At 66.7% G+C, this 56,463-nt stretch carries 49 protein-coding genes (2 of these 49 only partly in view); 29 read left to right on the top strand and 20 right to left on the bottom strand.

All coding sequences use genetic code 11. The features are described from left to right. From argH to mdh, 7 genes are all read left to right on the top strand, one after another. A protein-coding gene (gene argH / locus AB4Z10_RS24385) for an argininosuccinate lyase (protein ID WP_441472993.1) crosses the window boundary here: on the top strand, positions 1 to 1,370 show its 3' portion. Its footprint begins 46 nt before the window's first position; the window shows 1,370 of its 1,416 coding nt (coding positions 47-1,416); its start codon lies beyond the left edge, outside the window; the stop codon is at positions 1,368 to 1,370. Next, positions 1,367 to 2,260: an amino acid ABC transporter permease gene (locus tag AB4Z10_RS24380; RefSeq protein WP_441472992.1), complete on the top strand. Its 894-nt coding sequence runs from the start codon at positions 1,367 to 1,369 to the stop codon at positions 2,258 to 2,260. The genes argH and AB4Z10_RS24380 overlap by 4 nt, the downstream gene beginning before the upstream one ends. Next, complete coding sequence (locus AB4Z10_RS24375) at positions 2,257 to 3,051, top strand: amino acid ABC transporter ATP-binding protein (RefSeq protein WP_441472991.1); 795 nt, start codon at positions 2,257 to 2,259, stop codon at positions 3,049 to 3,051. Before AB4Z10_RS24380 ends, AB4Z10_RS24375 begins: the two co-directional genes overlap by 4 nt. 35 nt (positions 3,052 to 3,086) lie before the next feature. Further along, complete coding sequence (locus AB4Z10_RS24370; protein ID WP_441472990.1) at positions 3,087 to 3,917, top strand: ABC transporter substrate-binding protein; 831 nt, start codon at positions 3,087 to 3,089, stop codon at positions 3,915 to 3,917. Between the two features lie 180 nt (positions 3,918 to 4,097). After that, positions 4,098 to 5,276 (top strand): cell division protein ZapE, encoded by a 1,179-nt coding sequence (zapE, locus tag AB4Z10_RS24365; protein ID WP_441472989.1) that lies wholly within the window; start codon positions 4,098 to 4,100, stop codon positions 5,274 to 5,276. 170 nt (positions 5,277 to 5,446) lie between these two features. Further along, positions 5,447 to 6,046: a TetR/AcrR family transcriptional regulator gene (locus AB4Z10_RS24360; protein ID WP_441472988.1), complete on the top strand. Its 600-nt coding sequence runs from the start codon at positions 5,447 to 5,449 to the stop codon at positions 6,044 to 6,046. Between the two features lie 313 nt (positions 6,047 to 6,359). Continuing rightward, entirely contained in the window at positions 6,360 to 7,325 is a 966-nt protein-coding gene (gene mdh, locus AB4Z10_RS24355) for a malate dehydrogenase (RefSeq protein ID WP_441472987.1), read from the top strand. 62 nt (positions 7,326 to 7,387) lie between these two features. Here mdh and AB4Z10_RS24350 read toward each other — a convergent pair whose 3' ends face one another. Further along, the gene (locus tag AB4Z10_RS24350) at positions 7,388 to 8,026 is read right to left on the bottom strand and encodes a 2OG-Fe(II) oxygenase (protein WP_441472986.1); all 639 of its coding nucleotides are present in this window, start codon (positions 8,024 to 8,026) and stop codon (positions 7,388 to 7,390) included. Positions 8,027 to 8,199: 173 nt separating this feature from the next. Between AB4Z10_RS24350 and sucC the strand changes: the two genes are divergently transcribed. The 5 genes from sucC (at position 8,200) to AB4Z10_RS24325 (ending at position 15,253) form a co-directional block, all read left to right on the top strand. Further along, positions 8,200 to 9,396 carry an ADP-forming succinate--CoA ligase subunit beta gene (gene sucC, locus AB4Z10_RS24345; RefSeq protein WP_441472985.1) on the top strand — a complete coding sequence of 399 codons (1,197 nt, stop codon included), beginning with the start codon at positions 8,200 to 8,202 and terminating at the stop codon, positions 9,394 to 9,396. Between the two features lie 9 nt (positions 9,397 to 9,405). Next, positions 9,406 to 10,290, top strand: a complete 885-nt coding sequence (gene sucD / locus AB4Z10_RS24340) for a succinate--CoA ligase subunit alpha (RefSeq protein ID WP_441472984.1) — start codon at positions 9,406 to 9,408, stop codon at positions 10,288 to 10,290. Between the two features lie 196 nt (positions 10,291 to 10,486). Further along, positions 10,487 to 13,444, top strand: a complete 2,958-nt coding sequence (locus tag AB4Z10_RS24335) for a 2-oxoglutarate dehydrogenase E1 component (protein WP_441472983.1) — start codon at positions 10,487 to 10,489, stop codon at positions 13,442 to 13,444. Positions 13,445 to 13,569: 125 nt separating this feature from the next. Continuing rightward, positions 13,570 to 14,796, top strand: a complete 1,227-nt coding sequence (gene odhB, locus AB4Z10_RS24330; protein ID WP_441472982.1) for a 2-oxoglutarate dehydrogenase complex dihydrolipoyllysine-residue succinyltransferase — start codon at positions 13,570 to 13,572, stop codon at positions 14,794 to 14,796. A 40-nt stretch (positions 14,797 to 14,836) separates the two neighbouring features. Then, positions 14,837 to 15,253, top strand: coding sequence for a VOC family protein (locus AB4Z10_RS24325; protein ID WP_441472981.1), 417 nt, complete (start codon positions 14,837 to 14,839; stop codon positions 15,251 to 15,253). A 400-nt stretch (positions 15,254 to 15,653) separates the two neighbouring features. Here the strand turns inward: AB4Z10_RS24325 and AB4Z10_RS24320 are convergent, their stop codons facing one another. Further along, positions 15,654 to 17,315: an L-lactate permease gene (locus AB4Z10_RS24320; protein WP_441472980.1), complete on the bottom strand. Its 1,662-nt coding sequence runs from the start codon at positions 17,313 to 17,315 to the stop codon at positions 15,654 to 15,656. A gap of 225 nt (positions 17,316 to 17,540) precedes the next feature. On the opposite strand from AB4Z10_RS24320, the gene lpdA reads away from it, so the two are divergent. Next, on the top strand, positions 17,541 to 18,941 hold the full coding sequence (lpdA, locus tag AB4Z10_RS24315) for a dihydrolipoyl dehydrogenase (RefSeq protein WP_441472979.1): 1,401 nt from the start codon (positions 17,541 to 17,543) through the stop codon (positions 18,939 to 18,941). A 119-nt stretch (positions 18,942 to 19,060) separates the two neighbouring features. On the opposite strand, the gene folD is transcribed toward lpdA, so the two are convergent. After that, positions 19,061 to 19,921 carry a bifunctional methylenetetrahydrofolate dehydrogenase/methenyltetrahydrofolate cyclohydrolase FolD gene (folD, locus tag AB4Z10_RS24310; protein WP_441472978.1) on the bottom strand — a complete coding sequence of 287 codons (861 nt, stop codon included), beginning with the start codon at positions 19,919 to 19,921 and terminating at the stop codon, positions 19,061 to 19,063. 193 nt (positions 19,922 to 20,114) lie between these two features. On the opposite strand from folD, the gene AB4Z10_RS24305 reads away from it, so the two are divergent. The 5 genes from AB4Z10_RS24305 (at position 20,115) to AB4Z10_RS24285 (ending at position 25,353) form a co-directional block, all read left to right on the top strand. Next, a complete protein-coding gene (locus AB4Z10_RS24305; RefSeq protein ID WP_441472977.1) occupies positions 20,115 to 21,443 on the top strand; it encodes a cytosine deaminase in 1,329 nt (442 codons plus the stop codon). A gap of 135 nt (positions 21,444 to 21,578) precedes the next feature. Further along, complete coding sequence (locus tag AB4Z10_RS24300) at positions 21,579 to 23,003, top strand: FAD-binding oxidoreductase (protein ID WP_441472976.1); 1,425 nt, start codon at positions 21,579 to 21,581, stop codon at positions 23,001 to 23,003. Positions 23,004 to 23,166: 163 nt separating this feature from the next. After that, a complete protein-coding gene (locus AB4Z10_RS24295; RefSeq protein WP_441472975.1) occupies positions 23,167 to 23,748 on the top strand; it encodes an NAD(P)H-dependent oxidoreductase in 582 nt (193 codons plus the stop codon). Between the two features lie 102 nt (positions 23,749 to 23,850). After that, positions 23,851 to 24,333, top strand: coding sequence for a MarR family winged helix-turn-helix transcriptional regulator (locus AB4Z10_RS24290; RefSeq protein WP_441472974.1), 483 nt, complete (start codon positions 23,851 to 23,853; stop codon positions 24,331 to 24,333). A 96-nt stretch (positions 24,334 to 24,429) separates the two neighbouring features. Beyond that, positions 24,430 to 25,353, top strand: a complete 924-nt coding sequence (locus AB4Z10_RS24285) for a DMT family transporter (protein ID WP_441472973.1) — start codon at positions 24,430 to 24,432, stop codon at positions 25,351 to 25,353. 146 nt (positions 25,354 to 25,499) lie between these two features. On the opposite strand, the gene AB4Z10_RS24280 is transcribed toward AB4Z10_RS24285, so the two are convergent. The 3 genes from AB4Z10_RS24280 to AB4Z10_RS24270 form a co-directional block, all read right to left on the bottom strand. Continuing rightward, positions 25,500 to 27,464 (bottom strand): potassium transporter Kup, encoded by a 1,965-nt coding sequence (locus AB4Z10_RS24280; protein ID WP_441472972.1) that lies wholly within the window; start codon positions 27,462 to 27,464, stop codon positions 25,500 to 25,502. A gap of 79 nt (positions 27,465 to 27,543) precedes the next feature. After that, a complete protein-coding gene (ispG, locus tag AB4Z10_RS24275; RefSeq protein ID WP_441472971.1) occupies positions 27,544 to 28,818 on the bottom strand; it encodes a flavodoxin-dependent (E)-4-hydroxy-3-methylbut-2-enyl-diphosphate synthase in 1,275 nt (424 codons plus the stop codon). Positions 28,819 to 28,856: 38 nt separating this feature from the next. Further along, entirely contained in the window at positions 28,857 to 29,399 is a 543-nt protein-coding gene (locus AB4Z10_RS24270) for a Fur family transcriptional regulator (RefSeq protein ID WP_441472970.1), read from the bottom strand. Between the two features lie 112 nt (positions 29,400 to 29,511). Between AB4Z10_RS24270 and AB4Z10_RS24265 the strand changes: the two genes are divergently transcribed. The 3 genes from AB4Z10_RS24265 (at position 29,512) to AB4Z10_RS24255 (ending at position 31,924) form a co-directional block, all read left to right on the top strand. After that, positions 29,512 to 30,297, top strand: a complete 786-nt coding sequence (locus AB4Z10_RS24265) for a 3-hydroxybutyrate dehydrogenase (RefSeq protein WP_441472969.1) — start codon at positions 29,512 to 29,514, stop codon at positions 30,295 to 30,297. Beyond that, entirely contained in the window at positions 30,294 to 31,364 is a 1,071-nt protein-coding gene (locus AB4Z10_RS24260) for a patatin-like phospholipase family protein (RefSeq protein WP_441472968.1), read from the top strand. Before AB4Z10_RS24265 ends, AB4Z10_RS24260 begins: the two co-directional genes overlap by 4 nt. A 140-nt stretch (positions 31,365 to 31,504) precedes the next feature. Then, positions 31,505 to 31,924 (top strand): DUF3830 family protein, encoded by a 420-nt coding sequence (locus AB4Z10_RS24255; RefSeq protein ID WP_441472967.1) that lies wholly within the window; start codon positions 31,505 to 31,507, stop codon positions 31,922 to 31,924. Between the two features lie 64 nt (positions 31,925 to 31,988). Here AB4Z10_RS24255 and AB4Z10_RS24250 read toward each other — a convergent pair whose 3' ends face one another. The 3 genes from AB4Z10_RS24250 to AB4Z10_RS24240 all read right to left on the bottom strand — a co-directional run bounded on the left by AB4Z10_RS24250 (position 31,989) and on the right by AB4Z10_RS24240 (position 34,783). Next, the gene (locus AB4Z10_RS24250; RefSeq protein WP_441472966.1) at positions 31,989 to 33,890 is read right to left on the bottom strand and encodes a cation:proton antiporter domain-containing protein; all 1,902 of its coding nucleotides are present in this window, start codon (positions 33,888 to 33,890) and stop codon (positions 31,989 to 31,991) included. A gap of 209 nt (positions 33,891 to 34,099) precedes the next feature. After that, positions 34,100 to 34,420, bottom strand: a complete 321-nt coding sequence (locus tag AB4Z10_RS24245) for a polyhydroxyalkanoic acid system family protein (RefSeq protein WP_441472965.1) — start codon at positions 34,418 to 34,420, stop codon at positions 34,100 to 34,102. A 153-nt stretch (positions 34,421 to 34,573) separates the two neighbouring features. After that, entirely contained in the window at positions 34,574 to 34,783 is a 210-nt protein-coding gene (locus AB4Z10_RS24240) for a hypothetical protein (protein ID WP_441472964.1), read from the bottom strand. A gap of 195 nt (positions 34,784 to 34,978) precedes the next feature. Here AB4Z10_RS24240 and AB4Z10_RS24235 point away from each other — a divergent pair, with 195 nt between their 5' ends. Continuing rightward, positions 34,979 to 35,644 carry a hypothetical protein gene (locus tag AB4Z10_RS24235; RefSeq protein ID WP_441472963.1) on the top strand — a complete coding sequence of 222 codons (666 nt, stop codon included), beginning with the start codon at positions 34,979 to 34,981 and terminating at the stop codon, positions 35,642 to 35,644. A gap of 107 nt (positions 35,645 to 35,751) precedes the next feature. Here AB4Z10_RS24235 and AB4Z10_RS24230 read toward each other — a convergent pair whose 3' ends face one another. Beyond that, positions 35,752 to 36,054 carry a hypothetical protein gene (locus AB4Z10_RS24230; RefSeq protein ID WP_441472962.1) on the bottom strand — a complete coding sequence of 101 codons (303 nt, stop codon included), beginning with the start codon at positions 36,052 to 36,054 and terminating at the stop codon, positions 35,752 to 35,754. A gap of 250 nt (positions 36,055 to 36,304) precedes the next feature. Between AB4Z10_RS24230 and AB4Z10_RS24225 the strand changes: the two genes are divergently transcribed. Next, positions 36,305 to 36,619: a hypothetical protein gene (locus AB4Z10_RS24225; protein WP_441472961.1), complete on the top strand. Its 315-nt coding sequence runs from the start codon at positions 36,305 to 36,307 to the stop codon at positions 36,617 to 36,619. A gap of 68 nt (positions 36,620 to 36,687) precedes the next feature. Here AB4Z10_RS24225 and iolB read toward each other — a convergent pair whose 3' ends face one another. From iolB to AB4Z10_RS24185, 8 genes are all read right to left on the bottom strand, one after another. After that, the gene (gene iolB / locus AB4Z10_RS24220) at positions 36,688 to 37,485 is read right to left on the bottom strand and encodes a 5-deoxy-glucuronate isomerase (protein WP_441472960.1); all 798 of its coding nucleotides are present in this window, start codon (positions 37,483 to 37,485) and stop codon (positions 36,688 to 36,690) included. A 112-nt stretch (positions 37,486 to 37,597) separates the two neighbouring features. Beyond that, a complete protein-coding gene (gene iolE / locus AB4Z10_RS24215) occupies positions 37,598 to 38,482 on the bottom strand; it encodes a myo-inosose-2 dehydratase (RefSeq protein ID WP_441473019.1) in 885 nt (294 codons plus the stop codon). Between the two features lie 118 nt (positions 38,483 to 38,600). After that, positions 38,601 to 40,451 carry a 3D-(3,5/4)-trihydroxycyclohexane-1,2-dione acylhydrolase (decyclizing) gene (gene iolD, locus AB4Z10_RS24210; protein WP_441472959.1) on the bottom strand — a complete coding sequence of 617 codons (1,851 nt, stop codon included), beginning with the start codon at positions 40,449 to 40,451 and terminating at the stop codon, positions 38,601 to 38,603. Positions 40,452 to 40,623: 172 nt separating this feature from the next. Continuing rightward, a complete protein-coding gene (locus AB4Z10_RS24205; protein ID WP_441472958.1) occupies positions 40,624 to 42,558 on the bottom strand; it encodes a bifunctional 5-dehydro-2-deoxygluconokinase/5-dehydro-2-deoxyphosphogluconate aldolase in 1,935 nt (644 codons plus the stop codon). Positions 42,559 to 42,668: 110 nt separating this feature from the next. Further along, positions 42,669 to 43,535 (bottom strand): MurR/RpiR family transcriptional regulator, encoded by an 867-nt coding sequence (locus AB4Z10_RS24200; protein ID WP_441472957.1) that lies wholly within the window; start codon positions 43,533 to 43,535, stop codon positions 42,669 to 42,671. Positions 43,536 to 43,750: 215 nt separating this feature from the next. Next, positions 43,751 to 44,554: an SDR family NAD(P)-dependent oxidoreductase gene (locus tag AB4Z10_RS24195; protein WP_441472956.1), complete on the bottom strand. Its 804-nt coding sequence runs from the start codon at positions 44,552 to 44,554 to the stop codon at positions 43,751 to 43,753. A 151-nt stretch (positions 44,555 to 44,705) separates the two neighbouring features. Further along, the gene (locus AB4Z10_RS24190; protein WP_441472955.1) at positions 44,706 to 45,725 is read right to left on the bottom strand and encodes a TRAP transporter substrate-binding protein; all 1,020 of its coding nucleotides are present in this window, start codon (positions 45,723 to 45,725) and stop codon (positions 44,706 to 44,708) included. A 61-nt stretch (positions 45,726 to 45,786) separates the two neighbouring features. Then, a complete protein-coding gene (locus AB4Z10_RS24185) occupies positions 45,787 to 47,655 on the bottom strand; it encodes a TRAP transporter large permease (protein WP_441472954.1) in 1,869 nt (622 codons plus the stop codon). Between the two features lie 247 nt (positions 47,656 to 47,902). Between AB4Z10_RS24185 and AB4Z10_RS24180 the strand changes: the two genes are divergently transcribed. Genes AB4Z10_RS24180 through AB4Z10_RS24170 form a run of 3 tightly spaced genes read left to right on the top strand, consistent with a single transcriptional unit; the run spans position 47,903 to position 51,248 of the window. Next, positions 47,903 to 48,769 (top strand): IclR family transcriptional regulator, encoded by an 867-nt coding sequence (locus AB4Z10_RS24180; RefSeq protein WP_441472953.1) that lies wholly within the window; start codon positions 47,903 to 47,905, stop codon positions 48,767 to 48,769. Beyond that, entirely contained in the window at positions 48,766 to 50,400 is a 1,635-nt protein-coding gene (locus tag AB4Z10_RS24175) for an acyl-CoA synthetase (protein ID WP_441472952.1), read from the top strand. Before AB4Z10_RS24180 ends, AB4Z10_RS24175 begins: the two co-directional genes overlap by 4 nt. Further along, the gene (locus AB4Z10_RS24170; protein WP_441472951.1) at positions 50,397 to 51,248 is read left to right on the top strand and encodes a PCC domain-containing protein; all 852 of its coding nucleotides are present in this window, start codon (positions 50,397 to 50,399) and stop codon (positions 51,246 to 51,248) included. The genes AB4Z10_RS24175 and AB4Z10_RS24170 overlap by 4 nt, the downstream gene beginning before the upstream one ends. Positions 51,249 to 51,366: 118 nt before the next feature. On the opposite strand, the gene AB4Z10_RS24165 is transcribed toward AB4Z10_RS24170, so the two are convergent. Further along, complete coding sequence (locus AB4Z10_RS24165) at positions 51,367 to 52,992, bottom strand: acyl-CoA synthetase (RefSeq protein WP_441472950.1); 1,626 nt, start codon at positions 52,990 to 52,992, stop codon at positions 51,367 to 51,369. 152 nt (positions 52,993 to 53,144) lie between these two features. Between AB4Z10_RS24165 and AB4Z10_RS24160 the strand changes: the two genes are divergently transcribed. Both AB4Z10_RS24160 and AB4Z10_RS24155 read left to right on the top strand, forming a co-directional pair. After that, positions 53,145 to 54,380 (top strand): MFS transporter, encoded by a 1,236-nt coding sequence (locus AB4Z10_RS24160; RefSeq protein WP_441472949.1) that lies wholly within the window; start codon positions 53,145 to 53,147, stop codon positions 54,378 to 54,380. A gap of 47 nt (positions 54,381 to 54,427) precedes the next feature. Continuing rightward, positions 54,428 to 55,324 (top strand): 3-keto-5-aminohexanoate cleavage protein, encoded by an 897-nt coding sequence (locus tag AB4Z10_RS24155; RefSeq protein WP_441472948.1) that lies wholly within the window; start codon positions 54,428 to 54,430, stop codon positions 55,322 to 55,324. Between the two features lie 13 nt (positions 55,325 to 55,337). On the opposite strand, the gene AB4Z10_RS24150 is transcribed toward AB4Z10_RS24155, so the two are convergent. After that, positions 55,338 to 55,712, bottom strand: coding sequence for a DUF4180 domain-containing protein (locus AB4Z10_RS24150; RefSeq protein ID WP_441472947.1), 375 nt, complete (start codon positions 55,710 to 55,712; stop codon positions 55,338 to 55,340). Positions 55,713 to 55,844: 132 nt separating this feature from the next. Between AB4Z10_RS24150 and AB4Z10_RS24145 the strand changes: the two genes are divergently transcribed. After that, positions 55,845 to 56,463: the 5' portion of an ABC1 kinase family protein gene (locus tag AB4Z10_RS24145; RefSeq protein WP_441472946.1), read on the top strand. Its footprint extends 749 nt past the window's final position; the window shows 619 of its 1,368 coding nt (coding positions 1-619); its start codon is at positions 55,845 to 55,847; the stop codon falls past the right edge of the window.

Below are 56,463 nucleotides of genomic sequence, written 5' to 3'. Positions count from 1 at the left end.
CCGATCCGCGGCTGATGAAGCTGTCGAGCGCGGCCGGTGAGCACGCGAGGCTGGTGCCGCAGGATGTTGCGGGCGGCAAGGCGCATGCGGCCGAACTCGGACGCGCCGGGCTGCTGACGGCGCAGGAGCTCCAGACCATCCTGACCGCGCTCGACGCGATCGCGCGGGACACGGTCGAGGGGCGGATCACGCCCGGCCCGCAGGACGAGGATGTCCATACCTTCATCGAGCGCATCCTGACCGAGCGGATCGGCTCGACGGGCGCCAAGCTCCGGGCAGGGCGCTCGCGCAACGACCAGGCCGCGAACAATCTCAAGCTCTATCTGCGCGCGAAGTCGCGCTCGCTCGCGGCGATGCTGGCGGAACTCCTGACCGCGATCGCCGATCAGGCCGAGCTGCATGCGGCCTCGGTCAGCCCCGGCTTCACCCATCTCCAGAGCGCCCAGCCGGTCACCTTCGGCCATTGGCTGATGGCGCATGGCCAGGTGCTGATGCGCGACGCCTCGCGCCTGACCGACTGGGAAAAGCGCTCCGGCCAGTCCCCGCTCGGGGCGGCGGCGCTTGCAGGCTCGGCGATCACGCTCAATCCCGAGCTCAGCGCCAAGGCACTCGGCTATGACGAGCCGTTCGAGAACTCGGTCGACGCGGTCGGCGCGCGCGACCATGTCGCGGAATTCCTGTTCGTCGCGGCGATGCTGACGACCAACCTGTCGCGGCTCGCCGAGGAGGTGACGCTGTGGGCTTCCAGGCAATTCGCCTGGGTGACGCTGGACGATGCCTTCGCCACCGGCTCCTCGATCATGCCGCAGAAGAAGAACCCGGACATCGCGGAAATCTCGCGCGGCCGGGCGGCGCGGCTGACCGGCGACCTCGTCGCCATGCTCGGCGCATTGAAGGGGCTGCCGCTTTCCTATAACCGCGACCTCGCCGAGGACAAGCGCGCCGCCTTCGACGCAGTCGACGTGCTGGAAGAGGTGCTGCCGGCCTTCGCCGGGCTGATCGCCAGCATGAGCGCCGACGCCGAGACGATGCGCGCCCAGGCCGGTTCCGGCTTTGCGCTGGCGACCGAGGTGGCAGATCATCTCGCCCGCAACGGCGTGCCTTTCGCCGAGGCGCATGAGATCACGGGGGCGCTGGTGCGCTATTGCGAGGAACTGGGCCGGGAGCTTGAATCGCTCGACGCCGTCGATCTCAGGGCGGTCGATCCGCGGCTCGATGCCGGGGTCCTCGACCATCTGACGCTCGATGCCGCGGTCGCTGCGCGCAGCGGCCATGGCGGCACGGCGCCCGACCGCGTGCGCGAACAGATCGACCGCTTCCGCGGCAAGCTCGCCGCCCTCGAAACCTGGAGCCGGGAGACGGGCCAATGAGCGTCGCCACTTCGCCGATCAGCAGCCGGGATCTCGCCCAGGTCTCGCATCTGAGAATCGTGCCGCGGCGCTTCTATGGGCGCTGGGTCGCGGCCGCGGCGATCGTCGCCATCCTCGTCTGGCTGGTCATGGCCTTTGTCGAGGGCGACATCGCCTGGCCGGTGGTCCGGCAGTTCTTCACCGCGCCGGCGATCATCGCGGGCCTCGGCAACACGCTGATCATGACGGTCTGCGCGATGACGCTCGGCGTCGTGCTCGGCGTGATCTTCGCCATCATGTACATGTCGCCGAACCCGGTGCTGCGCGGCGTGGCGCTGTTCTACATCTGGTTCTTCCGCGGCACGCCGCTGCTGCTGCAGCTCCTGATCTGGTTCAACCTGGCGCTGGTCTTCCCGACCATCGGCATCCCCGGCCTGTTCTCCTGGCGCACGATCGACATCATCGGGCCGTTCATGGCGACGCTGCTCGGGCTCGGCATGAACCAGGGCGCCTACACTGCCGAGGTGGTGCGCGGCGGTATCCTCTCCGTCGACCAGGGCCAGACCGAGGCCGCCAAGGCGATCGGCATGACGCGGCTGACGACGCTGCGCCGGATCGTGCTGCCGCAGGCGATGCGTGTCATCATCCCGCCGGTCGGCAACGAGGTGATCAGCATGGTCAAGCTGACCTCGGTGGCGAGCGTGATCCAGTACGCCGAGATCCTGCGCAACGCGCAGACGATCTACTACGCCAATGCCCGCGTCATCGAGCTGCTGATCGTCGCTGCCGGCTGGTATCTGCTCGTGGTGACGCTGCTGCAGATCGGCCAGTATTTCCTCGAACGCCACTTCTCCAAGGGGCGGGTCGGGCGGCGCGCCAAGCGCACCGCGGTTCAGGAGGAGCCCGCATGAACGCGGTGGCGAACACGGCCGTGGCCGATAGTGCGATCGTTGCAATCGCGAACGTCAGCAAGTTCTTCGGCGACCTGAAGGCGCTGAACGATGTCTCGCTCTCGATCGAGCCCGGCATGGTCCAGTGCATCATCGGGCCGTCGGGCTCGGGCAAGTCGACGCTGCTGCGCTGCATCAACCAGCTCGAGAAGATCGACCAGGGCGCGATCCGCGTCGATGGCGAGCTGATCGGCTATCGCCGCGTGGGCAATGAGCTGCATGAGCTGACCGATCCGGAGATCGCGCGCCAGCGCCTCGTCACCGGCATGGTCTTCCAGCGCTTCAACCTGTTCAACCACATGACGGCGCTGCAGAACATCATCGAGGGGCCGCTCACCGTCCTGAAGCGTCCGCGCAAGGAGATCGTCGCCGAAGCGACGGCACTGCTGGAGCGCGTCGGTCTTGCCGACAAGCGCGACGCCTATCCGAGCGAGCTCTCAGGCGGGCAGCAGCAGCGCATCGCCATTGCCCGCGCCCTGGCGATGAAGCCGAAGCTGATGCTGTTCGACGAGCCGACCTCGGCGCTTGACCCCGAACTCGTCGGCGAGGTGCTCAACGTGATGCGCGATCTGGCGGCCTCCGGCATGACCATGATCGTGGTCACGCATGAGCTCGGCTTCGCCCGCGAGGTGGCCAACGACGTCGTCTTCATGGACAAGGGCGAGATCGTCGAGCAGGGTCCGCCGCAGACCGTTCTCGTTGCGCCGAAACAGGCGCGCACGCGCGACTTCATCGCCGCCGTCCTGAAGTGACGATGGCGCAAACAGTTCACAACCGGGAGAGAACCATGCTTCGTTTGACCATCGCCGCGGCCTTGCTCGCCGGCACAGCGCTTGCCGCGCAGGCCCAGGCCCTGCCGGACCGCGTCAAGACCGCCGGCAAGATCGTGATCGCGACCCAGCCGAACTATCCACCGATCGCCTACAAGGACGTCGCGACCAACCAGCTCGCCGGCTTCGACATCGAGCTGGGCGAGGCCATCGCCAAGGAGCTCGGCGTCAAGGTCGAGTGGCAGGAGACCGCCTTCGCCCAGATGCTGCCCTCGCTGCAGACCGGCCGCGTCGATGCGGTGATGGCCGGCATGAGCGACCTGCCGGCGCGGCGCGAGAGCGCCGATTTCGTCGACTACATGGATTCCGGCGCGCAGTTCTACACGGTCACGGCCTTCGCCGACACGATCAAGACCCCGGAAGACCTCTGCGGCAAGAGCGTCGGCGCCAGCCGCGCGACCAACTGGCCGCGCCAGATCGGCGAATGGAGCGAGGCGAATTGCGTCGCCAAGGGCAAGCCGGCGATCAACGTGGTCGGCACCGAAGGCTCGGTCGACGCCCGCACCCAGCTCAAGACGCAGCGCCTGCAGGGCGGCGTCCAGGGCAGCGAGACGATGAGCCACTTCCAGAAGCTGGAGCCGAACACCTACATCCCGCTCGGCAAGCCCTTCACCCATTCGCTCGCCGGCATCCCCTTCGCCAAGACGGCGGAAGGCACGCAGCTGCGCGACGCCGTCAAGGGCGCGCTCGACCGGCTGCAGGCGAACGGCACCTATGACGCGCTGATCCAGAAGTACGGCCTCGCCAACAGCGCGATCAAGCCGATCACCCTGAACAAGGGCGAGTGAGCGGACTTACCCGCTCGGCGCGATTGATCGTCACCCCGGCCGGGCCATGCCCGCGCCGGGGTAATTTTTGGGCGGGTATCCCGGAGACGGGGCAGCGGGGCGGAGCCGCATGGGGTTGCGATGGTCGCGGGGCTGCCTTAACCCGGTCTGGACTTCCTCGGATCGCCACCGCCCGCCGCCATGACAGCCTCGATCACCGACCGCTATGCCGCCCTGGTCGAGGCGGGCGCCATCGAGCGCGATCCGGCGCAGGTGACGGCGCTGAAGAAGCTCGAGGCTCTGACCGCGACGCTTGCCGCCCGCCGCCTGGCGCGCAAGGGCAGCGCGCTGGGCTGGCTCTTCGGCAAGAAGCCGGACACGGCGCAGGCGCCGAAGGGGCTCTACATCTGGGGCTCGGTCGGCCGCGGCAAGACCATGCTGATGGACATGTTCTTCGAGGCCGCGCCGGTGAAGCGCAAGCGCCGCGTGCATTTCCACGAGTTCCTCGCCGACGTCCACCGCCGCATCAACGCCTATCGCCAGAAGATCAAGAGCGGCGAGGTCAAGGATTCCGATCCGATCGCGCCGGTTGCGGCCGATCTCGCGGACGAAGCCTACCTGCTCTGCTTCGACGAGTTCACCGTGACCGACATCGCGGACGCGATGATCCTCGGGCGGCTGTTCACGGCGCTGTTCGCCGCCGGGGTCGTCGTTGTGGCGACGTCGAATGTCGAGCCGTCCCGGCTCTATGAGGGCGGGCTCAACCGGGCGCTGTTCCTGCCGTTCATCCAGCTGCTGCAGACCAAGGTCGAGGTCCTCAAGCTCGACGCCCGCACCGATTTCCGGCTGGAGAAGCTCGGCGGCGCGCCGGTCTACCATGTCCCCGCCGATGCGAAGGCCAGGGCCGCTCTCGATGCGGCCTTCAAGGCGCTCTCGGGCGTGGCGCGAGGGCACCGGGCAGTCCYCCCCGTGCAAGGCCACGAACTCGTCCTGCCGCAGGCGGCGGGCGGCGTTGCCCGGGCCGGCTTCGGCGATCTCTGCAGCCAGGCCTACGGCGCCTCGGATTACATCGCGCTGGCGCAGCGCTTCCACACGCTGGTGCTCGACGACATTCCGATCCTCAATCTCGACCGGCGCAACGAGGCCAAGCGCTTCATCATACTGATCGACACGCTCTACGAGCACCATGTGAAGCTCGTGGCCTCGGCGGCGGCCGAGCCGCATGAACTCTATCACGCCAAGCAGGGGCGCGAGGCCTTCGAGTTCGACCGCACGGTCTCGCGGCTGATCGAGATGCGCTCGGAGGATTATCTGGCCCTGCCGCATGGCAGGCCGGATTCGACGGCGAGCGGCGACACCACCGGGCTGGTCGAGACGTGAGTTTCGTCGTCGGCGATAGGGAGGTGATCATCCCGGGCGAGCTGCGGCGCAGTGCCGACCGGGGGGCCATGCCTGAACCTCGCTCGGCAGCGCTCCGGCATGGATCCCGGGTCAAGCCCGGGATGACGGCGCGTTTCCTTGCGAACCCAAAACCGGGGAGCCGCTGACCCATGCCGCAGCGCGAGCCGAGCGAGACCCGCATCCTTTCGGTCGCCAGCGAGCATCTGCGCAAGTTCGGGCTGAAGCGCTTCACCGTCGTCGCCGTGGCGGAAGAGGCGGGCATGACGCATGCCAATGTCTACCGCTACTTTCCCTCCCGCGTGGCGTTGATCGACGCGGTGGTCGACGTCTGGCTGAAGGCGACCGAGCGAAAGCTCGCCGATATCGCCGATGGTCCGGACCCGGCCGACGATAAACTCGAACGGCTGATCCTGGCGCTGGCCAAGGCCAACCGCGACCTGTTGCAGGAAGACCCGCATCTCTTCGCGGCGCTGTCGCTTGCCGTCGCCAAGCGCCATGCCATCAGCCGGCGCAACCGCACGCGGGTGAGGGCCCTGTTCGAGCGCGTCGTCGACGAGGGGGTCGCAACGGGCGTCTTCGAGCCGCGCGACCKCGAGCGCGCGGTCGCGTTCGTGATCGACGCGACGAACCGCTTCATCCACCCCGCCTCGCTGGCGCTGGAAGCGGACGTGCCGCAGGCCTCGGTGGATACGCGGCTGTCGACCCTGATCCGGGTGATCCTGCGGGTGCTCGGCAGCGGTATCGTGTGAATAATCTGGTTACGAATTACAATATAAGTAAGTTGTAACTTTCCTCCTTCGTCCCAAACGGAACCGAGCGCGCGAAGCCTTCGTCGATAAGTCGTTGAAAAATCGAGCTTGGCGCAGCGCCATCGCCCGATCTGCGCTCAATGCCCGAGAAAAGCCGCTTTTCGGGCAAGGGTTGCAGCAAAAGCCCGGTTTGGGCCAAAGGAACGCACGCTTCGGCCGGGCCACCGGCCTGTCGCTGAGCCAAGGCATTGTGGATGTCGAAGCCGGCAGCTGCCGGTGTCGATGGTAGCGCCAGAAACAAAAGGACTAGGCAATGGCCCGTAAGAAGATCGCCCTCATCGGCTCCGGTCAGATCGGCGGCACGCTCGCCCACCTCGCCGGCCTCAAGGAACTGGGGGACGTCGTCCTGTTCGACATCGCCGAGGGCATCCCGCAGGGCAAGGGCCTCGACATCGCCGAGTCCGCTCCGGTCGACGGCTTTGATGCCGGCTACAAGGGCACGAACTCCTATGAGGACATCAAGGGCGCCGACGTCGTGATCGTCACCGCCGGCGTGCCGCGCAAGCCCGGCATGAGCCGCGACGACCTGATCGGCATCAACCTCAAGGTGATGAAGTCGGTCGGCGAGGGCATCAAGCAGTACGCGCCGAAGGCTTTCGTGATCTGCATCACCAACCCGCTCGACGCCATGGTCTGGGCACTCCAGAAGTTCTCGGGCATCAAGCCGAACATGATCTGCGGCATGGCCGGCGTGCTCGACTCCGCCCGCTTCCGCCACTTCCTCGCCGAGGAATTCCAGGTTTCGGTCAAGGACGTCTCGGCCTTCGTGCTCGGCGGCCATGGCGACGACATGGTGCCGCTGGTCCGCTACTCCGGCGTCGCCGGCATCCCGCTGCCGGACCTCGTCAAGATGAAGTGGACGACGCAGGAGAAGCTGGACGCCATCGTCGAGCGCACCCGCAAGGGCGGCGGCGAGATCGTCAACCTGCTCAAGACCGGCTCGGCCTTCTATGCGCCGGCGGCTTCCGCCATCGCGATGGCGGAGAGCTATCTCAAGGACCAGAAGCGCGTCCTGCCGGCCGCCGCCTATCTCAAGGGTCAGTACGGCGTGAAGGACATGTTCGTCGGCGTGCCGGTGGTCATCGGCGCCAAGGGTGTCGAGCGGGTCGTGAAGATCCGCCTCAATGGCGCCGAGAAGGAGATGCTGGCGAAGTCGGTCGCCTCGGTGCAGGGCCTGGTCGACGCCTGCAAGGGCGTCGACGCATCGCTGGCTGGCTAAGGCGAGCGATGCGCCGGGCGCAGGCACATAAGAAGCAGGCTATCGGGGGACGGCTGCGGCCGTCACCCGAGATGCAGCACCTTCTTGACCAGGTGGGTGAAGGAGCCGCGGCTCTTCTTGCGCTCGACGTCGGCCTGGCTTCTGAGCCAGGTCATCTGGACGACGCGCCGCTCGCCGACGAAGGATGTGTGCCCGTGCCAGGAGTTGTCCGCGCGACGGAACGCGAAGAGCGAGCCGGTGACCGGGCTGATCTCCTCCTTCATGTTCTCGAAGTCGGTGCCGTTGTAGAGCACCCGCAGGCGTCCGGCGGGCGAGTCCTGCCAGGCGTCGTTGAGGTACACGAGCAGGGTCGCGATCTTCGACTCGCTGTCGGTATGGATGCGTCCATCCTTCGCGGCGGAGATCTTGCGGATCGTGATCATCTTCGGCTTGTCGACGAGGTCGATGTCGAGCTTCTCGGAGACGATCTCGGACATCTCGCGGCCCTTCATCTCCTCGAGGAGTTTCGCGAAGGCGCCGTGCCGCTTGAGGTCTTCCTCGGGATGGTAGCCCGACTCGCGGATGTCGGGGAAATCGCTGCGCAAGCTGTCGACAGCCCCCGGCAAGATGACGTTGCCGGCCACCAAGTAGTTGTAGGGTTCTCGCTCGGTCCGCGCCGAGCGAACGGAATCGATGTTGATGCAGGAATACGACATCGGCATAGGTTGATCCTCCAATCAGATCTTCAGTCTGATTGTTCCGTCCTATCATCGAAATCCTTGCCCGTGCAATCGGCCGCGAGGGCCGCTCGCGCCGGGGTTTCGCCGTCTTGCAGATGGGGTACGGTGCCCGGTTCCGGCCCTTCTTTTTCCAAAGCCCAGTCAGGAGCTACCGGATGAACATCCACGAATACCAGGGCAAAGCCATTCTCAAGGAATTCGGCGCGCCCGTCTCGGCCGGCTTCCCGGCGCTCACGGTGGCGGAGGCGGTCGAGGCCGCCAGGAAGCTGCCGGGTCCGCTTTACGTCGTGAAGTCGCAGATCCACGCCGGCGGCCGCGGCAAGGGCAAGTTCAAGGAACTGCCCGCCGAGGCCAAGGGCGGCGTGCGCCTCGCCAAGTCGGTCGAGGAGGTCGAAACCTTCGCCAGGGAGATGCTCGGCAACACGCTCGTGACCGTGCAGACCGGCCCGGCCGGCAAGCAGGTCAACCGCCTCTATATCGAGGACGGCTCGGACATCGAGAAGGAGTTCTACCTCTCGGCGCTGGTCGACCGCGAGACCTCGCGCATCGCCTTCGTCGTCTCGACCGAGGGCGGCATGGACATCGAGGCCGTCGCCCACGACACGCCTGAGAAGATCCTGACCTTCTCGGTCGATCCCGCCACCGGCATCATGCCGCACCACGGCCGCACCGTCGCCAAGGCGCTGGGGCTGACCGGCGACCTCGCCAAGCAGGCCGGCACGGTTCTGACCCAGATCTACAACGCCTTCGTCGCCAAGGACATGGCGATGCTCGAGATCAACCCGCTGATCGTGACCACGCAGGGTCAGATCAAGTGCCTCGACGCGAAGGTGAACTTCGATTCCAACTCGCTCTACCGCCACCCGGACGTCGTCGCGCTGCGCGACGAGACCGAGGAGGACGCCAAGGAGATCGAGGCCTCGAAGTACGACCTCGCCTATATCGCGCTCGACGGCACGATCGGCTGCATGGTCAACGGCGCCGGCCTCGCCATGGCGACGCTCGACATCATCCAGCTCTACGGCGAAAGCCCGGCGAACTTCCTCGACGTCGGCGGCGGCGCCTCGGAAGAGAAGGTGACGGCTGCGTTCAAGATCATCACCGCCGACCCGAAGGTGCAGGGCATCCTCGTCAACATCTTCGGCGGCATCATGAAGTGCGACGTCATCGCCCGCGGCGTGATCGCGGCGGTGAAGGCCGTCGGTCTCAAGGTTCCGCTGGTCGTCCGCCTCGAAGGCACGAATGTCGAGGAAGGCAAGACGATCATCCGCGAGTCCGGCCTCAACGTCATCCCCGCCGACGACCTCGACGACGCCGCGCAGAAGATCGTCGCAGCGGTCAAGAAGGCCTGAGGAGCAGACATGTCCATCCTGATCGACAAGAACACCAAGGTCATCACCCAGGGCTTCACCGGCAAGAACGGGACCTTCCACTCCGAGCAGGCGATCGCCTACGGCACGATCATGGTCGGCGGCACCTCGCCGGGGAAGGGCGGCTCGGTCCATCTCGGCCTGCCCGTCTTCGACACGGTCGCCGAAGCCAAGGAGAAGACTGGCGCCACCGCCTCCGTCGTCTACGTTCCGCCTCCGGGCGCCGCGGACGCGATCTGCGAGGCGATCGACGCCGAGATCCCGCTGATCATCTGCATCACCGAGGGCATCCCGGTGCTCGACATGGTCAGGGTCAAGCGCTCGCTCTCGGGCTCGAAGTCGCGGCTGATCGGGCCGAACTGCCCGGGCGTCGTCACGGCAGGCGAGTCGAAGATCGGCATCATGCCGGCCAACATCTTCAAGCCCGGCTCGGTCGGCATCGTCTCGCGGTCGGGCACGCTGACCTATGAGGCGGTGTTCCAGACCACCCGCGAGGGCCTCGGCCAGACCACTGCGGTCGGCATCGGCGGCGACCCGGTCAAGGGCACCGAGTTCATCGACATGCTCGAGATGTTCCTGGCCGACGACAAGACCGAGTCGATCGTCATGATCGGCGAGATCGGCGGCTCGGCCGAGGAGGACGCGGCGCAGTTCATCAAGGACGAGGCCAAGCGCGGCCGCAAGAAGCCGATGGTCGGCTTCATCGCCGGCCGCACGGCTCCTCCGGGCCGTCGCATGGGCCATGCCGGCGCGATCATCTCGGGCGGCAAGGGCGGCGCCGAAGACAAGATCGCGGCCATGGAAGCGGCCGGCATCCGGGTCTCGCCCTCGCCGGCGCGCCTTGGAAAGACCTTGGTCGAGGTGTTGAAGGGCTGAGGCGCCCTGCGCGCATGATGGCCGGCCTGGAGCCGGCCATCGCGTGCCACCAAATCCCAGGAAATGCCCGGGCCAGCCTCGGGCATGACGACAGATTGCAGATGCCCGGGGGCAGGCTCCGGGCATGACAGGTTGAACAGGATGTCCGGGCAAGGGTCCGGACATGTCGCAAGCGGCGAAGGAAGGCAGGAGCATCATGGCTCGCCAGGATATCAACGAGGCTCTCGCGCAGACCGGGTTCCTCTACGGCGGCAACGCGGCTTACATCGAGGATCTCTACGCCCGCTACGAGGCCGATCCGAAGTCGGTCGACGAGCAGTGGCAGAGCTTCTTCGGGGCGCTGCAGGACGACAAGCAGTCGGTGCTGGAGAACGCCAAGGGCGCCTCCTGGAAGAAGCCGAACTGGCCGGTGGTCGCCAATGGCGAGCTGATCTCGGCGCTCGACGGCAACTGGGCCGTGGTCGAGAAGGTCGTCTCCGACAAGCTGGGCGCCAAGGCCAAGGCCGCCGGAACGGCGCTCTCGCCGGCCGATGTCCAGCAGGCGACCCGCGATTCCGTGCGCGCGATCATGCTGATCCGCGCCTACCGCATGCGCGGCCATCTCCATGCCAAGCTCGACCCGCTCGGCATCGAGAGCCGCAACGACCCCGAGGAGCTGTCACCCGCGGCCTTCGGCTTCGGCGAAGCCGATCTCGACCGCAAGATCTTCATCGACAACGTGCTCGGCATGGAGTTCGCCACCGTCCGCGAGATGGTCGCGATCCTGCAGCGGACCTATTGCGGCACGGTCGGCATTGAGTTCATGCACATCTCCGACCCCGAGCAGAAGGCCTGGCTGCAGGAGCGCATCGAGGGGCCGGACAAGGAGATCGCCTTCACCCGCGAGGGCAAGCGCGCGATCGTCAACAAGCTCGTCGAGACCGAAGGCTTCGAGAAGTTCCTCGATCTGAAGTTCACCGGTACCAAGCGCTTCGGCCTGGATGGCGGCGAGGCGCTGGTTCCGGCGCTGGAGCAGATCATCAAGCGCGGCGGCGCGCTCGGCGTGCGCGACATCGTCTTCGGCATGGCCCATCGCGGCCGCCTCAACGTGCTCACCCAGGTGCTGGGCAAGCCGCATCGCGCGCTGTTCCACGAGTTCAAGGGCGGCTCCTTCGCGCCTGACGACGTCGAGGGCTCGGGCGACGTGAAGTACCATCTCGGTGCTTCCAGCGATCGCGAATTCGACGGCAACAACGTCCATGTCTCGCTGACCGCCAACCCCTCGCATCTCGAGATCGTCGACCCCGTCGTGCTCGGCAAGGTGCGCGCCAAGCAGGACCAGTTCGGCGACATCGTCGAGCGCTCCAAGGTGCTGCCGCTGCTGATCCACGGCGATGCCGCCTTCGCCGGCCAGGGCGTCGTGGCGGAGTGCCTCGGCCTCTCCGGGCTGAAGGGGCACCGCACCGGCGGCTCGCTGCATTTCATCATCAACAACCAGATCGGCTTCACCACCTATCCGCGCTATTCGCGCTCCTCGCCCTATCCGTCCGACGTGGCGAAGATGGTCGAGGCGCCGGTGTTCCATGTGAACGGCGACGATCCGGAGGCGGTCGTGTTCGCCGCCAAGGTTGCGATCGAGTTCCGGCAGAAGTTCCACAAGCCGGTCGTGATCGACATGTTCTGCTATCGCCGCTTCGGCCACAACGAAGGCGACGAGCCGGGCTTCACCCAGCCGCTGATGTACCGCAAGATCCGCGGCCACAAGACGACGCTGGAGCTCTATGGCGCCAAGCTCGAAGCCGAAGGCGTGGTCGCCGCCGGCGAGCTCGACGAGATGCGCGCGGCCTGGAAGGCCAAGCTCGAGGTCGAGTTCGACGCAGGGCAAGCCTTCAAGCCGAACAAGGCTGACTGGCTCGACGGCCGCTGGGCCGGCATGAAGGCGATCCGCGCCGATGAGGACGATCCGCGCCGCGGTGCCACTGGCGTGCCGGCAGCGACGCTGAAGGAGATCACCGAGAAGATCACGGCGGTTCCGGCCGGCTTCAACGTGCACCGCACGATCCAGCGCTTCCTCGACAACCGCAAGAAGGCGGTCGAGGCGGGCGAGGGCATCGACTGGGCGACCGCCGAGGCGCTGGCCTTCGGCTCGCTGCTGCTCGACGGCAACCCCGTCCGTCTCTCCGGCCAGGATTGCGAGCGCGGCACCTTCTCGCAGCGCCATTCCGTCCTGATCGACCAGGAGACCGAGGCGCGCCACACCTCGCTGAACAATATCCGCGAGGGGCAGGCCCGCTACGAGGTCATCAACTCGATGCTTTCGGAAGAGGCGGTGCTCGGCTTCGAATACGGCTACACCCTGTCGGAGCCGAACGCTCTGACGATGTGGGAGGCGCAGTTCGGCGACTTCGCCAACGGTGCGCAGGTCGTGTTCGACCAGTTCATCTCCTCGGGTGAGCGCAAGTGGCTGCGCATGTCCGGCCTCGTCTGCCTGCTGCCGCATGGCTATGAGGGGCAGGGTCCGGAGCACTCCTCCGCCCGGCTCGAGCGCTTCCTGCAGATGTGCGCCGAGGACAACATGCAGGTCGCGAACTGCTCGACGCCGGCGAGCTACTTCCACATCCTGCGCCGGCAGCTGAAGCGCGACTTCCGCAAGCCGCTGATCCTGATGACGCCGAAGTCGCTGCTGCGCCACAAGCGCTGCGTCTCCGACCTGAGCGAACTGGCCGAAGGCTCGACCTTCCACCGCGTGCTGCACGACGATGCCGAGCGCGGCAAGTCGACCACCAAGCTGGTCAAGGACGCGAAGATCCGCCGCGTCGTGCTCTGCACCGGCAAGGTCTATTACGATCTGCTGGAGGAGCGCGAGAAGCGGGGTGTCGACGACGTCTACCTGATGCGCGTCGAGCAGCTCTATCCGTTCCCGCTGAAGACGCTGGCGCAGGAGCTGGCGCGCTTCAAGGCCGCGGATGTGGTCTGGTGCCAGGAGGAGCCGAAGAACATGGGCTCCTGGACCTTCGTCGAGCCCTATCTCGAATGGGTGCTGGGCCATGCCGGCTCCAAGTCGAAGCGGCCGCGCTACGTCGGCCGTCCGGCCTCGGCCGCGACCGCGACCGGCCTGATGTCGAAGCACACCGCGCAGCTCAACGCCTTCCTCGACGAGGCCTTCGCGGCCTGATCAACCTCCCGGCGACACCGCTTCGGTGTTGCCGGGTTCGATGCCGCATCGGCGCCTGAAGGCCGCTCCCGGGCTTCAGCCGATGCCAAACCGACCGCCAGAGAACGAGACAACAGAGGCCTGACATGGCGACCGAAATCCGCGTACCTACCCTCGGCGAATCCGTTTCCGAGGCCACGATCGGCAAGTGGTTCAAGAAGCCGGGCGAGGCGGTGAAGGCCGACGAGCCTCTCGTCGAGCTGGAAACCGACAAGGTGACGCTCGAGGTCAACGCCCCGGCCGCGGGCGTGCTCGGCGAGATCGTCGCCAAGGAAGGCGAGACGGTCGGCGTCAACGCGCTGCTCGGCTCGATTGCCGATGGCGGTGCTGCCGCCGCTGCGGCGCCCGCTCCGAAGGCGGAGGCCAAGCCCGCCGCTGCTGCTCCGGCCGCCGAGGCCCCGAAGGCGGCTGCGACCAAGGCCGCGGATTCCGGCCCGGCCGTGGCGCGCCTCGCCGCCGAGAGCGGCATCAACGCCTCGTCGGTCCCGGCTTCGGGCAAGGACGGCCGCGTGACCAAGGGCGACATGCTCGCCGCGATCGCAACCGGCGTCAGCGCTGCGCCTGCGGCGGCGGCTCCGGTGCAGGTCCGCGCTCCGTCGGCGCCGGACGACGCCTCCCGCGAAGAGCGCGTCAAGATGACGAAGCTGCGCCAGACCATCGCGCGCCGCCTCAAGGAGGCCCAGTCCAACGCAGCGATGCTGACGACCTTCAACGAGGTCGACATGACCAACGTCATGGCGCTGCGCAACCAGTACAAGGACGTGTTCGAGAAGAAGCACGGCGTGAAGCTCGGCTTCATGGGCTTCTTCGTGAAGGCCTGCGTCCAGGCGCTGAAGGAGATCCCGGCGGTCAATGCCGAGATCGACGGCACCGACATCATCTACAAGAACTACTACCATATCGGCGTCGCGGTCGGCACCGAGAAGGGCCTGGTCGTTCCTGTGGTGCGCGATGCGGACGCGCTTTCGATCGCCGGCGTCGAGAAGAAGATCGGCGAGTTCGGCAAGAAGGCCCGTGACGGCCAGCTCAAGATCGAGGAGATGCAGGGCGGCACCTTCACGATCTCGAACGGCGGCGTCTATGGCTCGCTGATGTCGACCCCGATCCTGAACGCGCCGCAGTCGGCGATCCTGGGCATGCACAAGATCCAGGAGCGTCCGGTCGTGGTCGGCGGCAAGATCGAGATCCGCCCGATGATGTATCTGGCCGTCAGCTACGACCACCGCATCATCGACGGCAAGGAAGCCGTGACCTTCCTCGTCCGCATCAAGGAAGGCCTGGAGGATCCGGCGCGCCTCGTGCTCGATCTCTGAGACACCAGACCCGCGGCTGCGGGACAGGAGGAGACAGGCCATGGCTTTTCAACCGAATGTCCCGCCGCTGCAACCGCACCTTTGCGTGAAGGGCGGCAAGGCGGCGATCGCCTTCTACGAGAAGGCGTTCGGCGCAACCTGCACCTTCATGCAGGCGGCCGAGGATGGCGAGCGCGTGATGCACGCCAATCTCGCCCTCTTCGGCAGCGAGATCCTGCTGCATGACGAGTTTCCGGAGTTCGGCGGCCACATCATGGCGCCGTCGAGCCTGAAGGGCACGGGCGTCGCCATCAACATCAACCTGCCCACGCCGGCCGATGTCGACGCTGCCCTCGCGAAAGCCGAGGCCGCTGGCGCCGACGTGTTCATGCCGGCGAGCGACGTGTTCTGGGGCGCCCGCTATGGCCGCCTGCGCGATCCCTTCGGCCATGTCTGGGCCTTCAACGCGCCGTTGTAGCCGATACTGAGCGGCCGCGCCACCGCCCGGATTGGCCTGGGCCGAACAAGCTGTCATCCTCCTCCTCGCTGGATCGTCAAGCGCCCCGTCGAACGCGGAGTGACGATCTATCTCTTTGTCTGGCAGCGGATTCTTCGGACAAGGTGGAAGCCGCTTTTCGGTCCGATGCCGCAGCTGGAGTGAGCCATGACCGCATTGCCCATGACGACTGAAATCACCGTTCTCGGCTGGAGCGTGCTGCTCCTGCTGATCCAGATCGTCCTGCAGGCCGGCACCTCGGCCGATCTCGGACCGGGCTATCTGGTCAGCCCGCGCGACGAGCCGCGCGAACCGAATATCGTCTCGCGGCGTCTCAAGCGGGCACTCGACAATCTGCTCGAAACCTCACTCCGGGCTCGGCCTATTTCACGACCATCGCCGAGAAGGGATGGACATAGGCCTGCAGCATCACGAAGCCGCCGACCAGGCTCGCCAGCACGATCGAGTGCCAGAAGACGAAGCGCAGGATCACGCCCTCATGGCCGAACCAGCCGGTTGCCGTGGACGCGACGACGATCGATTGGGCGTCGATCATCTTGCCCATCACGCCACCGGAGGAGTTCGCCGCGCCCATCAGGATCGGCGAGAGGCCGAGCTGCTCCGAGGTGACCCTCTGGAGATTGCCGAAGAGCACGTTCGAGGCGGTGTCGGAGCCCGTCAGCGCGACGCCGAGCCAACCGAGCATCGTGCCGAAGAAGGGATACAGCACCCCCGTTCCGGCGAAGGCGAGGCCAAGCGTGGCGTCGATGCCCGAAAGCCGCGTCAGGGTGCCGATCGCCAGCATCGCGGCGATGGTGATCAGCGAGTAGGCGCAGAGTTTCAGCGTCCTGCCATAAACCTGCGCCATCTTCAGCGGACCGAAGCCGAGGGCGAAGCCCGAGATGACCGCAGCGATCAGCATGCCCGAGCCGGTATAGGAGAGCCAGGTGAAGGAGAAGACGGCTCCTTCAGGTGTCGGCCTGGCCGCGACGGGCGCGACCTTGTTGATCATGTTGTGCAGATCGGGAACGGCATAGTTCCACGTCGCCCAGGGGTTGACCGCGTTCTTGAACCAGCCCGTGCCCCAGATCAGCAGGATGACGCAGACGATGATCCAGGGCGTCAGCGCCATCCAGACCTGCGACGAGCTTGGCCTGGTCGTGGCAGCGGGCGGGACAAGGCTCCCGTCGTCGGAGATGTCGTGGCCGCGCAGCTTCGGCGAGGTCCAGACCTCCCTCGGCTTCCAGACCTGGAGGAAGCCGATCAGACAGGCCATGGAGATCAGCGAAGCGCCGATATCGACGATCCAGGGATTGACGTAGTTCGAGATCAGGAACTGCGGCACGGCGAAGGAGATGCCGGTGACGAGGACTGCCGGCCAGATCTGCAGCATGCCGCGCCAGCCGGCGAAGACGCAGATCAGCCAGAACGGCACCAGCACCGAGAAGAACGGGAGCTGCCGCCCGACCATGGCGCCGAGCAGGAAGGGATCGATGCCGGTGACCTGGCTCAGGCCCTGGATCGGCGTGCCGAGCGCGCCATAGGCCACGGGTGCCGTATTGGCGATGAGCGAAAGGCCCGAGGCCGCCAGCGGCGAGAAGCCGAGGCCGATCAGGATCGCCCCGGTGACCGCGACCGGCGTGCCGAAGCCGGATGCGCCCTCGAAGAAGGCGCCGAAGGCGAAGGCGATCAGCAGCAGCTGGATGCGCCGGTCATCGGTGACGCCGCCGATCGTGGTCTGCAGGGTCTTGAAGGCGCCTTTCTCGACCGTCAGCCGGTAGAGGAAGATGACGTTGAGAACGATCCAGCCGATCGGGAAGAAGCCGGTGACGGCACCGAGCAGGGTGGCGCGCAGCGACATGCCGGCCGGCATGGTGAAGATGAAGATCGCGACGAGATTGGCGACGATGAGCGCGATGACGGCGGCGATATGCGCCTTGACGGCATTGGATGCGATGAGACCGAGCAGAACGACGACGGGTAGCGCGGCCGCGAGCGTCGACAGGACGCTGTTGCCGAATGGATCATAGACCTGATTCCACATGACGGCGTGCCCCTCCAGCGGGCTGATCTGCAGAGATTTCAGCGAATGGCGTTTCGTCCTTTTGTTGTGTTCGGCGCAGTAAGCGCCGCTCCCTGAGCCGCGGCAAGCACCGCGGCTGCGGTCAACACAGGAATGCCGTAGCGCTAGGCGCAGAACCGATGTATGCCGGCCGCCATCTGCCGCGGCCTTCGCCCGCGGTCTTCAGCCGATCAGCGGAAGGACGTCATGGCCTACGATCTCGTCGTCATCGGAACCGGCCCCGGGGGCTATGTCTGCGCCATTCGCGCCGCCCAGCTCGGCCTCAAGGTCGCCGTTGTCGAGAAACGCAAGACGCATGGCGGCACCTGCCTGAACGTCGGCTGCATTCCGTCCAAGGCGCTGCTGCACGCCTCCGAGATGTTCGAGGAAGCCGGCCACACCTTCGAGAAGCTCGGCGTCGTCGTCGGCACGCCCAAGCTCGACCTCAAGGCGATGATGGCGCACAAGCAGGAGACCATCGACGCCAACGTCAACGGCGTCGGTTTCCTGCTCAAGAAGAACAAGATCGACGCCTTCCACGGCACGGCCTCGATCCCGGCCGCCGGCAAGGTCGTCGTCACCGCCGAGGACGGCAAGGCTCAGGAGCTCGAGACCAAGAACATCGTCATCGCGACGGGTTCGGAATCGGCGCCGCTGCCGGGCGTCGAGATCGACGAGAAGACGGTGGTCACCTCGACCGGCGCGCTCGAGATCGGCGCGGTTCCGAAGGAACTCGTCGTGGTCGGCGCCGGCGTGATCGGCCTCGAGATCGGCTCGGTCTGGAGCCGTCTCGGCGCCAAGGTCACCGTCGTAGAGTTCCTTGACCGCATCCTGCCCGGCATGGATGGCGAGGTCGCCAAGCAGTTCCAGCGCATCCTGGAGAAGCAGGGCTTCACCTTCCAGCTGGGCTCCAAGGTCACCAAGGTCGACGTGGCCAAGACGGGCGGCGCGACCGTCACCGTCGAGCCTGCCGCCGGGGGCGAGGCCAGGACGCTCAACGCCGACATCGTGCTGGTTGCGATCGGCCGCCGTCCGAACACCGACGGCCTCGGCCTCGACCAGGCGGGCGTCGCGACCGACCGGGGGCGCGTCGTCATCGACGACCACTTCAAGACCAATGTCGCGGGCATCTATGCCATCGGCGACGTGGTGCGCGGGCCGATGCTGGCGCACAAGGCCGAGGATGAGGGCGTCGCGGTCGCCGAGATCATCGCCGGCAAGGCGGGCCATGTGAACTACGACGCCATTCCGGGCATCGTCTACACCGCCCCCGAAGTCGCCGCGATCGGCAAGACCGAGGAAGAGCTCAAGGCTGCCGGCGTCGCCTACAAGATCGGCAAGTTCCCGTTCACGGCGAACGGCCGCGCCCGCGCCATCCGCCACACCGACGGCTTCGTGAAGGTGCTGGCCGATGCGGCGACCGACCGCGTGCTCGGCTGCCACATCATCGGCCCGCATGCCGGCGACCTGATCGCCGAAGTGACGGTGCTGATGGAGTTCGGCGGCTCGTCGGAAGACCTCGCCCGCACCTGCCATGCGCATCCGACGCTGGCCGAGGCCGTGAAGGAAGCCGCGATGGCGGTGGAGAAGCGCCAGATCCATATGTGATCGACGCGTCTGCGTCATTCTCGGGCGAAGCATCGCTTCGACCCGAGAATCTCGTGACGAGAGAGAACACTGGTTTCCGAGATGGTCGGCTCAAGGCCGACCATGACGGCTGGAAACAATTATCCCCGCCAGGCGTGGAACGCCGTCAGCGTGTTCTTGAGCAGGCAGGCGATGGTCATCGGGCCGACGCCGCCGGGGACCGGGGTGATGGCGCCCGCGACCTTCACCGCGTCAGTGAAGTCGACATCGCCGGTCAGCTTGCCGTCGGGCAGGCGATTGATGCCGACATCGATCACGGTGGCGCCGGGCTTGATCCAGTCGCCCTTGATCATGCGCGGGCGGCCGACCGCCGCGACGACGATGTCGGCGCGGCTGATGACGCCGGGGAGGTCGCGCGTGCGCGAATGGGCGATGGTGACGGTGCAGTCGGCCTGGAGCAGCAACTGCGCGACCGGACGGCCGACCAGCTCCGAGCGGCCGATCACCACGGCGTCGAGCCCGGACAGCGACGGCAGCGTCTGCCTCAGCAGGAGCATGCAGCCGAGCGGCGTGCAGGGCACCAGCCCGTTCTTGCCGCCGGCGAGCAGGCCGGCATTGATCGGGTGCAGCCCGTCGACATCCTTGGCGGGATCGATGGCGTCGATGATGCGGCCGGTGTCGATATGCTTGGGCAGCGGCAGCTGGACGAGGATGCCATCGACGCCGTCGTCGGCGTTCAGCTCGGCCAGTTTGGCGAGCAATTCCGCTTCGCTCGTCTCAGCCGGCAGCCGGTGGGCCACCGAGTTCATGCCGACTTCGACGGCGAGCTTTTCCTTCGACGCGACATAGACCTTGCTCGCCGGATCCTCGCCGACGAGGACGACATGGAGGCCCGGCACGAGTCCGCTGATCGCCTTGATCGCTGCTACCTCGCGGCCGATCTCGGCCCTGAGCGCGGCGGCGGCGGCTTTGCCGTCGATGATGCGGGCTTCGCCGGTCATGGTCCGACCTCGTTCTTGGTGATGACGCCGCCGTCATGCGCGATCCGGCCGCCCCGGACAAGTCCGAATGCGACGCTCGCATGGCGCCAGGCGCCATCGGCGGGGGAGGAGCGGCCGGCGTGGCTTGCGGGCTTACGGGCAGCCCGGTATCGACGAACCCGCACAGGCTGTGAGCGGAAGGGGCAAGGACAACGTGACGACTGGTTTCGCCCGCTTGCCCGACGCGCCGGCCTTCCGCCTCACCGATCTGCGTATCCCTGCCTGCCTGATCGAGGGCGCCGACATCGCCGCCGACCGCCATGGGCTGGCGCGGGTGGATCTCGCCATTACCGATGGCCGCATCGAGGCGATCGAGCCCGTTGGCGCGGTGGCGACGGGGACGGCGCCGAGCCTCGATCTCGACGGCGGCATCGTGCTGCCGCGCTTGGTCGACTGCCATACTCATATCGACAAGGGCCATATCTGGCCGCGCAGCCCCAACCCGGACGGCACCTTTCCGGGGGCGCTCGAAACCGTCGGGGCCGACCGCGAGGCGAACTGGTCCGCCGGGGATGTGCGGACGCGGATGGATTTCTCGCTGCGCACCGCTTTCGCTCACGGCACGGCGGCGTTGCGCACCCATCTCGACTCGCTGGGCAAGCAGATCGGTATCTCCTGGCCGGTTTATGCCGAGGTTCGGGCGGAATGGGCGGGGCGCATCGCGCTGCAGGCGTCGCCGCTGTTCGGCGCCGACGCCGCGCTCGATCCGGCGCATATGGCGGCGGTGATCGCCGCGGTGAAGGCGCATGGCGACGGTCTGCTCGGCTGCGTCACCTACATGATCCCGGAGCTCGACCGGGCGCTCGACATCCTGTTCCAGGCGGCGATCGAGAACGGCTTCGACCTCGATTTCCATGTCGACGAGACCAACGACCCGGCGGCGCGCTCGCTGGAGCACATCGCGGATGCGGCGCTGCGCCATCGCTTCACCGGTCGCATCCTCTGCGGGCATTGCTGCTCGCTCAGCCTGCATGGGCCGGAGGACGAGGCGCGCATCATCGCCAAGCTGCGCGAGGCCGGCATCGCCGTGGTCTCGCTGCCGATGTGCAACATGTACCTGCAGGACCGGCAACCCGGTCGCACGCCGCGCTGGCGCGGTGTCGCCGCCCTGCATGAGCTGAAGGCGGCCGGCGTGCCGGTGATGATCGCCTCCGACAATACGCGCGACCCGTTCTATGCCTATGGCGATCTCGACCTCGTCGAGGTGCTGCGCGAAGGCACGCGTATCCTTCAGCTCGACCATTCCGGGCCGGATTGGGCCAACGCCGTGGCGCGCAGCCCGGCTGCGGCGATGGGGCTGCGGGATACCGGCGTCATCGCTGTCGGGGCGACCGCCGACCTCATCCTGACGCGGGCACGCGACTGGACAGAACTCTTCTCCCGGCCGCAGGCCGACCGTACCGTGCTGGTCGCGGGCAAGCCGATCGACCGGACGCTGCCGGACTACCGCGAACTCGACCATCTGATGGCGAGCGCCAAGTGACGACTTTTCCCGCCATGACCTTTCCCGTCATGGTCGGCCTTGTGCCGACCATCCACGTCTTCCTCCGTCGCGGGCGGTGTTCAAGACGTGGATGCTCCCCACAAGGGCGAGCATGACGCCACAGGAACGCCTCGCATGACCGAACGCTACGACATCGCCACGCTGAAGACCCGCATCAGTGGCATCCGCACCGAAGAGAACCCGGCGCTGGTGAAGCAGAAGAGCCGGGATTTCTTCTGGTACTCGCCGGTGCTGAAGCGCCAGCTCGATCATGTCGTGGCCGACATCGTCGTCTCGCCGACGAGCGAGGCGCAGGTTCTGCAGGTTCTCGCCGCCTGCCACGAACTCGGCATTCCCGTCACGCCGCGCGGCACCGGCACGGGCAATTACGGCCAGGCGATGCCGCTCTCCGGCGGCGTTCTGCTCGACCTCTCCGGCTTCAACAAGGTCAAGGAGATTGCTGCCGGCCGCTATGTCGCCGAGCCCGGCGCGATCATGGCCCGCATCGACGACGAGACGCGCGCGCATTCGCGGCAGGAACTGCGCCTGCACCCCTCGACCTACCAGACGGCCTCGATCGGCGGCTTCATCGCCGGCGGCTCCGGCGGCGTCGGCTCGATCAAATGGGGCGGTCTGCGCGACTGGGGCAACATCATCCGGCTCAAGGTCGCGACGATGGAGGCAAGCCCGCGCATCCTCGAATTCTCCGGCGAGGATCTGCACAAGGTCGCCCATGCCTATGGCACCAACGGCATCATCACCGAGGTCGAGATGCCGCTGGGGCCGGCCTATAACTGGGTCGACGTCATAATCGGTTTCGAGAGCCTGCGTGCCGCGACCGAATTCGCCAATTCCGTTGGCGAACAGGACGGGCTCGCGCTCAAGAACCTCTGCGTCGTGGCTGCGCCCGCTCCGCACGATTACTTCCTGCGCCACCGCAAGTTCCTGCCGCGCGACAGCCATCTCGTCATCGTCATGGCCGCCGATTTCGCGGTGGATGCGCTCTGCGCCTATGCGCGCCGCTTCAAGGGGGCGGAGCTGCTGCTGCGCACCGACAAGCTCGCGCCCGAGGATGCCAAGGGCCTGCCGCCGGCCTATGAGCTCGGCTGGAACCACACGACGCTCAGGGCTTTGCGCGTCGATCCCGTGATCACCTATCTGCAGGTGCTCTACCCCTTCCCGAACCAGGTCGATCTCGTCGACAGGATCCATGCCCGCTTCGGCGACGAGGTGACCTGCCATCTCGAATTCGTGCGCTTCGACGGCAAGATCACCTGCTTCGGCCTGCCGCTCATCCGTTTCACCACCGAGGAGCGGCTGGAGGAGATCATCGCTGTTCACGAGGAGATGGGCGCGCCGATCTTCAACCCGCACCGCTATACGCTGGAGGAGGGCGGCATGAAGCAGACCGACGAGACGCAGCTCGCCTTCAAGCGGGAGGCCGATCCGCAGGGCCTGCTCAACCCCGGCAAGATGATCGCCTGGGAGGATCCGAGCTACGATTACCGCTCGGGCAAGACCTTCCTGTTCCGCAGCCTCGCCGAGGCCGGTGTCGGCTAAGAGATCTTTTGAAGCTTCAGCCCTCGTCCTGAGGAGCAGCCGCAGGCTGCGTCTCGAAGGATGATCGAGACGGTTCCGGAGCCTCATTAAGCATCCTTCGAGACGCGGCTTCGCGGCTCCTCAGGATGAGGGCTCGACAAATGGTCGAACGGAGGCCTCAGCCATGCGCGTGCTCGTCCTCTATGCCCATCCGGTTCCGGAAAGCTTCGGTGCCGCGGTCCATCAAACGGTGGTCGCGACGCTGCAGCGGGCGGGGCATGAGGTCGACGATTGCGATCTCTACGCGGAAGGCTTCGACCCGGTGCTGAGCTGCGGCGAGCGCCGCGGCTATCACGACACAGCCAGCAACACATTGCCGGTTGCCGGCTATGTCGAGCGCGTCAGGGCCGCAGAGGCTCTGGTGCTGTGCTTTCCGGTCTGGAACTTCGGCTACCCGGCGATCCTGAAGGGTTTCCTCGACCGGGTCTTCCTGCCCGGCGTCTCGTTCAAGATGGTCGACGGAAAGGCTCAGCCCGCGCTCCACAATATCCGCAGGCTTGCGGCTGTGACGAGCTATGGCGGCTCGCGCTGGCGCGCCTTTCTGGTGGGCGATCCGCCGCGCAAGGCCGTTTGCCGGGCGCTGCGCGCCGTTTGCCATCCGCTGGCGCGCACGACTTATCTGGCTCATTATGAGATGAATCTCTCGACCGTGGAGAGCCGGGGGGCATTCCTGCAAAAAGTCGCCACGAAGCTGACAGTGTTTTAGCTCTGACATCGGATTGTCATCTGTCTGTCATGTTCGCGCGCGATTACGCAGCCGGCGAAGCGTCTGCTTATCCGTCCAAGGATCGGCCCGAAGGATCGACCTATGACCAAGGCAATCGAGAAAAGCGTCGGCCGTGCCCTGCTCGTCACCGCCCGGCTGCATCGGTCGCGGATGGGCGAGAGGCTGAACGGGCTCGGCCTGTTTCCAGGGCAGGAGCAGGCGCTGAAGGCGCTGCAACCGGCGCCGATGACGATGGGCGAGCTCGCCTCGCTGCTGCGCGTGAAGCCGCCGACCGTGTCGAAGACGATCGGGCGGTTGTCGCTGCAGGGGCTGGTGACGCGCGAAGGCGGCAACCGTGACGGCCGACTGGTCCAGGTTGCCCTAACGGAAGCCGGGCAGAAGACAGCAATCGAGCTCGATGCCGTCTGGAACGACGTCGAGGAGGAACTTCTCGACAAGCTCGACGGCAAGGAGCGCAAGCAGCTGCGCAAGCTGCTGCGCAAGGCGGCGAAAGGCCTGTCCAAGGCCGGCGCCGATCACGACGATCCGGACAGCGATATCGACGAGGCCGATAGCGACGCCTGATTTCTGCATGGAGCGCATGCGCTCCTGCACTGGCGAAGGCGTCTAAATCGGTTCAATCTGGTTTTGTCATTCCTCCAGAGCATGGCGAAACCGGACGTGCCCCTGCCATCCGAGGCCTCTTCCGAAGCGGGGCGAGCCCGGCTCGCGGCCATAGGCCTGATGGGCGTGGCCGTCCTGCTGTTCTCGATGCTCGATGCCAGCGCGAAATGGCTGGGGCAGTCGATGAACCCGCTGCAGGTGGTGTTCGCGCGCTACGCCGGCAGCATGATCCTGGTCTTCGCCCTGATCAATCCGTGGACGCATCCCGGCGTGCTGCGGACCAAGCGCCCCTGGTTGCAATGGGGGCGCTCGCTGCTCCTGCTCGCCTCGACCGCGCTGAATTTCATCGCCCTGCGCTATCTCCAGCTGGCCGAGACGATTTCGATCATGTTCGCGGCGCCGTTTCTCGTGGCGCTGGTCTCCGGGCCGCTCCTCGGCGAATGGCCGGGCCCACGCCGGCTGGTGGCGATCGCCGTCGGCTTTCTCGGCGTGCTGGTGGTGACGCGGCCGGGCATCGGCGGCATGCATCCGGCCGCGCTGCTCAGCGTGCTCGGCTGCTTCTGCTTCGCCTTCTACGCGCTGTCGACCCGCGTGCTCTCGGCCCATGATTCTTCGGAAACGACGATGATCTATTCCGGCGCCGCCGGAACGCTCGCCACGGTTCCGCTGCTGCCCTGGATCTGGGAGACGCCGCAGGGGCTGCTGCCCTGGCTGCTGATGGTCCTGGTCGGCGTGCTCGGCGGCTTCGGCCACTGGCTGCTGATCCTGGCGCATCGGCTCGCACCGGCCACGGTGCTGGCGCCGTTCATCTACTCGCAGATCGTCTGGATGGTGCTGCTCGGCTGGCTCGTCTTCGGCCAGTGGCCGGATCGCTGGACCTTTGCCGGCGCCGGGATCGTCATCGCCTCGGGCCTCTATCTGCTCTATCGCGAGCGTGTGCGGCATGTGCCGGAGGAAGCGGCTTCGGCACGGCTGGATTGAGATTGCAGGGTCATTCTCGGGCGGCGCGCCAGCGACGACCCGAGAATCTCCATGAAAGAGAAGCGCGGGTAAATCACCCCTTCTGGACCACGAGATGCTCGGGGCATGCCCGAGCATGACGCCCCCTTTGGAGGCGGCGGAGCCGTTCAGACCGTGACCTGCGTGCCGACCTCGACGACGCGGCCGGTCGGGATCTGGAAGAAGTCCGTCGCGTCGGTCGCGCTCTTGGTCAGCCCGATGAAGAGATTGTCCTGCCAGATCGGCATGCCGGATTGCGGCGAGGGCTTGATCGAGCGGCGCGACAGGAAGAACGAGGTCGACATGATGTCGAACTTGAAGCCCTGCTTGCGCAGCATGGCGAGGCCCTTGGGCACGTTCGGGCTTTCCATGTAGCCATAGACCATGTCGACCCGCCAGAAGTCGTCGGTGATGCGGGCGAGGCGCACGCGCTCTTCCTCGGGCACGCGCGGGGTGTCGGCCGAGCGCACGGTCAGGACGACGTTGCGCTCGTGCAGGACCTTGTTGTGCTTGAGGTTGTGCAGGAGCGAGGCCGGCGCCGTCTCAGGGTCGCTGGTCAGGAAGACTGCCATGCCCTTCACCCGGGCCGGCGGGCTCTTCGACAGCATGGTGACGAGCTCGAGCAGCGGCACGTCGGTCTTGCGGGTCTTGTCGAACAGGATCTTGGTGCCGCGCATCCAGGTCCACATCACCAGCGTCAGCGCCATAGCGAGCAGCACCGGCACATAGCCGCCGTGGAACAGCTTCAGCATGTTGGCCGAGAAGAACGAGACGTCGACCAGCAGGAAGGGGAGGATGAGCGCGGCGGTGGCCGGCAGGCTCCAGCCCCAGTGGCGGCGGATGACGATGGCGGCGAGCAGGGAAGAGACCACCATCGTGCCGAAGACCGAGATGCCGTAGGCGTGCGACAGGCTGGAGGAGGTGCGGAACGACCAGACCAGGATCAGCACGACGACGAGCAGCAGCAGGTTGACGCGCGGCACGTAGATCTGGCCCGAGGTCTGCTCGGAGGTGTGGCGGATCTCCATGCGCGGCAGCAGGCCGAGCTGAATCGCCTGCCGCGTCAGCGAGAAGGCGCCGGTGATGACCGACTGGCTAGCGATGATGGTCGCCACCGTCGCCATGATGACGAAGGGCAGCAGCAGGCCCTGCGGCGCGAGGCGATAGAACGGGTTGTCGATGGCGCTCGGGTCGGACAGGATCAGCGCGCCCTGGCCGAGATAGTTCAGCCACAGCGCCGGAAAGACGACGTAGAGCCAGGCGCCACGGATCGGGCCGCGGCCGAAATGGCCCATATCGGCATAGAGCGCTTCGGCACCCGTCACGGCCAGACAGACCGAACCGAGCACGGCGAGCGAGACGCCGGCGTGGTCGCGGAAGAACAGCAGGGCGTAGTAGGGGTTGATCGAGCGGAAAACGCTGAGATCGTCGGCAATGTGGTAGATGCCGAGCCCGGCCAGCGTCAGGAACCAGACCAGCATGATCGGGCCGAAGAAGGTCGCGACGCGATGGGTGCCGTGGCTCTGCATCACGAAAAGGCCGATCAGGATCACCGAGGCGATCCAGAGGATGTAATCGTCGAGGGCCGGGGTGATCAGCTTGACGCCCTCGATCGCCGAGAGCACCGAGATGGCGGGGGTGATGACGGTGTCGCCGTAGAACAGGCCGGCGCCGATCATGCCGAGCAGCAGCGCGACATGGCTGCGCGCCCGGCCGAGGCTGCGCTGGGCGAGCGCGACGAGGGTCAGGATGCCGCCTTCGCCATTGTTGTCGGCCCGCATCAGCAGCACGACATATTTCAGCGTCACGACGACGACGAGCGACCACAGGATCAGCGAGAGGACGCCGATCACGACGGTCGGCGGAACCGTGACGTTCTCCTGTCCGCCGGTCGCGGCGAGGATCGTTTCGCGAAGCGCATAGAGCGGACTCGTGCCGATATCGCCATAGACGACGCCGAGCGCGCCCAAAGCCAGAGCGGCGAAGCCGGTCCTGCCGTGTCCCTGGCTCGCAGCCTGGCCTTGGCCATCGTCGAGTCCGAAACGGGAATCCTCTGGCCGGACGGTCGCAGGATTCGGCTTCTCATGCCCCATCAGGGATCTCCGCACACGCTGCGGTGCAGCGAAAGGCCGGGGGCTCTAGCATAATGCGAACGGCGCGCAAAGGCAGGGTTCAGTTGGAGGCGCCGAGCCCGGCACCGAAGCGCCGCTCGACATAGCTCGCGACCATGGTCTTGAACTCCTCCGCAATGCCGGCGCCCCTGAGGGTGGCGACCTTCTTGCCGTCGACGAAGACCGGCGCGGTCGGCGCCTCGCCGGTTCCCGGGAGCGAGATGCCGATATCGGCGTGCTTCGACTCGCCGGGGCCGTTGACGATGCAACCCATCACCGCGACGTTGAGGTTCTCCACGCCGGGGTAGCGCGTCTTCCATTCCGGCATGGAGCTCGAAATCCAGTTCTGGATGTCGCGCGCCAACTCCTGGAACACGGTCGACGTCGTGCGCCCGCAGCCGGGGCAGGCCGCGACGAGCGGCACGAAGGCGCGGAAACCCATGGTCTGGAGCAGTTCCTGCGCCGTCTTGACCTCGAGCGTGCGGTCGCCGCCCGGCTCCGGCGTCAGCGAATAGCGGATGGTGTCGCCGATGCCTTCCTGCAGCAGGATGCCGAGCGCGGCCGAGGAGGAGACAATGCCCTTCGAGCCCATGCCGGCTTCGGTCAGGCCGAGATGGATGGCGTAGTTCGCCCGGCTCGCCAGCATGCGGTAGACGGTGATCAGGTCCTGCACGCCCGATACCTTGGCCGACAGGATGATGTATTCGCGGGCGAGGCCGAGCTCCTCGGCACGCTCCGCCGAGAGCAGTGCCGACTGCACCATGGCCTCGCGCATGATGGCGCGGGCATCGAGCGGGCGCTGGGCACGGGCGTTCTCGTCCATCAGGGCGGTGAGCAGCTCCTGGTCGAGCGAGCCCCAGTTGGCGCCGATGCGGACGGGCTTGCGGTGCCGGATCGCCATCTCGACGATCTGGGCGAACTGCTTGTCCTTCTTGTCCTTGAAGCCGACATTGCCGGGGTTGATCCGGTACTTCGCCAGCGCCTCGGCACAGGCCGGATGATCGGCCAGCAGCTTGTGGCCGATATAGTGGAAGTCGCCGACCAGCGGCACATCGACGCCGATGCGGTCGAGCCGCTCGCGGATCTTCGGCACGGCGGCAGCGGCCTCGTCGCGGTCGACGGTGATGCGCACCAGCTCCGAACCTTGCCGCGCGAGCGCGGCGACCTGGGCCACCGTAGCCGCGATATCGGCCGTGTCGGTGTTAGTCATCGACTGCACGACGATCGGCGCGCCGCCGCCGACGACGACGTGGCCGACCTTGACCGGCACGGTGAGCTGCCGGGCGAGCGGGCCGGCGCGTTCCGGGGTCAGATGGGAGAAGGCGCGCTCATTCATGCGGCTGCTCTAGAGCGTTTTCATGGTTTCTGACAGCCTCATGACGAAGCGGCGTTCCGGCAATGCTCGCAGCGGCCGACGATCTCGACCATTTGATGAGAGGGCGAGAATTGCCGGGTTTCGGCGATGGCCGCCACCGCTTTCTTCATGGCGGGCGAGGAATCCTCATCGACGCCGCCGCAGACCTCGCAGATCAGGAAGGCTACGACCTCGTTCGCGCCATGGCCGTGAAGGCAGGCGACATAGGCGTTCTTCGAGGAGAGGCGATGGACGAAACCCTGCTCGACGAGAAAATCGAGAGCGCGGTAGATCGAGATCGGGGCGAGGCGCCGCCCGCCTTTCGGCGAAATGCGGTCAGCGAGGTCGTAGGCGCCGACCGGACGATGGTCCGCGTGGAGCGCTTCCAGCGCCTGCCGCCGGATCGGAGTGAGGCGAAGACCGCGCTCGCGGCAGATCCGCTCGGCGCGCGCCAGCGCCTCGGCGGCGTGGCGGCGATGATCCTCCGCATGGCGACAATCTCCGTCATGCGTATGATGCACATGGTTGTCATGCGTATGCGCGTTTGGCTGCATTTTCGTCATGTTGCGTTGCAAAGAGTCATCGGGCAACTTGCGAGTGCCTGTCGTTGCGGCATTGCCACGTTCAGCCCGAACCTAAGCATTTTCTCCTCGATTGTCAGGGGCCTTGACGCTCATGTTCCTCAAAGACCGTACTGCGGCCATCACCGGCTCGACCTCCGGCATTGGCCTCGCCTACGCCCGCGCGCTTGGTGCCGAGGGCGCCAATCTCGTCATCAACGGCATCCTCCCGCCAGCCGATGCAGAGAAGCTGCGCACCGACCTGGAGACGGAGTTCGGCGTCAAGGTGCTGTTCTCGCCGGCGGACATGACGAAGCCCGCCGAGATCGCCGGCTTCATTGCCGAGGGCGAAAAGGTGTTCGGCGCCATCGACATCCTGATCAACAATGCCGGCATCCAGTACGTCTCGCCCATCGACGAGTTTCCGCTGGAAAAGTGGGACCAGATCATCGCGATCAACCTGTCCTCAGCCTTCCACACCATACGCGCCGCCCTGCCGAAGATGAAGGAGAAGGGCTGGGGCCGCATCATCAACACAGCGTCGGCGCATGCCTTCGTAGCCTCGCCGTTCAAATCAGCCTATGTCGCCGCCAAGCATGGCATCGCCGGGCTGACCAAGACGGTGGCGCTGGAAGTCGCGACCAAGGGCATCACCGTCAACGCCATTGCGCCCGGCTATGTCTGGACGCCGCTGGTCGAGAAGCAGATCCCCGACACGATGAAGGCGCGCAACATGACCAAGGAACAGGTCATCAACGACGTGCTGCTCGACGCCCAGCCGACCAAGGAGTTCGTGACGGTCGAGCAGGTCGCGGCGCTCGCCGTCTTCCTTTGCACTGACGCGGCGAAGTCGATCACGGGAGCTACCCTGCCAATCGACGGCGGCTGGACCGCCGCGTGAGCGGGCGCCCCTCCCGCAAGGCCGAGCCGGTCAAGGGACTGGCCGGGCCGAAGGCGGAAAAGACGGTCTCGCTGGCCCTGCAAGGCGGAGGCGCCCATGGCGCCTTCACCTGGGGCGTGCTCGACGTCATCCTCGAAGACGGGCGCCTCGGCATCGAGGCCCTGACCGGGACCAGCGCCGGCGCGATGAATGCTGTGGTGCTGGTCGAAGGCTGGATCGACGGGGGCGCCGACGGCGCGCGCGCCAAGCTTGAAGCCTTCTGGCGGGCGGTCAGCGTCGACGGCAAATATGCTGGCTCGGAGCGCTCGCTGCTCGACACGATGCTCGGTTCCTGGGGCCGTGACGGCACGCCGCCCGGCCTGCTCTTCCTGGAGATGTTCTCGAAGGTCGCGAGCCCATACGACATCAACCCGCTCAACATCAACCCGCTGCGCGGCGTCGTCGCCGATCTGATCGATTTCGAGAAGGTCCGGGCCTGCGACGCGGTGAAACTCTTCATCGCCGCGACCAATGTCCGTACCGGCAAGATCGCCGTGTTCGACGGCAAGGACCTGACCCCGGACCACGTGATGGCGTCGGCCTGCCTGCCGATGGTCTTCCAGGCCGTGGAGATCGACGGCGAGGCCTATTGGGACGGCGGCTATATGAGCAACCCGGCCCTGTTCCCGTTGTTCTACAAGGCTGATTGCGACGACATCCTGCTGGTGCAGATCAACCCGGTCCAGCGCAAGGAGCTGCCGACCAAGGCGCGCGAGATCCAGGACCGGATCAACGAGATCACCTTCAACGCCTCGCTGCTGCGCGAGTTGCGCGCCATCGACTTCGTCAACCGCCTCGTCGATGCCGGCAAGGTGCCGCGCGACGAGTACAAGCGCGTGCTGATGCACCGGATCGACGGCGGCCCGCCGCTGGCCGAACTGACCTCCTCGTCACGGATGAACGCCGACTGGTCCTTCCTGCTGCGGCTGCGCGACATAGGCCGTGGGGCGGCCAAGCGCTGGCTGAAGCGCAATTATGCCGCGATCGGCCACACGGAGACGCTCGACCTGCGGGAGGCGATCACCTGAGGCTCCCGAACCCAGTCCGCTGATTGCAGGATTCTTCGCGTTCCGGCGTCTCACCTGTTCCCGGGACCGCGCTTGCGCGAGGGCGAGGCGAAATGCCATTCACCGTCAGGGACCCGTTTTCAGAAGGACAGGGATTTTCCATGAGCAGCAAGCTGATCGTCACCGCCGGCCCCTACAGCTTCGAGGCGAAGCTCGAGCTCGAGGCCGCGCCGAAGACCTGCGCCGCCTTTCTGCGGCACCTGCCCTTCGTCAGCAAGATCGTGCATGTGCGCTGGAGCGGCGAGGGCGTCTGGATGCCGCTCGGCGATCTCGATTTCGGCGTCGGCTACGAGAACAACACGGCCTATCCGGCTCCGGGCCAGATCATCCTCTATCCGGGCGGGGTGAGCGAGACCGAGATCCTGCTCGCCTATGGCGGCGTGCAATTCGCCAGCAAGGCCGGCGTCCTCTCCGGCAACCACTTCCTTACCCTGACCTCGGGGCTTGAGAACCTCTACGCGCTCGGCCGCAAGACCCTCTGGGAAGGCGCGCAGGACATCCGCTTCGAGTTGGCCGGCTGAGCCGTATCCAGCGCACGGGTTGAGACAAGAAGGGCGGGACGCATGGCGTCCCGCCCTTTCTCTTTCACGCGGCGGCCGGCGGATCTTCCGGCGGGCTCTCCGCCGCCGGCTTGCGCGGCCTCAACATGCGGGGCTCGGCCGCTTCGGCTGGTAGTGCCTCGTCGGTCTGCGTCTCGGGCGGCGCGGCCTTCGTTTCCGCTTCGGCCTCAGGCTGTGCCGTGGCGGCCAGGTTCTGGCACAGGCCCAGCATCGCCCGCGCGATCTCGGCCTCGCCCATGATCGTCAACGTCGCGCCGCATTTGGTGAGATGGGCTACCTCCGCATCGGAATGGGCGCGGGCGACGATCGGCAGGGTCGGATTCTCGGCACGGGCCTGCTCGCAGACCTGGCCGGCCTCGAAGCTGCCGGGGATGGCGACGAAGAGGCGGATGGCGCGCCCGACCGCCGCCGCGGACAGTACCTCGGGGTCGGCCGCATTGCCGACGAGCAGCTCGGCGCCGTCGCGCTTCGCGGTTTCGACCGCGTCCGGATTGTCCTCGATCACCAGCAGCTTCGAGCCCTGCGCCAGCAGGCCGGCACCGAGCAGGCTGCCGACCCTGCCGTAACCGACCACGACAATATGATCGTTGAGGCTGGTGGGAGTGATGTCGCGCTCCGGCGGTGTTTCGGGCTGGGGAACAGGAGCCGCGGCCTTTTCCGCCGCGGCCGGCTCGGTTGGAGCAGGCGCGGGCTTTGGCTTTGGCTTCGCCGTCGCGGGGGGCTCCGAAGCCAGGCGCTCGGCCAGCGCGAACATCACGGGATTGAACAGGATCGACAGGATCGCGCCGGCCAGGATCAGATCGCGGCCCTGGGCCGGCAGGATTCCGAGCGCGCTCCCGAGCCCGGCCAGAATGAACGAGAACTCGCCGATCTGCGCGAGAGAGGCCGAGATGGTGAGCGCGACCGCGTTCGAGCGGCCGAAGGCGCGCACGATCATCCAGGCCGCGACGGATTTGCCGATCAGGATGATGGCGAGCGTCGCGATCAGCGGACCCGGCGCCCGCAGGATGATGCCGGGGTCGAAGAGCATGCCGACCGAGACGAAGAACAGCACCGCGAAAGCGTCGCGCAGCGGCAGCGTCTCCTCGGCTGCGCGCTGCGAGAGCGGCGACTCCGACAGGATCATGCCGGCGAAGAAGGCGCCGAGCGCGAAGGAGACGCCGAACAGGGTGGCGGCCGAATAGGCGACGCCGAGGGCGACTGCGAGCACGGCGAGGCGGAAGAGCTCGCGCGAGCCGGTATGGGCGACCCAGTGCAACACCCAGGGGATGACGCGCCGCCCGACGACGAGCATGAAAGCGAGGAAGCCGATCAGCTTGGCGAAGGTCAGGCCGATTACGCCCCAGATGCCGAGGTCGAAGCGGGTCGCCAGCGGCGCGCTCGCGCCCGGCTGCGAGCCGCCGTTGATGATGTCGGCCAGCACCGGCAGCAGTACCAGCGCCAGCACCATGGCCATATCCTCGACGATCAGCCAGCCGACGGCGATGCGGCCGCGCTCGGTCTGGACCATCCGGCGCTCCTGCAAGGCACGCAGCAGCACGACGGTCGAGGCGGTGGAGAGGGCAAGGCCGAAGACCGCGCCGGAGAACCAGCTCCAGCCGAGCAGCGTGCCGAGCCCGAGGCCGAGCAGCGTGGCGATGCCGATCTGGACGACGGCGCCGGGCACCGCGATCGCCTTCACCGAAAGCAGGTCCTTGAGGGAGAAATGCAGGCCGACGCCGAACATCAGCAGGATGACGCCGATCTCGGCCAGCTCGTTGGCGAGGTTCTGATCGGCGACGAAGCCGGGTGTGAACGGGCCGACGGCGACGCCGGCGACGAGATAGCCGACGAGGGGGGAAATCCGCAGTTTTTGGGCAAGCGCCCCGAAGACGAAAGCAAGGCCTAGGCCCGCGACAATGATGGCGATCAGCGGGCCGTGATGCATGGGTCTCCCGAATCCGAAACGTCAAGAAATCGAAAATGTTGGAACGTTTCGGAGCATGGGGACTGAGACCGCCGATTTCAACCGAAAGACGTACGTCTTTTAGGCTTGCCATGGCGAATTTTCTGTCCCTTCGGCGTGAGCCGCGGACATGAGGAAGCGACGTCGGCGGCCGGGTGACCGCGACGCAAACGGCGAATGACGGGTAAGTCCTACGCCTTGGGTTTCTCGAGCAGGACCTGGCCCTGCTTCTCGACCCCGATCTTCAGCTTCTCGGCGAAGACGGCGAGCATCCAGGGCAGCGTCACCTCGACGCGGATGAGGCGCTCCTCGACCTCGACGCGGCCATGGACGGTGTGGCCGAGCGCGCCGACGCCAAAATGCAGGCTGTCGCCCTCCCAACGCTCCTCGACGAGCTGCATCCTGACCATGCCGAGCCTGTCGCGGATGCGATCGATCCCGCTGCGCAGGCGGTTGAGCGCGGCCTCGCGGCCGAGATCATGCGAGATGGTAATGGAGACGGGCTTGCCCATGGCGCCTCATCGAGCAGTGGAACTGCAGCCAGACATGGCGACGGCGCCGGAGATTTTCCAGCGCCGCCGAAAGCCCGCCGAAAAGCGGGCGTGACGATCGACAAGGTAATCCTGCAAGATAAGCGCGAGAGAGCCCGGCGATCTGCCGGGAGCTCAGCTGCGTTCGCTCAGGCGCTGCTGACCGGATTGCGTGACGTGCCACGCGGCTCCATCCGTCTCGACGAGCCCGCGATCGCGCAAGGCGAGCAGCATCGTATCGTCGAAGATGAAATGCTGGGTCTTTTCTTCGATGCTTTCCAGCGCGATCCATTCCGGATCCGAGAGAACCGAGGGATGTGCGATCTGGAGGTGCTGAACGTGCATATAGCGTCTCCTTCTCGTTGATTGCCCCTGTTCCCGGGGAGATCGCATCCAAACATGACCGGGTTATGGCCGAACAGCGAAGAATGATGACCCATGGCTTTTCGCGTCGGCCGTCTTTTCGCGCGTCGGCGGGAACCCAGCCGCTCCGTCCCTCGTTCCATGGCCGTGCCCCCTTTCAGAAACGGAGAGACCGCCATGGCGATCGCCAACAGATTTCCGCCGGATGTGCCTACCACTGCCGAGGAAGCTCAGGATCAGGTCGAGTCCACGGTGAGCACGCTGCGCGGCAAGGCGGCGGATATGGCCGACAAGGCGAGCGAGACGGTGAAGGATGGCTATGAGCGGGCGAGGGAAGCCTGGGACGAGGCCGACCCGATCGCGACGGCCCGCGAAGGCGGGCAAGCCGTGGCGCGGACGGTGGAGCGGCATCCGCTCGCGACGCTCGGTCTCGGTGCCGTGAGCATCGGGCTGATCGCCTGGGCTACGCTGCGCAGCCGGCCTGTCTCGCGCTGGGAGCGGTATCAGCCCGACTATGGCCGGGTGCGTGGCTGGCTCAATGACTACGGCTCCGATGCCGCGGAAGCCGGAAGCCGTGCCTTGAAGGCTGGCAGCAACTGGCTGAGCGCCCGCCGCGACCTTGCGGACGACTATGCGGATCGCGCCAACGACTATGCGTCGCGCGCGCGTGAATTCGCCGACACGGGCGGGCGCATGCTGGTCAAGCGGGCCGAGCGCGAGCCCATGGCCGCCCTGGTCGGGCTCGGACTCGCCGTCTACGTGATCGGCTCTCTGCTGGCCTCGGCCTCGAGCAGGGAGGAGCCGGCGCCCGCTCCGGCCCGCAGGCGCTCGACCAAGCGCTGAGCGGAATCAGGGGGGTCGAAAGCGCATAAGGAAAAGCCCTGCGGCGCGAGGCGTCGCAGGGCTCCCGAATTGCTGGCGCGGCGCCTCCGGGAGGCGCCGCTCGATTGTTACCACCAGTAGCGGCGCGGGCCGTAATAACCGGGGCCGTAGTAGTAGTTGCGGCTGGCGCCGGCCGCGATCGCGCCGCCAACGACGCCCGCCGCGACACCGGCGGCGACCGCGTTGCCGGCCTCGTTCGAAGCGCGACGGTTCTCGACATAGTTCGCCGAGCGGCACTGCTGGTAAGCGCGGGTGCCGGGACGGAAGCCCTGGGCCTCACAGGTGACTTCAGCGTCAGCCATGGACTCCTGCGCGGTCTGGCAACCGGCGAGGAGAGCGGCCATCGCGCCGACGATCAGAATGCTACGCATATTTTATCCTTTTCAGCCTCCCATTGGCCTGCGGGGGACTTAAGAGCAGCCGTGGTTGCAGGTCAAGAATGTCTCAGGTCTTGCGTTAAAGTTCGCACAGCCGAAATCATTCAATAGCCGCACAATTCCGCTCAAATTGAGTGAACGCCGATCTGGTGAAGGAACCCGAAGGGGCATGCACAGATCCGGGCTTGCATTTGCGCGACAGCAGCGGAACATGATGGCCAAACCGATCAGGACAGTCTGGACCATGTCGATGCCGCGTTTCTTCCTTCTTCTGCCGGCTTTGTTTCTGGGAGCTTGCGCCTATCACACCTCGCGCAGCAGCGCCGTCGTGGTCACGGATACGCAGAGCGTGGTGGAGGGCTGCACCAAGCTCGGCGTGATCGACGGCAAGTCCGATCTGCATTCGGTGCTGCTCACCGATACGGCGCGCGATACGATCGTGACGCGTCTGAAGATCAGGGCGGCGGAGATGGGCGGGAGCCATGTCGTCTCCAGCGCGGCCGACATCAAGTGGAAGGGGCCGGACACATCGGGCACGGTCTACAAGTGCGCCCGGTGAGCCGGGTGGCCGGCTCGTTCCGGTAAGAGGGCGGGGGCCTCAGCCAGGCGCCCGCGCGGAGCCGGCAATCAGCCCTTCAGCAGCCACTCATGCTCGGCGGCGTTGTGGAATTTCCAGGTCCGCTTCGGGCCGGCCATGACGTTGAGATAGTAGAGATCGTAGCCGTGGCAGGTGGCGCAGGGATGATAGCCCTTCGGCACCAGCACGACGTCGCCGTCCTCGATCGCCATGGCTTCGTCGAGGCTGCGGTCATCCGTGTAGACACGCTGGAAGCCGAAGCCCTGAGGCGGGTTGAGGCGGTGGTAATAGGTCTCTTCAAGATAGGACTCCTGCGGCAGGTCGTCCCGATCGTGCTTGTGCGGCGGGTAGCTCGAGGTGTTGCCGGCGGGAGTGATGACCTCGACGACGAGCAGCGAATCCGCCGGCTCGCCTTCCGGCAGGATGTTGGTGACGTGGCGGGTGTTGGAACCCTTGCCGCGAATCTCCTGGCCGAGATCGTCCGGTCCGATGACGCGCACGGGCAAGCCGCCTCCGAGACCGGGGGCCGTGCAGACCGCGAGTTCGAGATCGGTGGTGGCGGTGACGGACCAGTCCGAGCCTTGCGGAACATAGACCGACCAGGGTTTGCCCTCGAAGGGGCTCATGCGTTGGCCGAGCTCGCCGAGTTCCTTGCCGCCGGCCTCGACCTTGCCCTTGCCGGTGACGAAGACGAGACAGGTCTCGCGACCGCCGGTCGGAGCCGAGACGGTCTCGCCCGGCTTCAGGCGGTGCAGATCGAAGCCGACATAGGTCCAGCCGGCATTCTCCGGCGTGACACGCGTGACGTGGCCGTGGGAGCCGTTGGGCTTGACCTTGAGATGGGACATGGGGCTCTCCAGCGCATTCTCGGTGGGCTCGTCATGCTCGGGCTCGACCCGAGCATCTCCGGCAAGAGATTCTCGGGTCTGCGCTTCGCTTCGCCCGAGAATGACGTTGTATTCAGACCAGGCCCGCTTCCTTGATGAAGCGCGCCAGATTGGCATGCCCGAGCTTCGCGTAAGCGGCGGGCTCCGCCTTCTTAGGGTCCTGCTCGGCCTCGACCACGATCCAGCCCGAATAGTCCCAGAGCTCTCTCAGCACGCGGACATAGTCGATCAGGCCATCGCCCGGCACGGTGTAGACGCCTGCGAGGACGGATTCGAGGAAGGACCAATCCTCGCGATTGGAACGCCACATCACCTCCTCGCGGATATCCTTGCAGTGGACGTGGTGGATGCGCGCCTTCCAGTGGCGGGCGATGCGAGCGGGATCGCCGCCGCCCCAGGTGGCGTGGCCGGTGTCGAGCAGCAGGCCGACGGCCGGGCCGGTGACGCCCATGAACCGGTCGATCTCGGCCTCGGTCTGCACGACCGTGCCCATGTGGTGGTGATAGACGAGCTGCAGGCCGTACTCCGCCTTCACCGCCTCGGCGAAGTTGGTGTAGCGCGCGCCGAAATCGTCCCAGCGGGCCTTGGGCAGCACGGGGCGGGCCGAGAGCGGCTTGGTGATGTCGGAGTGGATCGCGTTCGAGGTCTCGGCGGCGATCAGCACCGAGCAGCCCATGTCGCGCAGCAGCTTCGCATGAGCCTTCACCGCTTCCATCTCGGCGGCGACGTCGCGGACGAGCAGCTCGGTCGAATACCAGCCGGAGACCAGCGCATGGCCGTGGGCGTCGAGGATCGGCTTCAGCCGGGCGGCCTCGCGCGGGAACTTGTTGCCGAGTTCCATGCCGGTGAAGCCGGCTTCACGCGCCTCCTTCAGGCAGGTTTCGAGCGGGATGTCGCCGCCGATCTCGAGCATGTCGTCATTCGACCAGCCGATGGGGTTCGCGCCGATGCGGATCATGTGTCGGGTCTTTCTCATTCACGGTTGCCGCCGTCATTGCGAGCGTAGCGAAGCAATCCAGGTCTCATGGAGCTCGACGTCTCCTGGATTGCTTCGCTACGCTCGCAATGACGGCCTGTTATTCACCGACGCGCTGCTGTTTGCGTCGTTCGTCGTAATTCGCCCGCGCTGCACGCACCTGATCGCGCTCGCTGACTTCAGGCACGGCAACGTCCCACCAGGCGCCGCCAGCGCCGGTCGAGATCAACGGGTCGGTGTCGATGACGACGACGGTCGTGCGGCTGTTGGTCTTCGCCTGCGCCAGCGCGGCTTCAAGCTCGGCGATGGAGGCGGCCCTGGTCGCGATCGCGCCCATGCTGGCGGCGTGGGCGACGAAGTCGATCTCGGGCAGCGTCTCGTGCCGGGAATCCCGGAGCAGGTTGTTGAAGCTCTGGCCGCCGGTCGCGTTCTGGAGCCGGTTGATGCAGCCGAAGCCGCGATTGTCGAGCAGGACGATGGTGAGCTTGAGCCCCAGCATCACCGAGGTCGCGATCTCGGAATTCAGCATCAGATAGGAGCCGTCGCCGACCATGACGACGACTTCCTTGTCGGGGCGTGCCATCTTGGCGCCGAGACCGCCGGCGATCTCGTAGCCCATGCAGGAGAAGCCGTATTCGGCGTGGTAGGAGCCGGGTGCCCCGGCCTGCCAGAGCTTGTGCAATTCGCCGGGCAGCCCGCCTGCAGCGTGGAGCAGGACGACGTCCGAGCCCAGCGCGCGCTGGACCGCGCCGATGACCTGCGCGTCCGAGGGGAGCGCCGCGTTGGTGGCAGCGGTGACCTTGTCTGCCTCCTCGCGCCAGTCGGCCTTGCCGGCCTTGGCGTCGGCTGTCCAGCTCTCGGGCGCCTTCCAGCCGCCGATGATCTCCGCCAGCTCGGCCAGGCCCTCGCGGGCATCGGCGACGAGGGGCAGGGCGCGGTGCTTGCCAGCGTCGAAGGGCTGGACGTTGAGGCCGATGATCGTCTTCTGCTGCGCGCCGAACAGCGCCCAGGAGCCGGTGGTGAAGTCCTGCAGGCGGGTGCCCACCGCCAGAACAAGATCGGCTTCAGCGGCCAGGCGGTTGGCCGCTGCGGTGCCGGTGACGCCGACGGCGGCCATGTTGAGCGCGTCGTCATCGGGCAGGGAGGATTTGCCGCCTTGCGTCTCGCAGACGGGAATGCCCGTCGTGGCCGAGAAGCGGGCGAGGTCGTCGGAAGCGCCGGAATAGAGCACGCCACCGCCCGCGACGATCAGAGGCTTCTTCGCGCCTTTCAGAGCTGCTGCGGCAGCCTTCAGCTCGTCGCGGTCCGCCCGGGGTCGGCGCGGCGTCCAGAGCCGTTCGGCGAAGAAGCTCTCGGGATAGTCATAGGCTTCCGCCTGCACGTCCTGGCAGAGCGCCAGTGTCACCGGCCCGCATTCGGCCGGATCGGTCAGCACCTGCATGGTCCGGGCGAGCGCCGGGATGATCTGCTCGGGCCGGGTGATGCGGTCGAAATAGCGCGAGACGGGGCGGAAGCAGTCATTGGCCGAGACGGTGCCGTCGCCGAAATCCTCGACCTGCTGGAGGACGGGATCGGGAATGCGGTTGGCGAAGACGTCGCCCGGCAGCAGCAGCACCGGCAGGCGGTTGACATGAGCGAGCGCCGCGGCGGTGACGAGGTTGGTCGCGCCGGGGCCGATCGAGGTGGTCGCGGCCATGAAGCGGCGGCGCATGTTCGCTTTGGCATAGGCGATGGCCGCATGCGCCATGGCCTGCTCGTTATGGGCGCGGAAGGTCGGCAGGCGCTCGCGCTCGTGCCATAGCGCTTCGCCGAGGCCCGCGACGTTGCCATGCCCGAAGATCGCCCAGACGCCGCCGAAGATCGGCAGGCGCTGCCCGTCGACCTCCGTCATCTGCGCCGCGAGATAGCGCGTCAGCGCCTGCGCCATGGTGAGGCGGACGGTACGAGTCATGTCGGTTTCCGACTCTCTATAACAAGTAACGATGTCATCCCGGACGAGCGAAGCGAGACCGGGGATCCATTCCGGAGCCTAACCGATGAAAGCTCCGGAATGGATCCCGGATCGGCGCCGCTATCGCGGCTTGTCCGGGATGACCCGCGAGGATGAAAGTGCAGCACCGAGCCTACGCCGCCTTGCGGCCGCGCGTGGCAAGCCAGAGGTCGGTCAGTGCCTCGAAACGCCGGGCCATGTCGGCGATGGCGGCTTCGTCGTCGAGCTTGCCGGCGAGCCAGCCTTCCGCTGCGGCCATGAAGATGGTGCGGCCGACGGCGAAGCCCTTGACGATGGGGGCGGCGGCCGTGGCGGCGAAGCCTGCCTCCAGCTCCTCGGCAGGGGCGTCGAGCCCGAGCAGGAGCACGCCGCGGCACCAGGGATCGTGCTTCGCGATGGTCTTCTCGATGGCCGCCCAGGCGGCTGGAGAGGATTGCGGCTCGAGCTTCCACCAGTCCGGCTTGATGCCCAGCGCGTAGATCTCCTCCATCGCGCGAGCGATCGTGTCCGGCCCCAGCGGGCCGTTCTTGCTGGCGATGATCTCGATCAGCAATTCGCGGCCGACCTTGCGCGCAGCCTCGAACAGACCGCGCAGCTTGTCCTGCTGTGTCTGCTTCAGCTCTTCGGAATCGTCCGGGTGATAGAAGCAGAGAGCCTTGATGCAGTGGTCGACCGGCCATTCCGGCAGCAGCGAGCCGATGTCCTGGCTCGTCTCGAAGCGCAGCGGGCGCGATCCCGGCAGCTCGACCGGGCGGCCGAGCCAGGCGAAGGGATGACGCGCGAATTCGAACATCGCCTCGCGTCCATGCTTCTCGTCGAGCAGCATGCCGTAGCCGGGCCGGCCATCGGCGACGCGGGCGGCAGCCTTGACTGCGAGGACCTTGAAGTCACGGATGCGGGCGGGGTCGGCGCCGAGCTTCGCGGCAAGCTCTTCCAGCTGGATGCGGTGGTCGCAGGCGAGCGCCATCAGCGAGGGGATGTCGCGCCGGCGCGTCGTCGCCCAGTGGATGTGGTTGATGGCCTCGTCCTTGCGCAAGGCGCGGTGCGGGCTGCCGTTCCTGAGGAAATACTGCAATTCCTCGAAGGTCGGGCTCTCCGGCGAGCAGAGCAGGCGCGAGACGGCGAAGGCGCCGCAGGCATTGGCCCAGGTCGCGGCGGTCTGGAGGCTCTCGCCGCCGAGCCAGCCGCGCAGGAAGCCGGACATGAAAGCGTCGCCGGCGCCGAGCACATTGTAGACCTCGATCGGGAAGCCCTTGCCGACAATGCCGTCCTCGAGATCGTCCGGGATCGCGCCTTCATAGACGATGCAGCCCATCGGGCCGCGCTTGAGCACGATGGTGGCGGGGGTGATGGAGCGGATCGTCCTCAGCGCCTGCAAGAGCTCGCTCTCGCCCGAGGCGATCAGCACCTCTTCCTCGGTGCCGATGATCAGGTCGCAGCCCGGCAGCACGGTTTTCATCCGCTCGGAGACGGCCTGCGAGGCGATGTAGCGGTTGTCGCCGGCGTCGTGGCCGGCAAGGCCCCAAAGATTAGGCCGGTAGTCGATATCGAGCACGACCTTGCCGCCGTTCCCGCGCATCAGCTTCATCGCCTTGCGCTGGGCGGCCTCGGGCTTGGGCCGGGCGAAATGCGTGCCGGTGACGACGACGGCGCGGGCCTTCGCGATGAAGGTCGGGTCGATGTCGCCTTCCTCCAGGGCCATGTCGGCGCAGTTCTCGCGGTAGAACAGCAGCGGGAAGGATTTGTCGCTCTCGACCGAGAGGATGGCGAGTGCGGTGAGGCGTTCGGAGTCGGTCTTGAGGCCGTCGAGATTGACGCCTTCGCGGGCGAGCTGCTCGCGCAGGAAGCGGCCGAACTGCTCGTTGCCGACGCGGGTGAGCAGGGCCGAGCGCAGGCCGAGCCGCGCCGTGCCGATGGCGATGTTCGCCGGGCAGCCGCCCACCGATTTGGCGAAACTGGTGACATCCTCCAGCCGCGAGCCGATCTGCTGGCCGTAGAGATCGACCGAAGCGCGGCCGATGGTGATGACGTCGAGCGCCTGCGCCGATCCGCCGAGCGGTCCCGTCATATGTTCCTCCAGGCCTTGTCGCTTCTTGTGAGGCGCGGTCGGCCGAACGGCTCCGCGCTGACGGTATGAAATAATAATTCCATTACGCCGTCAATGCGGAATACTTGTTCCTACTCACGCGAGCGGCGGCGACGGCCGCGCCCGGCGCGGCGGGCATCGCCGATGCCGACGGCGAGCGCCATGGCGAGCGCCATGGTCGAGGACAGGGTGCGGAAGCCGCCGAAATCAGCCTCGGCCACCTCGAACCAGGTCTGCGCGAAACTGGCGAGGGGCGAGAAGGCGCTATCGGTGATGGCGACAACCGGCACGCCCCGCTCGGCGAGGCCGCGTGCATCCTCGATCGTCGCCGGCGTATAGGGCGAGAAGCTGACGACGAGGGCGGCGTCCCCCGGCGTGGCGAAGGAGATGATCTCGGGGCTCAGGCCTGCCGCGGATTCGACGAGCTGGTTGCGCACCTCGAGCTTGCCGAGCGCATAGGCGAGGTAGCTCGCGACCGGAAAGGAGCGGCGGCGGGCGAGGATATAGATCGTCTCGGCCTCGGCCAGCGTCGCGATCGCGTGGTCGAGCGCCCCATGATCGAGCGAGCGGCTCATCACGTCGAGCGATTTGCGCGAGGCGGTCAGGAAGCCGTCGAGGATGCGGTGATTGCCAGCGGCCGCGTCCTCGCCGGCGCGCAGCGTGTTGAGCCGCTCCTCATAGCTCGAATTGCGCTCGCGCAGCCGCTCGCGGAAGACGCCCTGCAGGCTGGTGAAGCCGTCGAAGCCGAGATGCTGGGCGAAGCGGATCAGCGTCGAGGGCTGCACGCCGGCCGAGACAGCGATGCTGGCGGCGGTGCCGAAGGCGATCTCGTCGGGATTGTCGAGCGCATAGGCCGCGATCTGGGCGATGCGCTTGGGCAGGCTCTCGCGCTGGGCGAGAATCAGCGTGCGCAGGCCGTCGAAATCACGCGGCAGTTCCGCAACGGCGGTTTCGCTCATCCTGGATTCCCGTTGCCGTCCCCGTTGCGACAGTTCTGGCAGCGAAGCGGAAATGGAGCAAGCGTTCCAATAGGGGAATGAACAATCGACCGGGGAAGGGGGCTGTCATGCTCGGGCTTGACCCGAGTATCTCTTGCCGCAGGAGATTCCAGCTGCTTTCCCGGCACGAGATTCCCGGGCCTCCGCTTCGCTTCGCCCGGGAACGACGCCGTGGCTCAGCCCGGCAGGCCGGCGGTGCAACTCTGACCGCCATCGACCGGCAGGCAGACGCCGGTGATGAACTTGGCCTCGTCCGAGGCGAGGAAGACGGCGGCGTTGGCGATGTCCCAGGCCGTGCCCATCTTGCCCATCGGCACCTGCGCGTCGCGGGCGGCGACCATCTCCTCGACGGAGGCGTATTGCGAGGAGATCTGCTTGTAGATCAGCGGCGTGTCGATCAGGCCGGGCATGATGCAGTTCGCGCGGATGTTTTGCTTCGCGTACTGCATCGCGAGCGCCACCGTCGCCTGGTTCACCGCAGCCTTGGTGGCGTAGTAGGCGAAATAGGGATAGCCGGTCCAGCGGATGGCGGCGAGTGAGGAGATGTTGACGATCGCGCCGCCGCCGCTCTCCAGCATCTGCGGAATCACGGCCTTGGCACAGCGATAGACCGAGCCGAGATTGAGCTGGAGCGAGGCGTTGAACTGCTCCTCCGACAGCTCGACCGGGCCGCCCATATGGGTGACCCCGACATTGTTGTGGAGGATGTCGATGCCGCCGAAATGCTGCGCAGCGTCCGCGACGCAGGCCTCGACCGAGGCGAGGTTGGTGACATCGGCCGCCAGCGCCAGGGCGTTGCCGCCTTCTCCGGCGATGATCGCGGCGGTCTCTTCCGCTGCTGCCAGGTTCAGGTCGATGCAGGCGACGCCGGCGCCCTCGCGGGCATAGGCGACGGCGGCGGCCTTGCCGTTGCCCCAGCCGGGGCCGGAGGAGCCGGCGCCGAAGACGATGGCGATCTTGCCCTTCAGCCGGTCGGCCATGGAAGGTCTTTCTGTGGGTGTAGCGCGGACGCGTTCAAGAAGCGCGTCATGCTCGGGCTTGACCCGAGCATCTCGGAAACCAGAGCGAGCTGGTCATGAGATTCTCGGGTCGCCGCTTGCGCGGCGCCCGAGAATGACGGTGTGGCAGAGATCAGCTCAGCGAGCTGCCGACGGCCTTCTCCAGGATGCCCCAGGCTTCGTCGCCGTACTTCTTCTTCCATTCGGCGTAGAAGCCGGCCTTGCGCAGAGCGTCGCGGAAGGCGTCGGCCTTGGTCTCATTGATGGTCATGCCCTTGGAGGCGAGTTCGCCCTGCAGGCCGGCATTGAGCTTGGCGACGTCCTGGCGCTCCAGCAGCGCGGCGGCGTTGATGTTCTTGGCGACGATGGCGCGCAGGTCTTCCGGCAGCTTCTCCCAGGCGCGGCGATTGGCCAGGAACCAGAAGCCGTCCCACATGTGGTTGGTCAGCGAGAGGTACTTCTGCACCTCGAAGAGCTTCGCGGTCGAGATGATCGCGAGCGGGTTCTCCTGGCCGTCGACGATCTTGGTCTGCAGCGCGGTGTAGACCTCGGCGAAGTTGATCGAGGCCGGTGCCGACTGGAGCGCGGTGAACATCGAGGTCCAGAGCGGGGAGACCGGCACGCGGATCTTGAAGCCCTTCAGGTCGTCGGGCGTGTTGATCGGGCCCTTGGACGAGGTGATCTGGCGGAAGCCGTTGTCCCAGATCTTGTCCATGACGACGAGGTTGGCCTTGTTGATCTGGCCGCGGACGTAAGCGCCGAGCTCGCCGTCCATCGCCTTCCAGACCGCGTCATAGTTCGGGAAGGCGAAGCCGATGCCCGAGAGCGAGGCGTTGGCGACCAGCGTCGACAGGATCAGCGGCGAGAGGGTGAAGAACTCGACGCCGCCCGAGCGGACCTGGCTCAGCATGTCCGTGTCGGAGCCGAGCTGGTTGTTCGGGAAGATCTGGATGTCGACGCGGCCCTTCGTCTCTTCCTTGATCTTCGCAACGGCCTCGTTGGCGCGGGTGTTCATCGGGTGCGCGACGGGCAGGTTGTTGGCGTATTTGTAGGTGAACTCGGCGGCCTGGGCATTGGCGCGGCCGATATGGAAGGTGCCGATGGCGGAGGCGGCGGCTGTCGCCTGGAGCAGGGTGCGGCGCGAGATGGTCATGGGCGTTTTCTCCTTGAGAACGTCTGTTGTCTTGCAAGTTTCTTATGGTTGGCGGTGAGCTTCACAGCACCCAGGTCGAGAGGCCTGGGACGAGCGCGATGACGACGAGGCCAACGAGCAGGGCGATGAGATAGGGCCAGATCGCGCCCATTGCCTCGTCAGGCGAGACGTTGCCGATCTTGCAGGCGATGTAGAAACCGATGCCGATCGGCGGCGCCATCAGGCCGATATTCATCGCGGTGACCACGACCATCGCATAGTGCACGTCGTTGATGCCGAGGCTCTTCGCGATCGGGAACATCAAGGGCGCCAGCAACACGATCGCCGGCAGGCCTTCCAGCACGCAGCCGAGGATCATGAAGACGACGATCGACACCGCCATGAAGCTGAGCCAGCCGCCGGGCAGATGCGCCATGAAGCCGGCGAGGTCGCGGGCGAAGCCGGTCTGGGTCAGGGCCCAGGCCATGGCGAGCGCCGTGCCGAGGATCATCAGGATCGCGCCGGAGAGCGCCGCCGTCTCGACCAGCATCGCGTAGAACTTGCGCGGGCCGATGCCGCCATAGAGGACGATGCCGATGACGAGCGCATAGAGCACCGCGATGGTCGAGACTTCGGTCGCGGTGGCGACGCCGCCGCCGACCGCGGCACGGATGATGAAGGGCAGGACCAGGGCGGGAGCCGCGACGAGCGCGACCTTGCCGATGACCGCGAGCGGAGCGCGGCGCACGCCCTTCATGTCCTCCGCCGCCGCCTTCCAGCGGGCGAGGCCCGCGAGCGCGACCAGCAGCACGCCGGCGATGACGAAGCCGGCATTGAACAGGCCGGCGATCGAGACGCCGGCGACGGAGCCGAGCACGATCAGCACGATCGAGGGCGGCACGGTGTCGGCCATCGCCGCGCCGGTGGAGAGCAGCGCGATCAGGTCCTTGGGCTTGTAGCCGCGCCGCTTCATCTCCGGGAACAGCGCGGGCGCGACCGTCGCCATGTCCGAGACCTTCGAGCCCGAGATGCCGGAGACGAGATAGAGCGAGCCGAGCAGCACATAGGACATGCCGGCGCGGACATGGCCGAGCAGCGATGCGAGGAAATCCACGATCGCCTTGCCCATTCCGGTGGCGTCGAGGATGCAGCCGAGCAGCACGAAGATGGGCACGGATAGCAGGATGAGGCTCGACATGCCCTCGTCCATGCGCCCGACCATGACGATGATCGGGACGTTGGTCGAGAAGGCGAGGAAGGCGAGCGTGCCCAGCCCGAAGCAGAAGGCGATGGGAACGCCCGCGACGAGGCAGGCGGCGACGACGCCGATCAGGAAGATCAGGATGTTATAGTAGCCGAGCCCCTTCAGCGTCGGCCCGAGGAGCCAGAAGGCGAGACCGAACCCGCCGACGACGAGGGCCGCGGCGGCGATGTCGACCAGGCGCGCGGTCTTGAACAGATAGCGCAGGGTGAGCAGCGCCATCAGCACGATGCCGACGGCGAGGGCCGAGACGCGCCAGCTGACGGGAATGTTGAGCGCGGCCGAGGTGACGTAGCTCTCTTCCACCGCATATTCGATGGCCGGGTCGACCATCGCGGCCAGGAAGGCGGCCACGGCGGTGAGCGCCAGCGTCTCGACGAATTCGCGCAGCCTCGTGGGCATCATGCCGACGAAGAGCGTCAGGCGCAGATGCTCGTTGCGGTCGACCGCAATGGCGGCGCCGAGCATGGCGAGCCAGATGAAGGCGATGGAGGCGACCTCGTCGACCCAGACGAAGGGCAGCGCGAAGACATAGCGCGAGACGACGCCGAGCAGCAGCACGCCGATGATGAAGGCGACCAGCGCGGCCGCGACGATCTCGACCGGGCGCATGATGGCGGAGCCCGGACGCGCGTCGGCGTTCTCGCTCAGATTCTCGGGGATCGTCAGGGTATCGGCGACATCGACCATGCCGCGGCCTCAGCCGAAGCTCGGGCGGCGCGCGCTTGCGCCCGCTACGCAGGTTGCCACGAGGGCCATCGTTCATCCTCCCTTCGCGCCGATCTTGTGGGTCGCCGGCGTCGATTTCGGTCCATACTGTGAGTAGCGGACGGTCGGCAGATTTACACGTCGAAGGCGGCGTTGCAATCGGCAATGCGCCAATCTAGGCTCAGGCGATAAGAACAAGGTCCATGATATGGACTATCAGGAGGAACGCTTGCCGCAGAGTTCCGCGCCCGAAGCCGGCCTGTCCGGCTCGCAGAGCGTCGACCGGGCGCTCGGGCTGCTCTCGCTGATCGGGCGGGAGCCGGCCGAAGGCCTGCCGCTCGGCGAGATCGTCTCCGGCAGTGGGCTCAACAAGCCGACGACCCGGCGATTGCTGCTGGCCCTCATGCGGGCCGGGCTGGTCGAACAGGAGCCGCAGACGCGCCGTTATTGCCTTGGCGAGGAGGCTTTCGTGCTGGGCGTGCTGGCGGCGCGCCGCCACGGCCTGCTCGAGCTGGCGATGGACAGCCTGCGCCGGCTTTCGGGCGAGACGCAGGATACGAGCTTTCTCACCATCCGGCGCGAGAACTACGCGATCTGCCTGCACCGGGAGGAGGGTACCTATCCGGTGCGCACCCACGCGCTGCAGACCGGTGACCAGCATCCGCTGGGCGTCGGCGCCGGCGCGCTCGCGCTCCTCGCCGCGCTGCCAGACGAAGATGTTGACCGCATTATCGCCGCCAACGAAGCGGCGCTGCTGGCGCGCTACCCCGGCTTTGCGCCGCACGCGATGAGGGTCGATATCGCGGAGACACGCGAGCGTGGGTTCTCGCTCAATCCCGGCCGGCTCGTCGCCAGTTCCTGGGGCGTCGGGCGGGCTTTCCGTTATCCGGACGGGCGCGTCGCCGGGGCCTTCTCGATTGCCGCGATCGACAGCCGCATGGCGCCGGCCCGGCAGGAGGAGCTTTCGCGGCTGCTGGCACGCGAGGCCGCGCGGATGGAAGCGCTGCTGGCGCAGATGTTCGTTTCCAAGCAGGGCAGCAAGCCCATTGTGGCGGCCGCGCCACGACAGATCGAGACAGGGAGAGCCGCAAGATGAGCTCCGCAACCGCAGCCCCCATCGGGGGTGTCGTGCCGATGACGCGGCGGGTGATGAACCTCGCCCATATCGTGACGCAGAATGCGCGCCGCCTGGCCGGGCATCCCGCCTTCATCTGGGGCGAAAAGACGCTGGACTGGGCCGAGATCGATGCGCAGGTCTCGGCGCTTGCCGCGGGTTTGAAGGCGCGCGGCATCGGCAAGGGCGACCGCCTGCTCGTCCATTCCAAAAATTGCGACGCGATGTTCGTCTCGATGTTCGCGACCTTCCGGCTCGGAGCCGTCTGGGTTCCCACGAATTTCCGCCTGCTGCCGGACGAGGTCGCCTATCTCGCCACGGCTTCGGGGGCGAAGGGCTTCCTCTGCCATGGCGATTTCCCGGAGCATGCGGCGGCTGTCGCTGCTTCGAGCCCCGCGCCGGAGTTCACCTGGCGGATCGGAGCGGGCGCCTTCGGCGAAGACGAGGTCGGCGCGGTGATCGCGCGCCATCGCGGCGAGCGTATCGAGAATGCCGCGGTCGAGCATGACGATCCCTGCTGGTTCTTCTTCACCTCCGGCACGACCGGGCGCTCCAAGGCGGCGGTGCTGACCCATGGCCAGATGGGCTTCGTCATCACCAACCATCTCTGCGACCTCGTGCCGGGCTCGACCGAAAAGGACGCCTCGCTGGTGGTGGCGCCGCTCTCGCATGGCGCGGGCGTGCACCAGCTCATGATCTCGGCGCGGGGCGCGGCCTCGATCCTGCTGCCGACCGAACGCTTCGACATCGACGAGGCCTATCGCCTGATCGCGAAGCACCGCGTCAGCAACATCTTCACCGTGCCGACGATCCTGAAGATGCTGGTCGAGCATCCCGCCGCCGACCAGCACGATCACTCCAGCCTGCGCTACATCATCTATGCGGGCGCGCCGATGTATCGCGAAGACCAGAAGGCGGCGCTGAAGAAGCTCGGCAAGGTGATCGTGCAGTATTTCGGGCTGGGCGAAGTCACCGGCAACATCACCGTGCTGCCGCCGGCCCTGCACGAGGCCGAGGACGGGCCGAATGCCCGCATCGGCACCTGCGGCTTCGAGCGCACGGGCATGCAGGTGCAGATCCAGGATGAGGACGGCAAGGAGGTCGAGCCGGGCGTTCAGGGCGAAATCTGCGTGATCGGGCCCGCGGTCTTCGCCGGCTATTACGACAACCCGGAAGCCAACGCGAAATCCTTCCGCGACGGCTGGTTCCGCACCGGCGATCTCGGTCATATGGACGAGCAGGGCTTCGTCTACATCACCGGCCGCGCCTCGGACATGTACATCTCCGGCGGCTCGAACATCTATCCGCGTGAGATCGAGGAGAAGATCCTGACCCATCCGGCGATCGCGGAGGTGGCCGTGCTCGGCGTGCCCGATCCGGTCTGGGGCGAGATCGGTATCGCGGTCTGCGTCAACCGACCCGGCCAGAGCGCGACGGAGGCCGAGATCGCGGATTTCCTCGGGCCGAAGATCGCCCGCTACAAGATGCCGAAGCGCTTCCTGTTCTGGGAGGCCCTGCCGAAATCGGGCTACGGCAAGGTGCCGAAGCGCCTCGTCAAGGATGAGCTGGAGAAGCGCGGCGAGCTCGATTTCCTGAAGGGGAAGGCGTCATGAGGCGCATCGAGCAGCCCGGCACCGGCACGCCCGAGCGCATCCAATGTGTGGAATGCGGCGGGCGCGCTTTTTCGCTGATGTTGCCAGCTGGTGTGCCATTGCTGGAGGCGGTGAGGAGCGGTTTCGCGGCAGAGGGGTTCGCCTCGGGCATGGTGAAGCTCGACGGGCTGAAGCTCTTGCCCTTCGCCTATGTGATGCCGGCCCTGTCGAAGACGCCGGAGCATGCCGCATTCTACAGCGAGACGTTCAGGCCAGAAGGCGGCGCGCGCATCGAGATGGGTGCAATGACCTTCGGCCAGCGTGACGGGGCGCCTTTCTTCCACGCTCATGCGCTCTGGACGGAAGGCGATGGCAAGCGCTGCGGCGGCCATATCCTGCCGGACGAGACAACGGTCGCCGAGACGATCACCGTGCCGGCGGTGGGGCTCGACGGAGCGGTTTTCGTGGCCGAGCCGGACAGCGAGACCCATTTCAAGCTGTTCGGGCCGGTGTCGTCCGCGTCGGGTGGTGCAGGGGATGGGCGCTTCTTCGCGCTGCGGGTGAAGCCGAATGTCGATTTCTGCAGGGTTCTGGAAGCGTTCTGCGCCGATCGCGGCATCCGCGAGGCGGTGATCCATGGCGGCGTCGGCTCGACCATAGGGGCGCGGTTCACGGATGGCGGGGCGGTCGAGAACTTCGCTACGGAGGTTGCGATCACCGAGGGTCGGATCGCTCCGGGCGTGGGGGGCTTCGAAGCGGCGATCGATGTCGCGCTGGTCGACTATAGCGGCGCGCTGGCAAGCGGGCGGTTGGTTCGGGGCGACAATCCGGTGCTGATGACATTCGAGCTGGTCCTGGAGGCGCTGTAACCACCTCGTCATTCTCGGGCGAAGCGCAGCGCAGACCCGAGAATCTCTTGCCGAACAAGGTGCCGGAGTCTCTTCCGGCCTGAGATGCTCGGGTCAAGCCCGAGCATGACGGCAGGGTTTACCCGCCGCGCTGCTTCTCGATCTCGCGATTGCGCAAATCCTTGCGCATGATCTTCCCCGTCGCGGTCAGCGGCAGTTCCGTGACGAATTCGACCTCGCGCGGGTACTGGTAAGCCGCCAGCCGGTCGCGCACGAAGGCCTGGATCTCGGCCGCCAGTTCGGCCGAGGGTGTCACGTCCGGCTTCGGCAGGACGAAGGCCTTGACGATCTCGGTTCGGACCGGATCGGGCACGCCGACGACCGCGACCATCAGCACGGAAGGGTGCCGGATGATGCAGTCCTCGATGTCGCCCGGCCCGATGCGGTAGGAGCCCGAGGAGATGATGTCGTCGTCGCGGCCCTGGAACCAGAAGTAGCCTTCGTCGTCGCGGGCGCCGGTGTCGCCGGTGACGAGCCAGTCTCCGATGAATTTCGCCGCCGTGGCGTCGGGCTGGTTCCAGTATTCCAGCATCATCACGGGATCGGGCCTGTTGACCGCGATCAATCCCGGTTCGCCCGGCGGCAGTTCCCGGCCTTCGGGCGAGATCACCGCGACGCGGTGGCCGGGCACGGCGCGGCCCATCGAGCCCGGCTTCACGGGATAGAGGCTGGCGCAATTGGCGACGAGCAGGTTCGCTTCGGTCTGGCCGTAGAACTCGTTGACCGGGAAGCCGAAGGTCTCGCGGCTCCAGTCCAGCATGTCGGCGCCCAGCGTCTCGCCGCCGGTGCCGATCGAGCGCATGGCATAGCCGAAGCGCTTGGGATTGCCGACCTGCCGCATCAGCTTGAGCGCGGTCGGCGGCAGGAAGGCGTTGCGCACCTTGTGGCGCGCCATCAGGGCGAAGGCGGCCTCGGGGTCGAATTTGCGGGCGCGGGAGGCCAGCACCGGCACGCCGCAATAGAGGCTGGGCAGGAGCACATCGAGCAAACCGCCGATCCAGGCCCAGTCTGCCGGCGTCCAGAACAGATCGCCGGCCTGCGGGAAGAACTCCTGCGGCATCTGCACGCCAGGCAGATGGCCGAGCAGGACGCGGTGGGCATGCAGCGCGCCCTTCGGCTTTCCCGTCGTGCCGGAGGTGTAGATGATCACGGCCGGGTCTTCGGCCCGTGTATCGGCAGGAGTGAAGCTGTCGGAGGCCTTCGCCATCTCGGCCTCGAAATCGAGATGGCCGGCGCCGCCGACGACGAAGATCTTGCGCAGGTTCGGCAAGGCGTCGCGGATCGCCTCGACCTTGCCGATGTTCTCCGCGTCGGTGACCAGCACGCTGGCGCCGCTATGGCCGAGGCGGTGCTCCAATGCTTCCGGTCCGAACAGGATGAAGAGCGGCAGGGCGATGGCGCCCAGCTTATAGGCGCCGAGATGGGCGATCGCGGTCTGCGGCGATTGCGGCAAGAGGATGCCGACGCGTTCGCCCGGCCCGATGCCGTGAGCGCGGAGCAGGTTGGCGAAGCGGTTGGAGGCATGGGCGAGATCGTCGAAGGAGAGCGTCGCGAGTTTTCCGCCGTCCTCCTCGAAGATCAGCGCAGGCTTGCCGGCGCCGTCGGCATGTGCGTCCGAGCAGGCCGTGCCGATGTTGAAGCGCTCGGGAATGCGCCAGGCGAAGGCGTTCAGCGTTTCACGATAGGTCGCGCAGCGTTCGAGCATGTCCTCATCCGGAGCTTTGTCGTCAATCACAACTAGAGCCTCCATCGGGGCCTGCTGCAAGGCGCTGCCTTGGCGCCTTCACGCACGACGCGACTGCGGGAACCTGCTCCCTTTCCGGACGTTCTGCCGCCGCCCCCTGCGGAAGAAATCCGATGTCCCTGACGGCCCTGAACGCCCTCAACTTCTTCATGGCCGATGTCAGGGACGGGCTCGGCCCCTTCCTCGGGGTCTATCTGCAGGAGAAGGGCTGGGGGCCGCAGGACATCGGCGTCGTCATGACGGTCGGCGGGCTTGCCGGGATGATCGCGACGACGCCGCTGGGAGCCTTCGTCGACGCGACGCGGGCGAAACGCGCGGTGATGATCGCGGCCTCGCTCGCCATCATCGTGGCGAGCCTGACCATGCTTTACGTCCCCAGCCTCTCGGTGACGCTCGGCGCGCAGATCGTACAGGGCGTCGCCGGTGCCGTCATCGCGCCGGCCATCGCTGCGATCACGCTTGGGCTCGTCCGGCAGGCCGGGTTCGCAAAGCAGCTCGGCCGCAACGAAGCGTTCAATCACGGCGGCAACATGTTCGCGGCGCTGGCCGGCGGCGGCCTCGGCTACGTCTTCGGTTTGCAGGCGGTGTTCTGGTTCATGGCCGCGATGGCGGTCGGCGCGACCGCGGCGACGCTCTGCATCCCTGCGGATGCCATCGATCACGAAGCGGCGCGTGGCCGTGAGGCGCCGGACGCCGAAGAACGCGATGGCTCCGGCTGGCGGGTGTTGCTGACCTCGACGCCGCTGGTGGTGACCGCGCTGGTGATGCTGCTCTTCCATCTCGGCAATGGCGCGATGCTGCCGCTCCTCGGGCAAGCGATTGTGGCCCGAGGCGAGGGCGACCCGAGCGCGGCGACCGCTTTGACCGTCGTGGTGGCACAACTGACCATGATCCCGATGGCACTCCTCGCCGCCCGGCTGGCGCAGCGCAGGGGGTACTGGATCGTGATCGTGCTCGCCCTCGTCGCGCTGCCATTGCGCGGGCTCATCGCTGCGAGCTTCCAAGGCTATTGGGTTCTCGTGCCCGTGCAGATTCTCGACGGCGTCGGGGCGGGGCTTCTCGGCGTTGCCCTACCGGGCCTCGTCGCGGGCATTCTGCGGGGCAGCGGACATTTCAATGTGGGATTGGGCGCCGTCATGACCATACAGGGCATCGGTGCGTCACTCAGCCCGACGCTCGGCGGCTCGGTCGCGCAGGCGTTCGGATACCCGGCTGCGTTCCTGACCTTGGGAACCACGGCGATTCTCGCGCTGGTTCTGTGGCTTGTGGCGACGCTGGCTTTCGATGGAAGATGGGCGCGAAGGCCTGCTGGCATCATACCGGCGGAAAAAGAGATCTTTGCCGCGTAGCCGTTCAGACAGCTCGATCGCATGCGGCTTGCGGGAAGGATAAGCTCATGACCAAGCCGATCTGGATCGAAGCTGCGATCAACGGACCCTGGGGCAAGGAGCGCCAGCCGGGCATCCCGATCACCATTCCCGACATCGTCGCCGATGGCATTGCGGCTGCCGAGGCGGGTGCGGCTATCGTCCATCTCCACGTATACGATGTCGCGACCGGCAGGCAGCGCGACGACTGGCAGCTCTATGCGCAGGCGATCGAGGGCATCCGCGCCAAGGTCGACGCCATCGTCTATCCGACGATCCCGATCCTCGGCTCCGCCTACGCAGGCGACATGCACGGTTCCGGCCGCTACACCCATCTCGAGGAACTGGCGAAGCGCGAGCTGGTCGAATGGGGCGTGCTCGATCCCGGCTCCTGCAACTGGACGAGTTTCGCCGGCATCCCGCAGGGCGAGGCCGGCTTCATCTACCAGAACCCCGGCGAGCATATCCGCGAGGGGATGGAGGTGGCTGAGCGCCACAAGATTCATCCGAGCTATGCGATCTACGAGCCGGGCTTCACGCGATTGGGCGCTGCGCTGGCCCAAGTCTATCCGGGCATGCCGACACCGATCTACCGGCTGATGTTCTCCGACGCCTTCGCCTGGGGCTTTCCGCCGCGCGAATGGGCGCTGGAGGCTCATCTGAAGCTGCTGGCGGAGGATGCGCCCGATGCGCCGGTGATGATCGCCGGGCTCGGCGTCGACCTCTCCGGGCTGATCGCGCCCGCCGTTGCGCGCGGCATCCATGTCCGCGGCGGGCTGGAGGATGCACCCTTCGGTGAGACACGCAGCAATGCGGCGCTGATCGCCGATCTCGTCCGCAAGGTCGAGGCCGCGGGAGGCCGCCCGGCGAGCGTCGCCGAGGTGCGCGCCGATCTCGCGGCGCGTGACGCGGTAAACGGCTCTTGATGGCCTTCGATTGCTAGGCGGCGGTTTCGGCTTCGAGCCGGGCGCGCAGCTGATCGATATCCCGGACGAACCAGCGCGCCGGGCCGTCATTGGTCTCGCGCACGAAATCGCGCAGGGCGCCGCTGCCCTCGAGGGCAGCGCTGATGTCGCCGACGATCGCGCAGCGCAGGCGATAATTCGCGAATTTCTGGAAGATCTCGCCGCCGACGCGCGTGCGCAGGTTCAGCACGTCCGGGCCGAGACGCTCGATGGGGATCGCGAGCAGGTCGGCGCTGACGGACCAGGCCTCGCCGATGAAGTCGTTCGAGTCGCCCGGGCTGGCCAGGAGCGGTCCGGTGCTGGCGAAGAGGAGGGCGCGGGTGCCGCCGATTTCGATCAGTCGAGACATGGCTCCTGCCTAGTGGCGCCCGTCAGCGGTGACAAGCGGGGGCGTCTGCGGAGCCGTTGGCCAAGTGCCGCATTGGAATGACGGCGACGGCGTCTTAAATGCTGGGGACGAGCGATCCGCGAAAGCGAGCCGATGTCCGAACGCGATAGCGAAGCCAATCGACTTTCCGCCCGTGCCGCGCGCTATGCCCGCGTCGGCGCCAATGTCGGCGGGGTGGCGGCGCGGATCGCCGGCTCCCGGCTCTTCGGGGTGGAGGGGCGGGACGCCTCTAATGCCGAGGCGCTGGCCCGGGCTCTCGGCGGGCTGAAGGGCCCGATCATGAAGGTGGCGCAGCTCATCGCCACCATCCCCGACGTCGTGCCGCCCGAATACGCCGCCGAGCTGCAGAAGCTGCAGTCGCAGGCGCCGCCGATGGGTGCCGCCTTCGTGAAGCGCCGGATGATGGCCGAGCTCGGCCCGCAATGGCGCGAGCGCTTCGGCGAACTCGACCTGAAGCCGGCCGCCGCGGCCTCGCTCGGCCAGGTGCATCGCGCGACGACGCTGGGCGGCGCGCCGCTGGCCTGCAAGCTGCAATATCCCGACATGGAATCAGCAGTCGAAGCTGATATCGCGCAGCTCGAGGTGCTGTTCGCGCTGCACCGGCGGATGGGGGCTGTGATTGATACCAGCGAGATCGCCAAGGAAATCGGCGCGCGCGTCCGCGAAGAGCTCGACTATCGCCGCGAAGCCCGGCACATCGCGCTTTATCAAG

This window comes from Allobosea sp. RAF48, from assembly GCF_052114025.1.
Taxonomy (GTDB): domain Bacteria; phylum Pseudomonadota; class Alphaproteobacteria; order Rhizobiales; family Beijerinckiaceae; genus Allobosea.
This window is presented reverse-complemented; position numbering and strand designations above follow the sequence as displayed.

Excerpts from the sequence above, each read along its gene's own strand:
- AB4Z10_RS24380 (WP_441472992.1), top strand. The coding sequence starts at position 1,367 with ATGAGCGTCGCCACTTCGCCGATCAGCAGCCGGGATCTCGCCCAGGTC.
- AB4Z10_RS24375 (WP_441472991.1), top strand. The coding sequence starts at position 2,257 with ATGAACGCGGTGGCGAACACGGCCGTGGCCGATAGTGCGATCGTTGCA.
- AB4Z10_RS24370 (WP_441472990.1), top strand. The coding sequence starts at position 3,087 with ATGCTTCGTTTGACCATCGCCGCGGCCTTGCTCGCCGGCACAGCGCTT.
- mdh (WP_441472987.1), top strand. The coding sequence starts at position 6,360 with ATGGCCCGTAAGAAGATCGCCCTCATCGGCTCCGGTCAGATCGGCGGC.
- AB4Z10_RS24350 (WP_441472986.1), bottom strand. The coding sequence starts at position 8,026 with ATGCCGATGTCGTATTCCTGCATCAACATCGATTCCGTTCGCTCGGCG.
- sucC (WP_441472985.1), top strand. The coding sequence starts at position 8,200 with ATGAACATCCACGAATACCAGGGCAAAGCCATTCTCAAGGAATTCGGC.
- sucD (WP_441472984.1), top strand. The coding sequence starts at position 9,406 with ATGTCCATCCTGATCGACAAGAACACCAAGGTCATCACCCAGGGCTTC.
- AB4Z10_RS24335 (WP_441472983.1), top strand. The coding sequence starts at position 10,487 with ATGGCTCGCCAGGATATCAACGAGGCTCTCGCGCAGACCGGGTTCCTC.
- odhB (WP_441472982.1), top strand. The coding sequence starts at position 13,570 with ATGGCGACCGAAATCCGCGTACCTACCCTCGGCGAATCCGTTTCCGAG.
- AB4Z10_RS24325 (WP_441472981.1), top strand. The coding sequence starts at position 14,837 with ATGGCTTTTCAACCGAATGTCCCGCCGCTGCAACCGCACCTTTGCGTG.
- AB4Z10_RS24320 (WP_441472980.1), bottom strand. The coding sequence starts at position 17,315 with ATGTGGAATCAGGTCTATGATCCATTCGGCAACAGCGTCCTGTCGACG.
- lpdA (WP_441472979.1), top strand. The coding sequence starts at position 17,541 with ATGGCCTACGATCTCGTCGTCATCGGAACCGGCCCCGGGGGCTATGTC.
- folD (WP_441472978.1), bottom strand. The coding sequence starts at position 19,921 with ATGACCGGCGAAGCCCGCATCATCGACGGCAAAGCCGCCGCCGCCGCG.
- AB4Z10_RS24300 (WP_441472976.1), top strand. The coding sequence starts at position 21,579 with ATGACCGAACGCTACGACATCGCCACGCTGAAGACCCGCATCAGTGGC.
- AB4Z10_RS24295 (WP_441472975.1), top strand. The coding sequence starts at position 23,167 with ATGCGCGTGCTCGTCCTCTATGCCCATCCGGTTCCGGAAAGCTTCGGT.
- AB4Z10_RS24290 (WP_441472974.1), top strand. The coding sequence starts at position 23,851 with ATGACCAAGGCAATCGAGAAAAGCGTCGGCCGTGCCCTGCTCGTCACC.
- AB4Z10_RS24280 (WP_441472972.1), bottom strand. The coding sequence starts at position 27,464 with ATGGGGCATGAGAAGCCGAATCCTGCGACCGTCCGGCCAGAGGATTCC.
- ispG (WP_441472971.1), bottom strand. The coding sequence starts at position 28,818 with ATGAATGAGCGCGCCTTCTCCCATCTGACCCCGGAACGCGCCGGCCCG.
- AB4Z10_RS24270 (WP_441472970.1), bottom strand. The coding sequence starts at position 29,399 with ATGACGAAAATGCAGCCAAACGCGCATACGCATGACAACCATGTGCAT.
- AB4Z10_RS24265 (WP_441472969.1), top strand. The coding sequence starts at position 29,512 with ATGTTCCTCAAAGACCGTACTGCGGCCATCACCGGCTCGACCTCCGGC.
- AB4Z10_RS24255 (WP_441472967.1), top strand. The coding sequence starts at position 31,505 with ATGAGCAGCAAGCTGATCGTCACCGCCGGCCCCTACAGCTTCGAGGCG.
- AB4Z10_RS24250 (WP_441472966.1), bottom strand. The coding sequence starts at position 33,890 with ATGCATCACGGCCCGCTGATCGCCATCATTGTCGCGGGCCTAGGCCTT.
- AB4Z10_RS24245 (WP_441472965.1), bottom strand. The coding sequence starts at position 34,420 with ATGGGCAAGCCCGTCTCCATTACCATCTCGCATGATCTCGGCCGCGAG.
- AB4Z10_RS24240 (WP_441472964.1), bottom strand. The coding sequence starts at position 34,783 with ATGCACGTTCAGCACCTCCAGATCGCACATCCCTCGGTTCTCTCGGAT.
- AB4Z10_RS24235 (WP_441472963.1), top strand. The coding sequence starts at position 34,979 with ATGGCGATCGCCAACAGATTTCCGCCGGATGTGCCTACCACTGCCGAG.
- AB4Z10_RS24230 (WP_441472962.1), bottom strand. The coding sequence starts at position 36,054 with ATGCGTAGCATTCTGATCGTCGGCGCGATGGCCGCTCTCCTCGCCGGT.
- AB4Z10_RS24225 (WP_441472961.1), top strand. The coding sequence starts at position 36,305 with ATGTCGATGCCGCGTTTCTTCCTTCTTCTGCCGGCTTTGTTTCTGGGA.
- iolB (WP_441472960.1), bottom strand. The coding sequence starts at position 37,485 with ATGTCCCATCTCAAGGTCAAGCCCAACGGCTCCCACGGCCACGTCACG.
- iolE (WP_441473019.1), bottom strand. The coding sequence starts at position 38,482 with ATGATCCGCATCGGCGCGAACCCCATCGGCTGGTCGAATGACGACATG.
- iolD (WP_441472959.1), bottom strand. The coding sequence starts at position 40,451 with ATGACTCGTACCGTCCGCCTCACCATGGCGCAGGCGCTGACGCGCTAT.
- AB4Z10_RS24205 (WP_441472958.1), bottom strand. The coding sequence starts at position 42,558 with ATGACGGGACCGCTCGGCGGATCGGCGCAGGCGCTCGACGTCATCACC.
- AB4Z10_RS24200 (WP_441472957.1), bottom strand. The coding sequence starts at position 43,535 with ATGAGCGAAACCGCCGTTGCGGAACTGCCGCGTGATTTCGACGGCCTG.
- AB4Z10_RS24195 (WP_441472956.1), bottom strand. The coding sequence starts at position 44,554 with ATGGCCGACCGGCTGAAGGGCAAGATCGCCATCGTCTTCGGCGCCGGC.
- AB4Z10_RS24190 (WP_441472955.1), bottom strand. The coding sequence starts at position 45,725 with ATGACCATCTCGCGCCGCACCCTGCTCCAGGCGACAGCCGCCGCCTCC.
- AB4Z10_RS24185 (WP_441472954.1), bottom strand. The coding sequence starts at position 47,655 with ATGGTCGATGTCGCCGATACCCTGACGATCCCCGAGAATCTGAGCGAG.
- AB4Z10_RS24175 (WP_441472952.1), top strand. The coding sequence starts at position 48,766 with ATGAGCTCCGCAACCGCAGCCCCCATCGGGGGTGTCGTGCCGATGACG.
- AB4Z10_RS24170 (WP_441472951.1), top strand. The coding sequence starts at position 50,397 with ATGAGGCGCATCGAGCAGCCCGGCACCGGCACGCCCGAGCGCATCCAA.
- AB4Z10_RS24165 (WP_441472950.1), bottom strand. The coding sequence starts at position 52,992 with ATGCTCGAACGCTGCGCGACCTATCGTGAAACGCTGAACGCCTTCGCC.
- AB4Z10_RS24160 (WP_441472949.1), top strand. The coding sequence starts at position 53,145 with ATGTCCCTGACGGCCCTGAACGCCCTCAACTTCTTCATGGCCGATGTC.
- AB4Z10_RS24155 (WP_441472948.1), top strand. The coding sequence starts at position 54,428 with ATGACCAAGCCGATCTGGATCGAAGCTGCGATCAACGGACCCTGGGGC.
- AB4Z10_RS24150 (WP_441472947.1), bottom strand. The coding sequence starts at position 55,712 with ATGTCTCGACTGATCGAAATCGGCGGCACCCGCGCCCTCCTCTTCGCC.